The organism is Streptomyces sp. NPDC000941 (assembly GCF_053599555.1).
This window is the reverse complement of record NZ_JBSFMM010000037.1, coordinates 1-57,671: the sequence shown is the minus strand read 5'-3', so window position 1 is coordinate 57,671 and position 57,671 is coordinate 1. Positions and strand designations below refer to the sequence as shown.

43 protein-coding genes and 2 pseudogenes (1 of these 45 running past the window's edge) are annotated in these 57,671 nt (G+C 70.4%); 21 read left to right on the top strand and 24 right to left on the bottom strand.

From position 1 onward, the window contains the following. A protein-coding gene (locus ACWDSL_RS14765; protein ID WP_450485293.1) for a hypothetical protein crosses the window boundary here: on the top strand, nucleotides 1-238 show its 3' portion. The gene continues 200 nt to the left of window position 1, outside the view; the window shows 238 of its 438 coding nt (coding positions 201-438); the start codon falls outside the window, past its left edge; the stop codon is at nucleotides 236-238. A gap of 45 nt (nucleotides 239-283) precedes the next feature. On the opposite strand, the gene ACWDSL_RS14760 is transcribed toward ACWDSL_RS14765, so the two are convergent. Further along, entirely contained in the window at nucleotides 284-1,243 is a 960-nt protein-coding gene (locus ACWDSL_RS14760; RefSeq protein ID WP_450485291.1) for a LysR family transcriptional regulator, read from the bottom strand. Nucleotides 1,244-1,381: 138 nt separating this feature from the next. Between ACWDSL_RS14760 and dnaE the strand changes: the two genes are divergently transcribed. Beyond that, entirely contained in the window at nucleotides 1,382-4,978 is a 3,597-nt protein-coding gene (gene dnaE, locus ACWDSL_RS14755) for a DNA polymerase III subunit alpha (protein WP_450485290.1), read from the top strand. A gap of 3 nt (nucleotides 4,979-4,981) precedes the next feature. On the opposite strand, the gene ACWDSL_RS14750 is transcribed toward dnaE, so the two are convergent. Then, entirely contained in the window at nucleotides 4,982-5,548 is a 567-nt protein-coding gene (locus ACWDSL_RS14750; protein WP_450485288.1) for a hypothetical protein, read from the bottom strand. Between the two features lie 325 nt (nucleotides 5,549-5,873). Here ACWDSL_RS14750 and ACWDSL_RS14745 point away from each other — a divergent pair. The 4 genes and pseudogenes from ACWDSL_RS14745 to ACWDSL_RS14730 form a co-directional block, all read left to right on the top strand. Beyond that, a pseudogene (locus ACWDSL_RS14745) lies at nucleotides 5,874-6,008 on the top strand (aromatic-ring hydroxylase C-terminal domain-containing protein); the annotation flags it as partial. A gap of 251 nt (nucleotides 6,009-6,259) precedes the next feature. Beyond that, nucleotides 6,260-6,454 carry a hypothetical protein gene (locus ACWDSL_RS14740; RefSeq protein ID WP_450485286.1) on the top strand — a complete coding sequence of 65 codons (195 nt, stop codon included), beginning with the start codon at nucleotides 6,260-6,262 and terminating at the stop codon, nucleotides 6,452-6,454. Between the two features lie 5 nt (nucleotides 6,455-6,459). Next, entirely contained in the window at nucleotides 6,460-6,798 is a 339-nt protein-coding gene (locus ACWDSL_RS14735; RefSeq protein ID WP_089509367.1) for an ArsR/SmtB family transcription factor, read from the top strand. Nucleotides 6,799-6,915: 117 nt separating this feature from the next. Continuing rightward, nucleotides 6,916-7,047 carry a DUF6126 family protein gene (locus tag ACWDSL_RS14730; RefSeq protein ID WP_256981974.1) on the top strand — a complete coding sequence of 44 codons (132 nt, stop codon included), beginning with the start codon at nucleotides 6,916-6,918 and terminating at the stop codon, nucleotides 7,045-7,047. A 92-nt stretch (nucleotides 7,048-7,139) separates the two neighbouring features. On the opposite strand, the gene ACWDSL_RS14725 is transcribed toward ACWDSL_RS14730, so the two are convergent. From ACWDSL_RS14725 to ACWDSL_RS14700, 6 genes are all read right to left on the bottom strand, one after another. Next, a complete protein-coding gene (locus ACWDSL_RS14725; RefSeq protein ID WP_450485283.1) occupies nucleotides 7,140-7,490 on the bottom strand; it encodes an ArsR/SmtB family transcription factor in 351 nt (116 codons plus the stop codon). Between the two features lie 231 nt (nucleotides 7,491-7,721). Continuing rightward, a complete protein-coding gene (locus ACWDSL_RS14720) occupies nucleotides 7,722-8,147 on the bottom strand; it encodes an ATP-binding protein (protein ID WP_450485281.1) in 426 nt (141 codons plus the stop codon). Next, the gene (locus tag ACWDSL_RS14715) at nucleotides 8,147-8,554 is read right to left on the bottom strand and encodes a pyridoxamine 5'-phosphate oxidase family protein (protein ID WP_450485280.1); all 408 of its coding nucleotides are present in this window, start codon (nucleotides 8,552-8,554) and stop codon (nucleotides 8,147-8,149) included. The genes ACWDSL_RS14720 and ACWDSL_RS14715 overlap by 1 nt, the downstream gene beginning before the upstream one ends. Next, nucleotides 8,551-10,284 carry a SulP family inorganic anion transporter gene (locus tag ACWDSL_RS14710; protein WP_450485278.1) on the bottom strand — a complete coding sequence of 578 codons (1,734 nt, stop codon included), beginning with the start codon at nucleotides 10,282-10,284 and terminating at the stop codon, nucleotides 8,551-8,553. Before ACWDSL_RS14710 ends, ACWDSL_RS14715 begins: the two co-directional genes overlap by 4 nt. 260 nt (nucleotides 10,285-10,544) lie before the next feature. Further along, nucleotides 10,545-11,120 (bottom strand): YceI family protein, encoded by a 576-nt coding sequence (locus ACWDSL_RS14705; protein ID WP_450485276.1) that lies wholly within the window; start codon nucleotides 11,118-11,120, stop codon nucleotides 10,545-10,547. Nucleotides 11,121-11,187: 67 nt separating this feature from the next. Next, nucleotides 11,188-11,745 carry a YciI family protein gene (locus tag ACWDSL_RS14700; protein WP_450485274.1) on the bottom strand — a complete coding sequence of 186 codons (558 nt, stop codon included), beginning with the start codon at nucleotides 11,743-11,745 and terminating at the stop codon, nucleotides 11,188-11,190. Between the two features lie 81 nt (nucleotides 11,746-11,826). Here ACWDSL_RS14700 and ACWDSL_RS14695 point away from each other — a divergent pair, with 81 nt between their 5' ends. From ACWDSL_RS14695 to ACWDSL_RS14680, 4 genes are all read left to right on the top strand, one after another. Beyond that, entirely contained in the window at nucleotides 11,827-12,852 is a 1,026-nt protein-coding gene (locus tag ACWDSL_RS14695; RefSeq protein WP_450485272.1) for a hypothetical protein, read from the top strand. Nucleotides 12,853-13,384: 532 nt separating this feature from the next. Next, on the top strand, nucleotides 13,385-14,233 hold the full coding sequence (locus ACWDSL_RS14690; RefSeq protein WP_450485270.1) for an SDR family NAD(P)-dependent oxidoreductase: 849 nt from the start codon (nucleotides 13,385-13,387) through the stop codon (nucleotides 14,231-14,233). 88 nt (nucleotides 14,234-14,321) lie between these two features. Then, nucleotides 14,322-15,443 carry a DNA alkylation repair protein gene (locus ACWDSL_RS14685; RefSeq protein ID WP_450485268.1) on the top strand — a complete coding sequence of 374 codons (1,122 nt, stop codon included), beginning with the start codon at nucleotides 14,322-14,324 and terminating at the stop codon, nucleotides 15,441-15,443. Between the two features lie 208 nt (nucleotides 15,444-15,651). Next, complete coding sequence (locus ACWDSL_RS14680; RefSeq protein WP_450485266.1) at nucleotides 15,652-17,301, top strand: purine-cytosine permease family protein; 1,650 nt, start codon at nucleotides 15,652-15,654, stop codon at nucleotides 17,299-17,301. 56 nt (nucleotides 17,302-17,357) lie between these two features. Here the strand turns inward: ACWDSL_RS14680 and ACWDSL_RS14675 are convergent, their stop codons facing one another. From ACWDSL_RS14675 to ACWDSL_RS14655, 5 genes are all read right to left on the bottom strand, one after another. Continuing rightward, nucleotides 17,358-17,768 carry a cupin domain-containing protein gene (locus ACWDSL_RS14675; RefSeq protein WP_450485264.1) on the bottom strand — a complete coding sequence of 137 codons (411 nt, stop codon included), beginning with the start codon at nucleotides 17,766-17,768 and terminating at the stop codon, nucleotides 17,358-17,360. Between the two features lie 119 nt (nucleotides 17,769-17,887). Then, nucleotides 17,888-19,246 carry an alkaline phosphatase gene (locus tag ACWDSL_RS14670; RefSeq protein WP_450485262.1) on the bottom strand — a complete coding sequence of 453 codons (1,359 nt, stop codon included), beginning with the start codon at nucleotides 19,244-19,246 and terminating at the stop codon, nucleotides 17,888-17,890. A gap of 204 nt (nucleotides 19,247-19,450) precedes the next feature. Then, on the bottom strand, nucleotides 19,451-20,707 hold the full coding sequence (locus ACWDSL_RS14665) for an MFS transporter (protein ID WP_450485260.1): 1,257 nt from the start codon (nucleotides 20,705-20,707) through the stop codon (nucleotides 19,451-19,453). Continuing rightward, nucleotides 20,704-21,843: a PLP-dependent cysteine synthase family protein gene (locus ACWDSL_RS14660; protein WP_450485258.1), complete on the bottom strand. Its 1,140-nt coding sequence runs from the start codon at nucleotides 21,841-21,843 to the stop codon at nucleotides 20,704-20,706. The genes ACWDSL_RS14665 and ACWDSL_RS14660 overlap by 4 nt, the downstream gene beginning before the upstream one ends. A 619-nt stretch (nucleotides 21,844-22,462) precedes the next feature. After that, complete coding sequence (locus tag ACWDSL_RS14655; protein WP_450485256.1) at nucleotides 22,463-22,882, bottom strand: DUF6223 family protein; 420 nt, start codon at nucleotides 22,880-22,882, stop codon at nucleotides 22,463-22,465. A gap of 239 nt (nucleotides 22,883-23,121) precedes the next feature. Here ACWDSL_RS14655 and ACWDSL_RS14650 point away from each other — a divergent pair, with 239 nt between their 5' ends. The 5 genes from ACWDSL_RS14650 (at nucleotide 23,122) to ACWDSL_RS14630 (ending at nucleotide 30,077) form a co-directional block, all read left to right on the top strand. After that, nucleotides 23,122-24,258 (top strand): sensor histidine kinase, encoded by a 1,137-nt coding sequence (locus ACWDSL_RS14650; protein WP_450485255.1) that lies wholly within the window; start codon nucleotides 23,122-23,124, stop codon nucleotides 24,256-24,258. Then, nucleotides 24,255-24,929: a response regulator gene (locus ACWDSL_RS14645; protein WP_450485253.1), complete on the top strand. Its 675-nt coding sequence runs from the start codon at nucleotides 24,255-24,257 to the stop codon at nucleotides 24,927-24,929. Before ACWDSL_RS14650 ends, ACWDSL_RS14645 begins: the two co-directional genes overlap by 4 nt. A 112-nt stretch (nucleotides 24,930-25,041) precedes the next feature. Further along, nucleotides 25,042-26,316 carry an APC family permease gene (locus ACWDSL_RS14640; RefSeq protein WP_450485251.1) on the top strand — a complete coding sequence of 425 codons (1,275 nt, stop codon included), beginning with the start codon at nucleotides 25,042-25,044 and terminating at the stop codon, nucleotides 26,314-26,316. An 87-nt stretch (nucleotides 26,317-26,403) separates the two neighbouring features. Further along, nucleotides 26,404-27,252, top strand: a complete 849-nt coding sequence (locus tag ACWDSL_RS14635; RefSeq protein WP_450485249.1) for an isocitrate lyase/PEP mutase family protein — start codon at nucleotides 26,404-26,406, stop codon at nucleotides 27,250-27,252. A 446-nt stretch (nucleotides 27,253-27,698) separates the two neighbouring features. Beyond that, complete coding sequence (locus ACWDSL_RS14630; protein WP_450485247.1) at nucleotides 27,699-30,077, top strand: L-tyrosine/L-tryptophan isonitrile synthase family protein; 2,379 nt, start codon at nucleotides 27,699-27,701, stop codon at nucleotides 30,075-30,077. A gap of 36 nt (nucleotides 30,078-30,113) precedes the next feature. Here the strand turns inward: ACWDSL_RS14630 and ACWDSL_RS14625 are convergent, their stop codons facing one another. Beyond that, nucleotides 30,114-31,598 carry a class I adenylate-forming enzyme family protein gene (locus ACWDSL_RS14625; RefSeq protein WP_450485245.1) on the bottom strand — a complete coding sequence of 495 codons (1,485 nt, stop codon included), beginning with the start codon at nucleotides 31,596-31,598 and terminating at the stop codon, nucleotides 30,114-30,116. A 61-nt stretch (nucleotides 31,599-31,659) separates the two neighbouring features. Here ACWDSL_RS14625 and ACWDSL_RS14620 point away from each other — a divergent pair, with 61 nt between their 5' ends. Together ACWDSL_RS14620 and ACWDSL_RS14615 are read left to right on the top strand one after the other, a co-directional pair. Further along, nucleotides 31,660-32,889, top strand: a complete 1,230-nt coding sequence (locus tag ACWDSL_RS14620; RefSeq protein ID WP_450485243.1) for an MFS transporter — start codon at nucleotides 31,660-31,662, stop codon at nucleotides 32,887-32,889. A gap of 51 nt (nucleotides 32,890-32,940) precedes the next feature. After that, nucleotides 32,941-36,954 carry an SDR family NAD(P)-dependent oxidoreductase gene (locus ACWDSL_RS14615; RefSeq protein ID WP_450485241.1) on the top strand — a complete coding sequence of 1,338 codons (4,014 nt, stop codon included), beginning with the start codon at nucleotides 32,941-32,943 and terminating at the stop codon, nucleotides 36,952-36,954. A 74-nt stretch (nucleotides 36,955-37,028) separates the two neighbouring features. On the opposite strand, the gene ACWDSL_RS14610 is transcribed toward ACWDSL_RS14615, so the two are convergent. Further along, nucleotides 37,029-43,658 carry an amino acid adenylation domain-containing protein gene (locus tag ACWDSL_RS14610; protein ID WP_450485239.1) on the bottom strand — a complete coding sequence of 2,210 codons (6,630 nt, stop codon included), beginning with the start codon at nucleotides 43,656-43,658 and terminating at the stop codon, nucleotides 37,029-37,031. Between the two features lie 81 nt (nucleotides 43,659-43,739). On the opposite strand from ACWDSL_RS14610, the gene ACWDSL_RS14605 reads away from it, so the two are divergent. Together ACWDSL_RS14605 and ACWDSL_RS14600 are read left to right on the top strand one after the other, a co-directional pair. Continuing rightward, entirely contained in the window at nucleotides 43,740-44,498 is a 759-nt protein-coding gene (locus ACWDSL_RS14605) for a thioesterase II family protein (RefSeq protein ID WP_450485237.1), read from the top strand. A 27-nt stretch (nucleotides 44,499-44,525) separates the two neighbouring features. After that, a complete protein-coding gene (locus ACWDSL_RS14600; protein WP_450485235.1) occupies nucleotides 44,526-44,762 on the top strand; it encodes an acyl carrier protein in 237 nt (78 codons plus the stop codon). Nucleotides 44,763-44,949: 187 nt separating this feature from the next. On the opposite strand, the gene ACWDSL_RS14595 is transcribed toward ACWDSL_RS14600, so the two are convergent. Beyond that, nucleotides 44,950-45,432, bottom strand: coding sequence for a nitroreductase family deazaflavin-dependent oxidoreductase (locus ACWDSL_RS14595; protein WP_450485233.1), 483 nt, complete (start codon nucleotides 45,430-45,432; stop codon nucleotides 44,950-44,952). 533 nt (nucleotides 45,433-45,965) lie between these two features. Between ACWDSL_RS14595 and ACWDSL_RS14590 the strand changes: the two genes are divergently transcribed. Next, on the top strand, nucleotides 45,966-47,879 hold the full coding sequence (locus ACWDSL_RS14590) for a pentapeptide repeat-containing protein (protein WP_450485232.1): 1,914 nt from the start codon (nucleotides 45,966-45,968) through the stop codon (nucleotides 47,877-47,879). A 51-nt stretch (nucleotides 47,880-47,930) separates the two neighbouring features. Here ACWDSL_RS14590 and ACWDSL_RS14585 read toward each other — a convergent pair whose 3' ends face one another. From ACWDSL_RS14585 to ACWDSL_RS14555, 7 genes are all read right to left on the bottom strand, one after another. Continuing rightward, nucleotides 47,931-48,347, bottom strand: coding sequence for a VOC family protein (locus tag ACWDSL_RS14585; RefSeq protein ID WP_450485230.1), 417 nt, complete (start codon nucleotides 48,345-48,347; stop codon nucleotides 47,931-47,933). A 280-nt stretch (nucleotides 48,348-48,627) separates the two neighbouring features. Then, entirely contained in the window at nucleotides 48,628-49,392 is a 765-nt protein-coding gene (locus tag ACWDSL_RS14580) for an alpha/beta hydrolase family protein (protein ID WP_450485228.1), read from the bottom strand. 206 nt (nucleotides 49,393-49,598) lie between these two features. After that, nucleotides 49,599-50,498, bottom strand: coding sequence for an aminoglycoside phosphotransferase family protein (locus ACWDSL_RS14575; protein ID WP_450485226.1), 900 nt, complete (start codon nucleotides 50,496-50,498; stop codon nucleotides 49,599-49,601). Between the two features lie 149 nt (nucleotides 50,499-50,647). After that, entirely contained in the window at nucleotides 50,648-52,315 is a 1,668-nt protein-coding gene (locus ACWDSL_RS14570) for a VWA domain-containing protein (RefSeq protein WP_450485224.1), read from the bottom strand. Between the two features lie 19 nt (nucleotides 52,316-52,334). Further along, nucleotides 52,335-53,561 (bottom strand): AAA family ATPase, encoded by a 1,227-nt coding sequence (locus ACWDSL_RS14565; RefSeq protein WP_450485222.1) that lies wholly within the window; start codon nucleotides 53,559-53,561, stop codon nucleotides 52,335-52,337. Nucleotides 53,562-53,767: 206 nt separating this feature from the next. Then, nucleotides 53,768-54,304, bottom strand: a complete 537-nt coding sequence (locus ACWDSL_RS14560; protein ID WP_450485221.1) for a copper chaperone PCu(A)C — start codon at nucleotides 54,302-54,304, stop codon at nucleotides 53,768-53,770. Then, complete coding sequence (locus ACWDSL_RS14555) at nucleotides 54,304-56,712, bottom strand: heavy metal translocating P-type ATPase (RefSeq protein ID WP_450485219.1); 2,409 nt, start codon at nucleotides 56,710-56,712, stop codon at nucleotides 54,304-54,306. Before ACWDSL_RS14555 ends, ACWDSL_RS14560 begins: the two co-directional genes overlap by 1 nt. Before the next feature lie 47 nt (nucleotides 56,713-56,759). Here ACWDSL_RS14555 and ACWDSL_RS14550 point away from each other — a divergent pair, with 47 nt between their 5' ends. Then, entirely contained in the window at nucleotides 56,760-57,002 is a 243-nt protein-coding gene (locus ACWDSL_RS14550; protein WP_450485217.1) for a hypothetical protein, read from the top strand. Between the two features lie 388 nt (nucleotides 57,003-57,390). Here ACWDSL_RS14550 and ACWDSL_RS14545 read toward each other — a convergent pair. Further along, a pseudogene (locus ACWDSL_RS14545) lies at nucleotides 57,391-57,671 on the bottom strand (beta-N-acetylglucosaminidase); the annotation flags it as partial.

Sequence of the window (57,671 nt, the reverse complement as noted above, 5' to 3'; positions counted from 1 at the left end):
ATGGGTGGCGGTGCACATCACCCGGAACGGCACGGCCTGGGCCAACGGATACGACCCCCATGCCGGCCATTACTACAGCGTGCTGCTGTCCAATGGCTCCACCAGCATGTACTCCGAGGCCAAGTACGGCGGTACCGGCGTCGGCGTCTCCGTGGGCACGGTCTCGGTGACCAGCCAGGTCAAGGCCGCGCTGGGCGTCCGCAACGGCAACATCATCACGGTCACCCGCAACGCCTGACCTTGCCCGCCCGGTCACCTCCTTCCCTGAAAGCCACCAGATCGGTCATGCGTGTTCAGGCTGGGCGGGCTGAGCGGGCTGGGCCCATCTCGGCGTCCAGATGCCGTTGTTGGGGCGGCCGGGATAGACGGAAGTGAGATGGTGGCGCAGGGCGGCCAGGGCGGGGTGGGGGTTGTCGGTGCGCCAGATCAGTGAGTGGGGGTAGACCGGGGTCGGTTCCTGGAGGGGGATGCGTCGCAGGTCGTGGCCCGCGGGCCAGACAAGTGGGGTCTGCTCGCTGACGAAGGTGGCCAGCGTCGTGGAGTCCGCGATGGTGTCGAGCAGATGCTCGACACCGAAGTTCGGGCCGACCGCGTCGATGGTGAGACCGAACGTGGCGGCGAGTTCGTCGTAGTAGGCGGCCCACTCGGTGCCGGGCATGTTGCCGGGCATCCAGATCCGGCGCCCGGCGAGCTGGGCGGGAGCGATCGCGCGGGCGCCGGCGAACTCATGCGCCGGCCCGGTGAACAGGTACAGCGGTTCGTCGAAGACCGGAGTGGCCTCGATACCGTCGGGAAGCTGCCGGCCCGGCATTGTCACGGCGCGGAAGGTCGCGTCGATCGTCCCGGACCGGACGGCGGCGATGGCCGTGTCGAAATCGAACAGGTTCAGGACATCAAGCTCGGTCTCGGGATGCGCACGGTGGAAGTCACGCAGCAGACCCGCCACTGAGACCCGGTAGCGGATCACGTCGACGCGCAACGCCCGGCGCCCTGGCCGTACGGAAGCGGCTGCCCGTTCCTCGGCTTGGAGGAGAGCCCGGGCGTAGGGCAGGAACGCCTGTCCGTCGATGGTGAGCCGGGCTCCGCGGGCCGTACGGCTGAACAGCTGCGCACCGAGGTCCTTCTCCAGCACGGCGATGCGCTTGGACACAGCTTGTGGAGTGATCGACAGGTTGGTGGCGGCTTCTTGGAACTGTCCCGCGTCCACGGCGGCGACGAAGGTGCGCACGGCAGTGAGGTCCATGCCGCCCATCCTAGATGGACAACCAACCGTTGATCCCGATCATCGAAATGGTTGTTTGATTCCAGCACATCACGCTCGCTTTGATGTCTCTGATCAACCTTTGGTTTGGCAAGCGGCGTGGCAGGAGGCGACCCACACGTGCCGGATTCCTTCGTGCACCTGCACAATCACACCGAATACTCGATGCTGGACGGCGCGCAGAAGCTGAAGCCGATGTTCGGCGAGGTGACCCGGCAGGGGATGCCCGCGATCGCGATGAGCGACCACGGCAACATGTTCGGTGCCTATGAGTTCGCGCAGGTCGCGAAGGGCTTCGAGGGGATCAGGCCGATCATCGGCATCGAGGCGTATGTGGCGCCTTCCTCTCGGTTCGTCCGGAAGCAGGAGTTCTGGGGGCCGGGAGGCCGTCGCGCCACCGGCGCGGACGGTGAGGGGTCGAAAGATGTCTCCGGTGGTGGCCGCTTCACTCATATGACCATGTGGGCGCGGAACAGCCAGGGCCTGCGGAACCTGTTCTGGCTCAGCACACAGGCCAGCTATGAGGGTCAGTTCCCTGCCGGAAAGCCGCGCATGGACCGGGAGTTGATCGCCGCACGGCCGGACGGCCTCATCGCCACCACCGGTTGCCCGTCCGGCGAGATCCAGACCCGCCTGCGGCTGAACCAGTACGCCGAGGCGAAGGCTGCCGCCGCGGCCTACCAGGAGATCTTCGGGCGCGAGAACTACTTCCTGGAGCTGATGGACCACGGCCTGGACATCGAGCGTGAGGTCCGTGAGGGCCTGCTGCGTCTGGCCACGGAACTGAACATTCCGCTCCTGGCCACCAATGACGCGCACTACGTCACCGAGGACCAGGCCGACGCCCACGACAGTCTGCTGTGCATCGGTGTCGGCAAGAACAAGGACGACCCCGGCCGCTTCCGTTTCAACGGCTCCGGCTACTACCTCAAGACGGCCGCAGAGATGCGCACCCTGTTCTCGGAGCTTCCGGAAGCCTGCGACAACACCCTGCTGATCGCCGAGCGCATCGAGTCCTACGACGAGGTCTTCGACCACGTCGACGAAATGCCGCGGTTCCCGGGCGTGCCCGATGGCGAGACCCAGGAGTCGTGGCTGCGCAAGGAGGTCCTCAAGGGGCTGGCGATGCGCTACGGGGACCCGGTCCCCCAGCACATCCTGGATCGCTTCGAGACCGAGATGTCGGTTATCGGCCCCATGGGCTTCAGCTCCTACTTCCTCGTCGTGGCGGACATCTGCCGGCACGCCCGGGAGAACAAGATCCCGCTCGGTCCGGGCCGGGGGTCGTGCACCGGCTCGATCGTTGCCTACGCCACCCGCATCACCGAGCTGTGCCCCCTGGAACACGGCCTGCTGTTCGAACGCTTTCTGAACCCCGAGCGGATCAACCCACCGGATGTCGACCTCGACTTCGACGACCGTCAGCGCGACCGGATGGTCCGCTACGTCACCGAGAAGTACGGCGAGGAGTACACCGCCATGGTGAACACGTTCGGCAAGATCAAGGCCAAGAACGCGATCAAGGACTCCTCACGCATCCTCGGCTACCCCTACGCCCACGGCGAGCGGATCACCAAGGCGCTCCCGCCGGACCAGAACGGCAAGTCCGCCCCGCTGGCCGCCATCTTCGACTTCTCCCACGAGCGGTACGGCGAGGCCGGCGAGATCCGGCAGCTGTACGGCAGCGAACAGGATGTGAAGCGGGTCATCGACACCGCCCGCGGGGTGGAGGGCCTCACCCGCGGCACCGGAGTACACGCCGCGGCGGTGATCCTTTCCAAAACGAAGCTCACCGACCGCATTCCGCTGCATATGCGTGCCTCGGACGGTGTGAAGATCACCGGCTTCGACTACCCGTCCTGCGAAGCCATGGGCCTGATCAAAATGGACTTCCTGGGGCTGCGGAACCTGGGGGTCATCGACCAGGCCATCGAGAACATCCGCGAGAACCGGGGCATCAGCCTGGCCACCGTGGATCCCCTGGACGGCGACCCGTCCACCGTCGTGATCCCTCTGGACGACGCCAGGACATACCGGCTGCTGGCCGAGGGCAACACCTTCGGTGTCTTCCAGCTCGACGGCGGCGGCATGCGCGTCCTGCTGAAGCAGATGGAACCCACCCGGTTCGAGGACATCGCCGCGGTCAACGCCCTCTACCGGCCCGGCCCCATGGCGGCCAACGCGCACACCAACTACGCGTACCGCAAAACCGGACGCCAGGAGATCACCCCGATCCACCCCGAACTGCGCGACGCTCTGGAGCCGATCCTCGGCAACACCTTCCATCTGCTCGTCTACCAGGAGCAGATCATGGCCATCGCCCGGGAACTGGCCGGGTACACCCTCGGCGGGGCCGATCTGCTGCGCCGTGCGATGGGCAAGAAGAAACCGGAGGTGCTGGCCGCGGAGTGGGACAAGTTCCACTCCGGTATGCGAGGCAATGGATACAGCGAGGAAGCCATCAAGGCCCTGTGGGACGTCATGCTTCCGTTCTCCGGCTACGCGTTCAACAAGTCCCACACCGCCGGCTACGGCCTCGTCTCGTACTGGACCGCCTACCTCAAGGCCAACTACCCGGCCGAGTACATGGCCGCCCTGCTCACCTCGGTCGGCGACGACAAGGACAAGGCCGCGATCTACCTCGCCGACGCCCGCAAGAACGGCGTCCGCGTCCTCCAACCCGATGTGAACGAGTCCGTCGCCGAGTTCACCGCCGTCGGTGACGACGTACGGTTCGGGCTGCGGTCCGTACGCAACGTCGGCGACAACGTCATCGAGGCCGTCATCGACGCGCGCCGCCGGGACGGGAAATTCACGTCCTTCGCCGACTTCCTCGACAAGGTCGACCTGCCCGCACTGAACAAACGCGCTGTGGAATCCCTGGTCAAGGCCGGCACCTTCGACTCCCTGGGCCATTCCCGCAAGGGCCTCACCGCCATCCACGAGAACGCCATCGACGCGATCATCCCCGTGAAGAAGGCGGCAAGCTTCGGACAAGACGATCTCTTCGCCGACCTGGGCGGCGAAGGAGGCGACGCACCGGCCTTCGGCCTCGACTTCACCATCGACGACGCGGAGTGGCCCCGCAGACAACTCCTGGCAACCGAACGCGAAATGCTGGGCCTCTACGTCTCGGCCCACCCACTGGACGGCGCCGAGCACATCCTTTCCAGGGCACGGGACTGTTCCATCGCCGAACTGCTCGCCTCCGGCCGCACCGCCGGGGACGTACAGCTCTCCGGGCTGATCACCGGCATCCAGCTCAAGATGACCAAACAGGGCAACGCCTGGGCCATCGTGAACCTCGCGGACCGCGACGCCGGCATCGAGGTGCTCTTCTTCCCCGCCGCATACCAGCTCGTGCAGCACGCACTGGCCGAGGACAACGTCATCGCCGTCAAGGGAAAGATCGAAGACAGAGACGGCACCATGAACATCTTCGGTCGCGAACTCTCCGTCCTCGACATCTCCTCCGCCGAAATCGGCGGCAAGCCACCCGTGAAGCTCTCGCTCCCCTCGCATCGCATCACCGAACAGTCCGTCAAAGAGCTCAAGCGCATCCTCTCGGCCCACCCGGGCGACCACCCCGTACACCTCAGTGTCCGCGGCGCACACAAGACCACCGTCTACGCCCTCCAAGCCACGGTGGACCCCACGACCATCGCCTCCGATGTCAAAGGCACCTTCGGAGCCGACGCCTGGCAAGGCATCGCATAAGCCCTAGCGGCGGCTGCTCGTGCGTCGGCGGTAGTAGGCGTACGTCACCGACCCCAGAAGTGGCCCCCAGGCGAGCAGTGGCAGATAACAGACCGTCAAGATGAGCTCTTCAGTGGTCGTGTGTCCGGGGGGAAATCCCGCGAAGAGGATGGAGAGAAAGAAGTAGTACACGACCCCCGTGGAGGCGAGTGCGCCCAGCGCGGCCGGGACCACCGCGGCGAGCGGGGGGATGCGGTGTCCGCCCAGCAGGGGTATCCAGCGCGGCACCGCCTCGCCCCAGGGCTGGACCAGTCCCAGGGTGAGTAACCCGAGTGCCTCGGAGATGACGAAGAGCAGGATCAGATACAGATCGAGCCCGGCGCCGTGGTTGCGGGCCTCAGCTGTGCCGAAGCCGGGTATGGCCAGCATCACCCCCATGCGCCACAGTCCCGAGGGCAAGATCGTGAAGGGCACCGCATGCGCGGCAATCCGCGCCCAGCGCGGCCCCGGGGAAACGGGGACACGGCCGGCGTCCCAAGGGGTGCGCAGGTACCCGTTCGCCGCGGGAGCTTCCGGGCGGAGGTTGGACATCACTGCTCCTTCGATTCGTCAGGCGCCGTTCGCGTGACGCATCTCGAAGATCGCAGCCCGTCCCATCCGCCGGCGTCCCCCGCGCGGTGGGGGCTGGTCCGCCATGCGGGGGAAGCCTTCGGCGCCTCAAGGATGACGACTCGCCAGCCGATTGGTCGTTCCGGGCGGGTACGTCTCACGCAGGCCGCGCCAGACGCCGCCGTGCGGCTCACCACGGGCCTCCATACGAGCGGCAAGCGCCTCGATCGCGGCGCTGTCGGGCACCGCGATCGCGAAGTAGCCGAAGGCGGATCGTGACCAGCTCGCCCTTCTCGTCCAGCTTCCGCTGCGGTATGCGGCCGGTCCGGCGAGAAACGACCTCGGATTGGGTGCCGTGCTTGTCCGACCCGACGGCGTAGTCGCCTGGGCAGGCGATCGCATCCCTGATCGTGAAGCGTTTGAACGGGCCGCCGGCCGTTGATTCGGGGACCCGGAAATCGACCCCCAGGGGTATGTGATCCCCGCCGAGGAGTTCGAAGCGGGTTACGACCGCCTGCTCGCGTGAGCGGGCCTCGCGATCAGCGGTGCCGGTCTGTTGGGCTCAGGGTGAACGGTTGACGGGCCGGACGTCACGGTAGCGGATTGCGGGACCTGTACCGTCGTGGACTACTCTTGAAGAGTTCTTCAATTCACTAGTTTCCGTCGAGCGCGATCATCGGGGAGGAGACCCGGATGGGCAGACCCGTGTTCGCCGAGGCGCTGCTGGAGCGGGTGCGTCAGGCGCGAGCGGCGTTGGAAGCGGCGCTGGAGGCCGAGGACGCCTATGCCGTGGCGGTGGCCCAGGACGAGCTGGACGACGCGGTGCGGGTGGCGCGGGAGCTTGGGGTCGGTGTCGAAACCGACGCGTCGGAAACGGGAGAGGGGTGACCGGGATGCCTGTTCCGCTGTATGAGGCGAAGGCCGAGTTCTTCCGAATGCTCGGTCACCCGGTGCGTATCCGGGTGCTGGAGCTGCTGCAGGACGGACCGAAGCCGGTGCGGGATCTGCTGGCGGCGATCGAGGTCGAGCCGTCGAACCTGTCGCAGCAGCTGGCCGTGTTGCGCCGCTCGGGGATCGTGACCGCGACGCGGTCCGGTTCGACGGTGGTCTACGCGCTGGCGGGCGGCGATGTCGCGGAGTTGCTCGCCGCCGCGCGGCGGATCCTGGCCGTGTTGCTGGCGGGTCGGCAGGACCTGCTGGACGAACTGCGGGCGGCGGAGACGGCACGGTGACCGGCACTGGCGGGCGGCAAGGTCGTCCTCGTACGGTTCCGGATTCCTTCGCAGCACACGCACCGCATCCGGACACAGCAGGGAGTTGACACAGTGAGCAAGACCGAGAAGAACAGCTTGGGATCGAACGACGAGAGCTGGAAGGAGCGCAATCTCAAGCTGCGCGTTTTCGTCTACATCTTCGGCACCCACATCATCGCCGGGTTCGTGATGCTCTTGTTCTATCTGGGGCAGCACGCCGATAAGTAGCAGCAGGAAGTGATCGTACAGCGACAGCCGCTCGCCGACGAGCGGCGGACCGGGCGAGCGGGCTGCCGAGTCCGCCGGTCAAAGGCCGCCGGCTAGGACGGCGAGTTCCCCGCTCCTTGGCCGGCCTGAAGATCGGCGAGCAGCTCGGCCTGGCCGGCCAGCACCCCGGACAGGATGGTGCGTGCCACCCGGAGGAGTTCCGCGACGTGCGGGCTGGTCAGCGAGTAGTACACCGTGGAGCCCTCCTTGCGGGTCACGACCAGGTTGGCCCGCCGCAACACGGCGAGCTGCTGGGACAGGTGCGCGGGCTCGATGCCCACCTCGGGCAGCATCTCCGCGACCGCGTGCTCGCGTTCGCTCAGCAGCTCCAGGACACGGATACGCGCCGGGTGACCGAGGGTCTTGAAGAACTCGGCCTTCAATTGGTACAGCGGCGTACTCATCGCGCGGCCCCCTTCCCGGCCCAGCGGCACGGCCCCACCGGCCGGACTTCGGCGCATCGCATCCACCCACTCATCAAGAACATGCGGCCTATCCTCGCGTGCGGCACCGGCCTGACCGAATCCGCGCCGAGGAACCGGCCGCGAAGCACTGGGCCGCGGCGCCGGTCGATGGTCATGGTGGTGAACTTCCCTGCGGTGGTTGCCGATCACGGGCAACGGGCTGCGGTCCGGTCAGAGGGGGAGGGTGATCCAGATGCTCTTGCCCTGGCCGTCGGCGTCGCCGCGGATGATCGCGCTGCCTGCCTGAGCGAAGGTGAGCTCCATGACGGTGGCCAAGCCGCTGGTCCCGGCGCTGTTGGCCGGCTCGGACAGCGGCGGCTGGTAGGGGTGGCGGTCGTGAACGGCGAAAGCCAGGTGGTCCGCGCTCGCCGCGTAGATCACCGTGAGCTGTGGGGAGAGCTCGGCGGCATGCCGGACGCTGTTGGTGACCAGCTCGCTGAGGATCAGCAGGGCCGGGCCCACCACGGGGTGGCGCAGACCGATCCCCCACTCGACCAGGGCCTGCTCGGCCGTCTCGCGGGCGCTGCGGACGGCGGCGGGTTCGCTGGGCAGCGTGAGTACATGTCGGTGGGGCAGGGCTTGGAGCTGTGTGAACATCACGCCTCCGCTCGGGCGAGGCGGAAGCCCGTCACCGTCTTGGGGTGGATACGCAGCAGGGTGTCGTGCGGGCCGTGGATCCAGCCGCTGAGGGAGCGCCGGTGGTGGGCGGCCTCGTCGGGGTCGGCGATCACTTCGGCGGGGCCGGAGACGGTTACCGTCCAGCCGGTGCCGGGCACGGCGCCGATCTCTTCCGCGTGGTACGTCACCGTCGCGGGCACCGCGGCGGCGGGGACGGGCGTACGGACGACCAGGCGGCCGTACTCCCACGCGTGCCGGGCAGGCCGCACCACGGTCAGGTCTCGCTGCACATACACCAGCCGCCCCGGTGTGCTGCCCTCCAGCAGCCACAGGGCCTCCGCACCGGAGATCTCGACCATACGGAGGGGAACAGGAGGAGTGCTCATCGCGCGGCTTCCTCGCTGGAGGTCCGGGGTTCGGGGGCTGAAAGGGCGGACAGGGCAGGCAGGACGCCGACGCGCTCCAGGTGGTCGCGGGCGCCGCGGATCGCCTCGGGGGTGGTGGCGTACTCCCGGCCTTCGTACCGCAGCAGGTCGAGAGCGCCGACGGAGTCGAGAACCTGGAGCTGCCCGGGGCGTATCCCGGAGGCGAGGACGAGGATGCCGCGCCGCTCCAGCTTCTCCACCGCGTCCTTGAGGACGAGGGCCCCGGTCGCGTCCATCGTCGACACCCGCGACATCCGCAGGATCACCACGCGCACATCCGCCACCTCGGTCAGCTCCAGCAGGAAGCGGTGGGCGGCGGCGAAGAACAGCGGGCCGTCGATGCGGTAGGCCACGATGTGCTCCGCCAGCAGGGCGTGCTCCTCCGCACTGTGGTTGCCCCGGTCAAGGGGCACCTGGTCGAAGCGTGCCTGATTGGCGACGGCACGCAGCGCGAGGGCACCCGCGACGGCCAAGCCGATGACGACGGCGTACACGAGGTCCAGGGCAAGGGTCGCGACGGCCGTCAGGACGAGGATCAGCGCGTCCGAACGGGTCGCCTTGGCCATCGCCCGCAGCGAACCGACCTCGACCATGCGGATCGCCGTGGCCAGCAGCACGCCCGCCAGCGCCGCGAGCGGAATCTTGGAGACGAGGGGCGCGGCGGCGAAGACGATCACAGCGAGGATTGCGGCATGGGTGAGCGCGGCGAGCCGGGAGGTCGCCCCGGTGCGGACGTTGACCGCGGTGCGGGCGATCGCGCCGGTCGCGGGAACCCCGCCGAACAGCGGGGCGGCTATGTTGGCCAGCCCCTGGCCGAACAGCTCACGGTCCGGGTCGTGCTGCTGACCGACCGTCATGCCGTCGGCGACCGAGGCCGACAGCAGGGACTCCAGGGCGGCCAGGGCGGCGACCGCCACAGCGGGAGCGAGCAGCGTGCCCAGCGAGCCGAGGTCGAGGAAGGAGAGAGACGGCACGGGCAGCCCGGACGGCAGATCGCCGATCGGCTTCGCCGCGTCCAGATGAGCGGCCTGCGCCACAACGGTGGCGGCTACCACCGCGACGATGGAGAACGGTACGGTCGGACGCCACCGGGCGCCGATGAGCATGACCACGGCCACCGCGCCGGCGAAGCCGACGGCGGTCCAGTTCGGGGCCTCGCCGAACTCCCGGAACGCCCGCCAGGTGACGACGAGCACCCGGTCCCCCTCCGGCTTGGGCACGCCGAGCGCGTTCGGGACCTGCTGCAGGCCGATCACGCAGGCGATGCCCAGGGTGAAGCCCTCGACGACCGGCGCGGGCACATACTGCATGTAGCGCCCGGCCTTCAGCGCGGCAAGGGCGACAAGCATCGCACCGGCCATCAGACCGACCGTGAGAACGCCGGCCGGGCCGTACCGGCCGACGATCGGCACGAGAACCACTGTCATCGCACCGGTCGGCCCCGACACCTGAAGATTCGACCCGCCGAACAACGCCGCCAGCGCCCCCGCGACAACGGCGGTCGCCAGTCCCGCCTCCGCGCCCAGCCCGGACGAGACCCCGAAGCCAAGGGCGAGTGGCAGCGCCACGATCGCCACGGTCAGCCCGGCCAGCAGGTCCCGCCGGGGGTTACGCCCCATCTCCACCAGGTCGACGCGGGCAGGCAGCAGCGATGCGATCCGGGCCCACACCCGGCCGAGTCCCGAGGTCATGACGCGGCGACCCCGGCTTCCCTCAGCCCGGCCGGCAGCCCCAGCCTGCGGAAGAACTCGGCCTTGGCCTGGTACAGCGGAACGGACACAACCCCTCGGCTTCCCCTACGAGCCCCACCTCGGGGCGGACACGAAACGCTGTGCCCGCAGGGACGGGATGACGGGCACAGCCAAGACAGCATCTAACCAATTGCGAAATTTTGCAATTCAGCATGTCACGGATGCCTCAGCAGTGTCTGCTGTCTCCCGGCGTGCCCCGCTCAGCCTTCCGGGTCGGGCAGCCGTTCGAGTTCGGTCACCGCATACTCGATCCGGACTTCATCGGCCAGTTTCAGCGCGCCCAGGAACGCTGTATACGGCTTGATCCCCCAGGTGGACTGGGTGATGATTCCCCACCCGCACACCATTCCGTTCCCATCGCTGCCGCCGTGCACGGTCGCTGGGTGTGTCCGGCCCTTGATGGTGAGGTCGCCGGTGATCTCGAAGGACTGAAGCGTTCCCGTGATGCCGGTGGAACGGAAGACGAGGGTGGGGTGCTGCGAGGTGTGCAGCAGAGCCTCGCCTTCCAGCGTCCTTTTGATCTGGGCCCGGTCGGTGTCGGCGAGAGGTTTGAGCCCGCCGACCCCCTCCCGGACGGTCAGCGAACCCGTCTTGACCTCCACGGTCACCGATGACTTCCCAGGGTCGTCGGCGACGACCACCGCCTGCCCGGACCATCGGGTCGCCTCGATGGTGAGGTCGTGACCCGCCTTCCGGCCGAGGCCGGCACGGCTGGTCTTGATCAGCAGGCGGCCGGTCGACGGCCCGAAGCCATACGCTCCATTACTCAACGTCACGGACTTGACTGTACGTGACAAATGGACCTTCCGGCGGGGCTCCGGCGTGGGCCGGACAAACTTCGGGTTATGACGGTCGCCCGCCGAACTGCCAGTTGTGCACCTCAATGTCGGCGTACCGGTCCGGGGTCAGGATGGCGCGGGCCGTATCCGGGTCCGGCGCCCGGACCAGCGCCGCCGTGCCGAGCCAGGTGGCGCCGTCGTCGGACAGCAGCGGCCCGTAGGCGATCAGCTCGTCCCGGTCGGGCGGCACAGCGAGGTCGGCGGCCTGCCCCGCGCCGAGGCCGAGCACCAGATACCGATTGCCGCCGGTCCGGCCGCCGGGGAAGTCCCACATGGTGCGCCCCAGGGTGTTGCGCCACCTTCGCAGCAGCACGTCCCGGTAAACGCCGGCCTGGTAGTTCGGCTCGTCGAAGGCGAACGCGCGGGCAGCGGCGGGATCGGGCAGGTCGACGATGTGCACGCTTCCGGTGGCGGTGGGTGTGTCGCCGCCGTCGGCGAGGGTCGGGCCCCGGGCGATCATCTCCTTTGCGTACTGGTCCATATAGGACCAATGCTCTTCCACTAGCTCGTCGCGGAGCGGCATGGAGCCGGGCCGGTCGCGGTGGTAACAGAGGAATTCCATGCCCATAGGGTCTCGTCAAGGACGTGACCAGGGCGAGCGAGTTTCATCTCGCCGTCGGTCATGGTGTGCCACGATCGCGACATGGCCGACCCTCATTCCCTGCCGCCCGGTACTCCACCCGCACGCACGAGCCGCGGATCGGCCATGCCGGTGCTGGCGGCCCTCTTGGACCGCTCGGTCGAACAGATCGCGGAGGCCGCGGCGGACGTCCGCCGCTACGACCGGGAAGCGATTCGTGCGGCATCGGATGTGTGGGGCAACAACCTCTTTCCGCTGTTCTGGGCCGCGAGCACGGCCAGCGCCGACAAGCGCGAACGTCGGGCGCTGACCGCGTTGGAGTGGATGGCCGGTTTTGGCGAGCGGCGGCGGAGCTGGATGGCCGAGCAGGCCGCGGTCGCGGGGCACGAACTTGAACCGCTCCTGCCGCCGGCCAAGCCGGACACACCAGGCCGTGACTACCGCGGATACGTCATGACACCGGCATGCCGGCTCACCCAACCGACAGTGGATGACCTGGTCCCCGACTACGACCTGGCGACGGCGGCCGTCCGCCACCTTCGAGTGGAGCGCGCCGGGACTCGCTTGACCGCCTTCCTCCAGTTGGTCGCTCCCCGCAGATACGCAGTCGACGAGAGCACGCCCGCGCAACCTGCCCTGCTGAACGTGGCGCTGGAGGGCGTCACCGACGCCGTCTTCGACCTCTCCGCCACCCAGGGAGCTGCCCTGGACCCCGGCGCGGGCAGGACGAGATATCTCTGGGCACGGGCGGCCGGCTCCGCGCCGCAAGCGGCGAGTACCACCTTGACGACCGCTCATGGCATCTGTCGGCCGCCGGCCGACGCGCCGACGCGGTCACCCCGCCCCGCACCGGCCAGTCGGACCGTCTGCCTCCGCCGCCCGCCGGAGACCTGGGGGCCGACGCCCGGGCCGCGGCGATCCTTCTGCTCCACGCCATGTGGGAGCTCCGCTCGGTGCGTTACGCCACCCGTGCCGATCGTGTCCCGGTGCTCGACCTGTGCCGGGCTTTCGCAGGAGCGGGTGAAGCGATCCTCGCCGCGGGATCACGGCGCGGCGCCGCCCGCCGTGAGGCGGCCTTCCGTGACGTGATCCGCACCTGGGCCGACCGGAGCGACCCGGCTCTCACTCGCTGGATCGCCACCATCCTCAAGGAGCGCGCCGGCCGTCCGGACATCATCGAGATGCCCCCGTCTCCCGAACGAACGCCCCCTTCCCTCGCCGACGGCTCACCCGTGTTCGGCACACCCGCGCAGGCAACTCTCGTCATGGCCGCCTGGACGGCGGCACACACCGACCACCGCACGACCCCTTCCAGGGCCCCGGCCGCTCACCCAGACAGGGAGGCCCACTGCGGCCTGCAGCCTCGACCTGCACCACGGGGCCATGCGCGTCGCCGCTCCCGATGGCTGGAGTGCATCAGTCAGCTGACGGTTGCGCGGTGCCGGCACTGTCCCGAGGACAATGCGGGCGGTCATCGGGGCGCAGGGAGCGGCCGCGCTCGGCGAGCACGTACTCGTGGCGGGCCGGGTTGGTCTGGTAGGGCCCGCCGCTCCAGCAGGCCGTCGACCACCAGGGGTCTTGAGTAGGGTGGTGAGACAGCCATGACCCCTTCGAGGCCCCCATGAAAACCTGGTTCATCACCGGCGGCACCCCCGGCGGATTCGGCATGGCCTACGCCGAGGCCGCCCTGGCGGCCGGCGACAACGTCGTGCTCACCGCCCGCCGCCCGCACCTGCTCGACGACTGGGCGAGCCGCCACGGCGACAACGCGTTCGTCCTGCCGCTGGACGTCACCGACACCCGGCAGATCCGCGATGCCGTGGCCACCGCGGAGGAACGCTTCGGCCGCATCGACGTCCTGGTCAACAACGCCGGCCGCGGCTGGTACGGCTCGGTGGAGGGCATGCCCGACGCCGACGTGCGACGCTCCTTCGAGCTGAACTTCTTCTCCGTCACCGCGATCCTGCGCGCCGTCCTGCCGGGTATGCGCGCCCGCCGCAGCGGATGGATCATCAACATGTCCTCGGTCGCCGGCCTCAGAAGCGTGCCCGGCTTCGGCTACTACAGCGCGGCCAAGTACGCCCTCGAGGGCCTCACCGACGCGCTGCGCGAGGAAGTGGAGCCGTTCGGCATCCATGTGCTGGCCGTCGAACCCGGCGCCTTCCGCACCCGCGCCTACGCGAGCTTCGCCGACGAGCCGGTGACCGAGACCGTCGACGCCTACCTGCCGTTCCTCGAGACCGTCCGCGCCGCCATGATCGGCCAGAACGGCAGGCAGCCGGGAGATCCCGCCCGCGGCGTCCGGGCCGTCATGAACGCCATGCGGCAGCAGACCCCTCCCCGCCGGATCGTCCTCGGCGCCGCCGGCTACGACGCCGTCCACGGCCGGCTCGAAGACATGCTCGCCGAGGTACGCGCGTACGAAGCCGCGTCACGTGGCGCCGACTTCCCTCCCGACCCCGCACCGTAACCGCGGCATCCAGGGCAGCCCGCCCGCCGAAACACGCCCCAGGCGCCATCTCGTTCCGCCCGAACAACCCTCGATCCCCGGAGGATCCGTGCCCACCGCCGATGAGCTGATCAGCCCTGACAGCATCCGCCAGCTCGCCGCCATCCTCCAGGACACCTCGCCCTCCACCTCACGCTGGCAGACCGTCGCGGACAGCTCCACCACGCTCGGCTCGCTCGGACTCAGCGAACGGGCGCGCACCGTGGGCGACGCGCTGCTGGCCGACTCCGGCCTCGACTACCCGCACCTGGCGGGCGCCGTACGCAAGGCCCTGCGACGCGAGGACCTGACAGGCTGGATGATCTGGCCCGTCACCGAAGCCGTCGCCACGGCGGCCACCGCATCAGGCACCACCGAGCACTTCGACGACGGCCTCGCCCTGCTGGCACAGCTCACCCCGCGCCTGACCGGCGAGTTCGCGCTGCGCACCTTCTTGAACACCGACCTGGAACGCACCCTGGCCACAGCATCGGCGTGGACCGGCTCCCCCGACCCCGCGGTGCGCCGACTGGCCAGCGAGGGCACCCGCCCCAAATTGCCTTGGGCCCGGCAGGTCCCCGAACTCAACCGCAACCCCCGAGCCACCGTCCCCCTGCTGGGGGAACTGCACACCGACACCTCCACAGACGTACGCCGCTCGGTGGCCAACCACCTCAACGACATCTCGCGCCTCGACCCCCACCTCGCCGCCGAGACGGCCGCGCAATGGATGGACCACCCGGCGGCGTCCACCACGCCCGCCCTGGTACGCCACGCCATGCGTACCCTCGTCAAGAAGGGCGACCCGAAAGCCCTGGAACTGGTCGGCTTGCACGGCAGCCGCGAAAACCTCCAGGTGGCCGGCCCGCTGCTGACCGACACCGCCATCCCCGTCGGCGGCACCCTCACCTTCACCGCACATATCAAGAACGTCTCCGACCAGCCCGTCTCCCTGGCCATCGACTACGTCATCCACCACAAGAAGGCGAACGGAAAACTGGCGCCCAAGGTGTTCAAACTCACCAAGCGCGACCTGGCCCCTGGGGAATCCGCCGACCTGGCACGCCGCCACTCCTTCCGCCCCATCAGCACCCGGGTCTACTACCCCGGAACCCACGCCGTACAGCTCCAGGTCAATGGCCAGCAGCACGGCCTGGTGGAGTTCGGTCTCGGGGAAACCGACTCGCCGTGAGCCCCCGGAAACATTGCGTTCATGACAAGGGGAATTCGACGGTAACAACGGCTTTCTAGCGTGATCGGCCGTGGGATCAGAGTCGTATACAGGGCCGCCGGAACGACTCATGACAGCCCGTCGAGACTCCCCCGTTCTGCCGATGACGCCACGCGGGGCTCTCCACCGCATCGCAGCACCGGCACCCAGCACCACCGGGAGGCGCGACATGAGCACCACCGAGTCACCGTTGAAGACAACAGGCACGACGATGACCACCACCGACCAAGCGGTCAAGGAGACACTGGAGGACTACACCCTCCGTTTCGCTCCCCGCAGTTACCGCCGTTGGACCCCGATGGTCGTGGCCACCACCGCACTCGGCGGCATCGCCTACATGGCCGACTTCTCCATCGGCGCCGGCATCGGTCTCAGGCACGGCACGGGCAACGCGCTGGTGGCAATCGCCGTAGCCGCCGCGGTCATCTTCATCACCGGCTTCCCGCTCGCCTACTACGGCGCCCGCTACAACATCGACCTGGACCTGATCACACGCGGTTCCGGCTTCGGCTACTACGGCTCGGTGCTGACCAGTGTCATCTTCGCCAGCTTCACCTTCATCTTCTTCGCCCTCGAAGGCTCGATCATGGCTCAGGGCCTCAAGCTCGGCCTCGGGCTCCCGCTGTGGCTGGGCTATCTCGTCTCCACGCTCATGGTCATCCCCCTGGTGATCTACGGCATGAAGGCCCTGAGCAAGCTCCAGGTGTGGACCACCCCGATCTGGCTGCTGCTCATGGTCGGACCGCTGGTCTATCTGGTCACCACCGACCCCGGCACGGTCGACCGCTTCCTGGCCTACACCGGCACGGACGGCGACGGTGGCGTCAACACCGCCTCCGTACTCCTCGGTGCGGGCGTGTGTCTCTCGCTCATCGCGCAGATCGGTGAGCAGATCGACTATCTGCGTTTCATGCCGCCCAAGACCGAGGCGAACAAGCGGGGTTGGTGGACCGCCGTGATCATGGCGGGCCCCGGCTGGGTGGTGCTCGGCGCGCTGAAGCAGGCCATCGGAGTCTTCCTCGCCGTGTACATCCTCGCCGAGGTCGGCCCGGCCGCCGCGACCGAGCCGATCCAGCAGTTCCGTGGCGCGTTCGACGCGATGCTGCCGTCCTGGATGGTCGTCCCGCTGGCCGTGGCCCTGGTGGTCATCAGCCAGATCAAGATCAACGTGACGAACGCGTACTCCGGTTCGCTGGCCTGGACGAACTCCTTCACCCGCGTCACCAAGCACTATCCGGGCCGCATGGTCTTCGTCCTGGTCAACCTGGGCTTCGCGCTCGCCCTGATGGAAGCCGACATGTTCAGCTTCCTCAACGACATCCTGGGCTTCTACTCCAACTGCGCCATCGCCTGGGTCGTCACCGTCGCCACCGACATCGGGGTCAACAAGTACCTGCTGAAGATCTCCCCGCTCCAGCCGGAGTTCCGCCGCGGCATGCTGTACGCCGTCAACCCGGTCGGCGTCGTGGCGTTCGTCGCCGCCTCGGGACTGTCGATCGCCATGTACTTCCACCTCCTCGGCGACGCCCTCCAGCCGTACTCCCCGGTCGCCGCCGCGGTGATCGCCTTCGTCCTCACCCCGCTGATGGCGATCATCACCAAGGGCAGGTACTACCTGCGCCGCACCGACGACGGCATCGCCGAGCCTCTCCTGGACGCCGACGGCAACCCGAGCGCACTCACCCTCGACTGCCACGTCTGCCACCAGCCCTACGAGCGCCCCGACCTGGCCGCCTGCGCCACCCACGACGCGGTCGTCTGCTCGCTGTGCCTGAGCACGGACAAGGTCGGGGATCACGTGCTGCCGGCCACCGCGTAGCGATCCCCGCCCTGTGCCCGGCGCCATCACCGTCTGCCGCGGGCGGTGCTTCTACCTCACGGCCGGCCGGCCCGCAGGTGTCGTCGTTCGGCCAGCTCCTCCGCGCCGACCACGGTCAGAACCGGGGTACCAGGCGGCGCGAACATGGTCACCACCAGCTGCGACTGCGCGTCCGGAAGGTTGTTGGCGCCCAGGTAGTGGATCACGTCGCCCCCGGGCTCGAACAGGGCTTCACCGGCCTTGATCACCCGGGGCGGCTGCCCCTCCAGCTCGAAAAGGATCTCGCCCTCGGTCACATAGCCGAAGAGCGGCCCGGGGTGCCGGTGCGGCGGCGCGCCGGGGTCGCCGGGCGACAGGGTGACCCGGATGGTCCTGGCCTCGGCGCCTGCCGGGATCCGGGCCGTCGCCTCCGGCAGGGTCGAGAGGACCTCAACGCCTGGGGGCAGGTGTGCGTGCTCAGCGCTCATGTATTTCTCCAAACAGGAACTGTCCACAGGAAGGACCGGACGGCCTCCCCGTTTGTGACAGCCCTGCGCGGATACGGACGGAGGGGAGGCCACCGGCCTCCCCTCCTGGATACGTACGGTCAGCGCAGGTTCAGGGCCTCGTGGATGGTGGCGAACAGGTCGGTCTGGTTGGTGACACCGAGGACGCGGTACGCCTGCGGCCCCTGGCCGGCGATGCGTACCTGGGTGCCGGTGTGCTCCTGGGACTGACCGGGGGTGTTGGTGGAGTAGTTGACCTTGAGCTGCTGGCCCTCGTCGGTGACCAGGGTGGAGGACAGACCGGGCGGGGTGGCCTCCAGCGGGACGATCTGGCTGGTGTGGCCGTGGTCGGCGGTGGTGACGACCAGCGTGTCGGGGTGCTTGGCCGCGTAGTCGCGGGCCACCTTCACGGCGCGGTCGAACGCGGCGGTCTCGCCGATCTGGCCGCACGGGTCTGCCGCGTGGTCCTGCTTGTCGATGGAGGCGCCCTCGATCTGCAGGAAGAAGCCCTTCGACGAGTGCTTCTGCTTGGCCTCCAGCAGCTGGATCGCCTTGGTGGCGGAGTCGGCCAGACTCGGCGTGGCCGAGGGGCGGTTGGGGTTCGAGGTCACGCACCGCTGCGGGTCGGTGCCGCCGACCGCGGCCGTCTTACCGGTCCACTCGGTGGGCACATTGCCCGAGGCGAACAGCCCGAGCACCGGCTTGTCGGCCTTGGCGCTCTTCATGCCGGCGGAGTCGGTGACAACCTGGTAGCCCAGCTTCCGCGCCTGCTCGGTGACGGTCAGTCCCTTGTACGTACCGTCGGTGACCTTCTGGTCGAACCGCGCCTTGCCGCCGCCGAAGAGGACGTCGACCTTGTGGTTGACGGACTGCTCGGCGATCGAGCCGGGGCCGCCGGCGGCGATGGTGTCGGTGGGGCACTTGGCCATGTCGGCCGGGCCTTGGCAGGAGCGGTCGGTGGCGTGCGAGGCGAGCACGGCCGGGGTGGCGTCGGTGAGCTCGGAGGTGGTGACGCTGCCGGTGGCGTAGCCGTTCTTCTGCGCCTGCTCCAGGACGGTGGGGACCGCCTTGTCGGTGTCCGGGGTCTTGGAGATGCGGCCGTTGACCGTCTTCACGCCGGTGGCCCAGCCGGTGCCGCTGGCGGCGGAGTCGGTGACGTAGTCCGGGGTGCCGTCGGCGTGCACCGCGTAGGTGGTGTAGGCGCCGGTGAGCGGGAACTTGTCCATGTTCAGGCGGCCGTTCGCGCCCACCGTGTAGTCACGGGCGAGGGTGATCTCCGAGTCGCCCATTCCGTCGCCGATCAGCAGGATGACGTTCTTCGCCTTGCCACCCTTGATCGCGTCCTCGGCGCGGTCCTTGCTGTCGGAGGCGCCGGCGGTGGTGGTGACGGCCGCTGCGGCGGCGGTGGCGGCGACCACGGCGGTGCCGATCACGAGGTGACGACGGGAGGGTCTGTGCATGGAAGTGACTCCTTGAAACGTCCGGAGGACGAATGCGGATGACAACGAATGCGGATGACAACAGAGTCCAAACCATCAGCCATGGGTGAACCGACAGGAAAGGTTTGATCCCGTCTGTATTGCCGTGGCATGACGCGTACGGCATTGCCGTGGCATGACGCGTACGGCGTGTGCCCCGGGCCGCGCGGTCCGGGGCACACGCGCTCATACGGAGACGGGTCGCGGCGGCCGCACGGCGAGGCGGCCGGTGTGGGCGAGGGCGGAGACGGAGGCGGCGGCTCCGAGCCCCGTGACGGTCAGAACACACCAGGTCAGCCAGAGTGCGTCGTGGCGCAGGGCAAAGTCCCACAGGGCTCCGGTGGCGAGGTTGCCCAAGGTGATGCCCAGCCCGGAGACGGTGTTGTAGAAGCCGTAGTGGGTGGCCACGAGGGAGTCGCCGGAGAGGGTGACCACGGTGTCCATCTCGAAGGGGTAGACGACCGCGCTGCCCGCCGCCAGCAGCACCACGGCGATGACGAGGGAGACGAGGACGACCGCCGAGGAGCCTCGCGGGGTGAGAGCCAGGGGAAGAAAGGCCAGCCCCATCGCGGCCAGGCCGCGGGCCAGGGCCTGGCTGGGGTGCCAGCGGTCTTTGGCCCAGCCGGTCAGCCGTAGTTGCCCGGCGACTGCGGTCGCGGCGGAGACGACGAACAACCCGCTGGTGATGGCGGTGCCGCTCGACCCCAGGGCGTCGGACGCGGCCAGCGGGAGCGCCAGGTACACCTGGAAGGTCAGGACGTAGGAACCGATCATCGCGGTGGAGAAGAGCAGGAAGGGCCGGTTGGCGACCACCGTGCGCCACTGTGCCAGCACGCTCTCCTTGCCGGTCGCGGCACCGGCGGAATCGCCGTGACGCGTGGGGAGAGCCCGCCACTGCAGGGCGGTGAGTACGGCGAAGATGGCGGCGGCGGTCGTACACACGAGGCGGAAGTCGGCGGCCAGCAGGGCGAGCCCGACGAGGGGCCCGAGGAGCATGCCGGTCTGGTAGTAGACGTTGAACGTGGCGAAGGCGTCGATACGGCGCTCACCCGCTTCCGCGGCGAGGTACGCGCGTACGGCGGGGTTGAACAGGGCTCCGGCGAAGCCCGTCGCGGCCGACGCGGCGATCAGCGCGGGGAGGTTGTCGACCCAGCCGAGCAGGCCGAACCCGATGGTGCGCAGCAGGCAGCCCGCCATGATCGGGGCCTTGTAGCCGAGGCGGTCGGCGATCGTGCCGCCGATGAGGAACATGCCCTGCTGGGAGAAGTTGCGCACCCCGAGCACGAGCCCGACGGCCCAGGCCGCGAGGCCGAGCTCGCCGGACAGATGGGCCGCGAGGTACGGCATGAGCATGTAGAAGGCGAGGTTGATGGCGAACTGGTTGACCATCAACAGACGTCCGGCGGGCGGGAAGGAGCGGGTCTGCCGCCACAGGTGCTTCATCGGGCGGCTCCGGCGACGCGGGGGCCACTGCCGGTGGCGAGGGGGTCGATCACGCGGGTGCAGCGGGTCCAGCGGGTGACGGTGTGCTCGCCGGGGTGGTCGATGCGGTCGGGGTCGTCGAGTGGCAGCTGGCCCAGGAGGTGGTGCCCGCGGCAGTAGGTGTCGTCGAAGACGGTGCCGACGTAGCGTTGCGGCCCGTCGGGGAAGACGGCCACGATGCGTTCCTCGGCGGGCAGTGTGCGCGCCAGCCAGCGGGCGACCAGTGCGACGGCGCCGACGCTCCAGCCGCCGGTGGCGTAGTGGTCGCGGGCCAGCCGCCGGGCGGCCCATACGGCTTCCGGGGCGGCGACCCAGTGGACCTCGTCGAACAGGTGGTAGGCGACGTTACGGGGGTAGATGCTGGAGCCCAGACCGCGCATCAGGCGGGGTGCGGCAGGCTGGCCGAAGATCGTCGAACCGGTGGTGTCGACGCCGACGACGCGCAGGCGGGGGAAGTAGCCGCGCAGGACGGAGGCGATGCCGGTGGAGTGGCCGCCGGTGCCGACAGAGACGACCAAGGTGTCGATCCGGCCGAGCTGTGCGACGAGTTCATGGGCGAGCGGCGCGTAGGCGGCCACGTTGTCGGGGTTGTGGTACTGGTCCGGGCACCAGGCATCGGTGTGCGCGGCGAGGAGTTCCGCCACGCGCTGACGGCGGGCCTGCTGCCAGCCACCGGTGGGGTGCGGGGCGGTGACGACATCGACTTCGGCGCCGTGGGCGGCGAGCAGGCCGGACATCAGCGGTTCCATGCCCGGGTCGGTGACGACGGTGACCGGATGGCCGTGGATGGCGCCGGCGAGGGCGAGGCCGAGGCCGAGCGTGCCGGAGGTGGACTCGACGATGCGGGCGCCGCACGGCAACTGCCCGCGCTCGCGGGCGGCTCGGACCATGTACAGGGCGGTGCGGTCCTTGATGCCACCGGGGTTGTGGCCCTCCAGCTTGGCCCAGAAGCCGCGCCCGGAGGCGGTGAAGGGTTCGCCGATCCACAGCACCGGCGTGTCGCCGACGAGACCGGCGGGGGTGTGCGCCGGGATTTTGGGATGGGCCAGCAACCCCGCCGGGGAGAGGGGGACGGTCGTACGAGTGGGGTGGTTCATGGCGTGCTTCTCCTACGGCCGGTGCCGTGCGCGGCGGCGCGGCAGCCGGTCGTTGCGTAGCGAGAGAGGATGCGGATGATCGGTGGCCGCGCGTCGCCCCGGGACGGGAGACGCGGCGACGGCCCGATCAGGTCCGCCACACGCCGATACGAGCTCGGGTACGCCCCGCCGATGACGCGCCGTGCGTCGTACGGGACGGGTGAGAAGTGATGGGTGCGCCGACGGGGTGGGCATCGCCGGGTTCAGCGGGCGCGGCTCCGGGGACGTACGGCCCGGCCACGTCGATCCCGCGCGGCGGTTGGCCGCTCGGCTCGTCCGGGCCCCAGCAGTGCGCCCCGCGGTCGTGCTCCGGGGCCGTCCCGCGGACTGTGGCACGGACCGTGGGCCCCTGTGACTCCGCCGGGGCCTGTCCGCAAGCGGCGGAGGAAGCCGGCGCCAGGGTGTCCGCCCGAACCACGGCGGTCGCCGTCGGACCGTGCGCACAGCCGAGCACATGCAGGAGCGTGGCCAGCAACACCAAGAGCACCGCTCCGGTACCCGATACGGAGCGGCTGCTCGGAGAGACCGACCCAGCTCGCATGAACACAAAGGGTAGTTGATCGAGTACGTAAAGTTCTTGTCAGGAGCTGTGCCGACGGGTCAGGGCCAGCCCGCTGAGGGCGGTTCCGATCACCCCGACGATCAGGGCGACGATGGCCCCGCCCAGTCCGTTGCCGGTGCCGAGGCCACCGGAGGCGGTCGCCGCCACCAGGGCGCCGAGGGCCATGCCGATCAGTGCCCCTCCCAGGGCCATGGTGGCGCCGCGTCGCCCGGGCCCGGTGCTGATACGGCCGGTGGAGCGGGCCAGTGCCAGTCCACCGGTGACCGCGCCGGTCAGCGCCAGCAACGCCGCCACGATGGCCCCGAGCCGCCCGGCGCTCAGGGTGTACACACTGGCGACGACCGGCTGGGCCGAGGCGTCGGCGGCCGCCGGTGCGGCAAGCACGACAGCTCCGCAGAGGACCGCGGCGGCCACGGCGAACGTACGTCGGACGGACATGAGGTACTCCCTCTTCATGCTTAGTGCTTCATGCTTCATGCTTCATGCGGACGTTTCCTGATCATGTCCGTCGGACCCGCCCCCGGTCGTCCAGCAGACGAAGACAATCCGCGCTGCCGTCGACGCCGTAGCGGCTACTGCGGGCGCCGCAGGAGCCGCGGCCGTACCGCATACGCGGTAGTCGGCTGCTCGTCCGTGCGCACGAGCCGCCCGCGCGGCCATCCGGCTAGTGTTCGCGCATGAGTACAGGACGGTCCGACGCCCGGGTCGGTGTCATGGACTGGGTGCTCGCCGCCGGGGTGGCGGCGACGCTGCTGATCACCGGGCAGTCGGGACAGCACTCCCCCACGTCCCCCACGAGCTTCGACCTGCTCGGGTACGCACTGCTGGCGGCCGGCGGTCTCGCGCTGGTGGCGCGCCGCCGAGCTCCGGTTCCCGTCCTGGCCGTCACCGGGCTGTGCGCGGTGGGTTACCAGGCGGCCGGGTTCGATGTGCCTGTCGTTGCGTACCTGTTCGCGGTGTACGCGGCCGTACGGGCCGGACACCGCGCGATCACGGTGGCGGCGAGCGTGACCATGCTGGCCGCTCTCCCCCTCGCGGCTCTGGCCTCGGGCCTGCACAACACCGGCGAGGCGTTCGCGCGCGCCCGGGGCGCACTCGAACTGGCCTGGCTGATCGCGGCCGGCGCGGCCGGGGAGGCGCTGCGGCAAGCCGAGCGGCGAGCGGAGGAGGCCGAGCGCACCCGGGAGGAGACCGCGCGGCGCCGCGCCGACGAGGAGCGGCTGCGGATCGCGCGAGAGCTGCACGACTCGCTCACCCATCAGATCTCGGTCATCAAGGTGCAGGCCGAGGTCGCCGTCCATGTGGCCCGTAAGCGTGGCGAACAGGTACCGGAGGCCCTGTTGGCGATCCAGGAAGCCGGACGTGAGGCGGCCCGGGAGCTGCGCGCGACGCTGGAGGCGCTGCGCGACGACGACACGGCCCCGCCGCGCGGGCTCGACGACGTCCCGGAACTGGTGGAGCGGGCCCGTACGTTCGGCCTCGACGCGACGCTCACCATCGAGGGACAACAGCACGACATGCCGGCCGCGGTGGGCCGGACCGTCTACCGGATCGTTCAGGAGTCGCTCACCAACATCGCTCGCCACGCGAACGCCGCCACCGCGTCCGTCCGGATCGACTGCCGTCCCGACACCCTCATGGTCCACATCGACGACGACGGCAAGGCAACGCCGGACACCACCCCGACGCCCGGCGTCGGACTGCTCGGCATGCGCGAACGAGTCACCGCCCTCGGCGGCCGGCTGCGCGCCGAACCGCGTGGCGAGGGCGGCTTCACCGTCCAGGCCCACCTTCCCGTGGACCGGGCGTCGTGATCCGTGTCCTGCTGGTCGACGACCAGCCGCTCATCCGCAGCGGATTCCGCGCGCTCCTCGACCTCGAAGAGGACATCGAGGTGGTGGCCGAGGCCGCCGACGGGAAACAGGCTCTGGACCTGGCCAGGGAGCACCTGCCCGACGTCGCTCTCATCGATATCCAGATGCCCGGCGTCGACGGCATCGAGGCGACCCGGCGCATCGCCGCCGACCCGGCCCTGGCCGGGGTGCACATCGTCATCCTGACCAACTACGGCCTGGACGAATACATCCTCGACGCGCTGCGCGCCGGTGCCGCCGGATTCCTCGTCAAGGACATCGTGCCGGACGACTTCCTGCACGCCGTCCGCGTCGCGGCGCGCGGCGACGCACTGCTGGCACCGTCGATCACCCGCAAGCTGATCAACAGGTACATCACCCTGCCGCTCACCACCGGCGTCGGCACCGGCGTCGGCACCGGACTGGAGGAGCTGACCAGCCGCGAGCGCGAGGCCGTCGTGCTGGTCGCGCAGGGCCTGTCCAACGACGAGATCGCGGGCTGCATGGTGATCAGCCCGATGACGGCGAAGACCCATATCAACCGGGCCATGACCAAGCTCCGTGCCCGGGACCGGGCCCAACTCGTGGTCCTCGCTTACGAATCCGGCCTGGCAGCCCCGCGCAGCTCCTGACGTTCGCGCCCTCTCGTGCCGAGGCGGGCCTCGGGTTGTTCAGGTCGATCCCTTATCGTGCGCGCGGATCGCGGAGCATATACGCAAGCACGGCCGAAATGGAGTGACGGAGTTGAGCAGCACGCCCTCGCCCTCGTCCGGGGTACCGGACGAACTTCAGCGTCGCCTGGGAGTGTCGGACGCGGTGCTGATCGGCCTGGGCTCGATGATCGGTGCCGGAATCTTCGCCTCCCTGTCCCCGGCCGCCCGCGCGGCCGGCTCGGGTCTGCTGCTCGGCCTGGCCCTCGCCGCGGTCGTCGCCTACTGCAACGCGACCTCCTCCGCGCGGCTCGCCGCCCGCTACCCGGCCTCCGGCGGCACCTACGTCTACGGGCGGGAGAGGCTGGGTGAGTTCTGGGGCTATCTGGCCGGCTGGTCGTTCGTGGTGGGCAAGACCGCCTCGTGCGCGGCCATGGCCCTGACCGTCGGCACCTACATCTGGCCCGGCCAGGCGCACGCGGTCGCCGTGGCCGCCGTGGTGGCGCTGACCGCGGTCAACTACGCCGGGGTGCAGAAGTCCGCGCTGTTGACCCGCGTCATCGTGGCCGTCGTCCTGGCGGTGCTCGCCGCCGTCGTGGTCGCCTGCCTCACCTCCGGCACCGTGGACGCCGCCCGCCTGGACATCGGCTCGGACGCCGGCTTCGGTGGCGTGCTGCAGGCGGCCGGGCTGCTGTTCTTCGCGTTCGCCGGCTACGCCCGCATCGCCACCCTCGGCGAAGAGGTCCGCGACCCGGCCCACACCATTCCGCGCGCCATCCCGATCGCACTCGGCCTCACCCTCGTCGTCTATACCGCTGTCGCCGTCTCCGTCCTGCTCGTCCTCGGCCCCGACGGCCTGGCCGCCACCGGGGCACCGCTGACGGAGGCCGCCCGGGCGACCGGCGCCGCCTGGCTCGTCCCGGTCGTACGCATCGGCGCCGCGGTTGCCGCCCTCGGCTCCCTGCTCGCCTTGATCCTCGGCGTCTCCCGCACAACCCTGGCCATGGCCCGCGACCACCATCTGCCCCACGCCCTGGCGTCCGTGCACCCGAGGTTCAAGGTCCCCCACCGGGCCGAACTCGTCGTCGGTACGGTCGTCGCCACGGTGGCCGCGACCGCGGACGTGCGCGGAGCGATCGGTTTCTCCTCCTTCGGCGTCCTCGCCTACTACGCCGTCGCCAACGCCTCCGCATGGACCCTGAGCCCCGCTGAGGGCCGCCCGGCCCGGATCATCCCCGCGGTCGGCCTGGTCGGCTGCCTCGTACTGGCCTTCGCGCTCCCGGCGTCCTCCGTGATCTCCGGAGCCGTCGTGCTCGCTGTCGGCGCCGCCGCCTACGCCGTCCGTCGCACGATCGCTCGCCAGGAGTAGCCTCTTCCAGTCGCCCCCGGCGTAGCCACACGTTCCCGTCGGATTTCTGCCAGCCATCGCCCGAGGCCGGCTGGTTGAGTGATCCACATGACGCCGAACCACACCCTCCACCACCAGGCCCTCGCCTTTCGAGCCCGCCACGTCCCCGGACATCCGCTCGTCCTGCCGAACGCCTGGGACGCCCCGAGCGCCCGCATCATCGAGGACGCCGGGGCCGCCGCGGTGGCGACCACGAGCGCGGGGCTGGCCTGGGCCCTGGGAGCGGCGGACGGCGACCGGCTGGACCGCGACCGGGCCCTGGGCGCCGTCGCACGCATCGTCGACGCGGTCCGGGTGCCGGTGACCGCCGACATCGAAAGTGGCTACGCACGGGACTCGGCCGGTGTCGGCGACACGATCCGCGCGGTGATCGCGGCGGGCGCGGTCGGCGTGAACATCGAGGACGCGCTGTACGAGGAGGACGCGTTGTACGGGAGCGGCGAGGGCCCGCTCCGGCCGGTCGCCGAGCAGGCGGAACGCCTCGCCGCCGCCCGCGAGGCCGCAGACGAGGCAGGCGCGCCGCTGTTCGTGAACGCCCGGATCGACACCCTCCTCAGGGGCGCGGGAGGAGTGGACCTCACTCTGGAACGGGCAGCCGCCTTCCTCGCCGCGGGCGCCGACGGGATCTTCGTCCCCGGGGTTGTCGACCCGGTGACCGTGAAGGCGCTCGCCGAGGGCATCGACGCCCCGCTCAATGTGATGGCGGGCCCCGGGGCACCTCCGGTCGCCGAACTGGCCGCGCTCGGCGTCGCACGCGTGAGCATCGGATCGGGCATCACCCAGGCCGCGCATGCCCTGGTCCACCGCGCCGCGCGGGAACTGCTGGGCGCGGGGACCTACGAGTCGCTGGCCGGAGGGCTCGACTACGGCGAGCTCAACGCGCTCCTGGGCCGGTGAGGCTGCTGGATGCCTGCGTGGTGTAGAAGCACCCACTCTTGGCTACTGGTGATGATGGGGCATGGTATGAGCGTGACTGCGGCATAGGCCACAGTCCCGTTCATCCCGTGGCCGCGCCTGTTGACCGAGCGTGGGGAGGTCTTGGACCCATGGGTGACACTCTCGTCCCGACGCGGGCCGATGCAGATTCGGTGGATTCGGTCGAGCCGTTTCCGCCTCGGCCGCCGTATGCCCTGGCGCGGCGTCTGATCTGGGAAGATCCTGTGTTGCGACTGCACGTGGCTCTCCGTCCACCGGAGAGACCGACCGCCGCGATCAGCGGCGACGACGGCTGCACGACCGTGGGGCCGATCGAGGTCGTGCCGGCTCACCCCGCTTGCCACGGTGGATCGTTGGCCGTGACGGCGAGCGCCCTCAAGACCTGTCCCGGACTGCTCCGAAAGATCATGGACAGTCGTCCGGGCGGCGCCGACACGGACGATCTCGCCTTCGTCGTGGAGTATTTCGTGCGGCCCCTGGTACGGGTCTTCCGTACCGCGCTGGACAGCTACGGACTGGTGTTCGCCGACCCTCTTGGGCCCGACACGGCCTTCGAACTGCGTACGGACCTGGCGGCCACCGGCCGGGTCCTGGTCATGGACAGCCTGGCCGTCTCCGGGGCCGCCGGTCTGATGACGCGTCGCACGGCCACCCTGCGAGCGGCGCGGGAGTCGGATACCGACCTGGGCGCCCTCACCGCCTGGTCGTCGAGGAGTGCGGCAACCACCGTCCCCAGCACGCTGCATGCCCTGGCGGAGGCCTTCTCACGGGCCAGTCCGGACTCGCGTGCGGACCCGGGTGCGGCGTTCAGGGAGGTTCTCGCGGCGGAGATGCGTTATCTGCGGTCGGACACCGCACGCCTGCTCTCCGCGGACGCGAGCTGGGCCGCATGGGCACACAGCGTGCCGGAGCAGCAGGAGCGCGCCCTCGCGCACCTGCTGGCCAGGCTCCAGGATCGGGCGCGGGAGTGCCGGGTCCTCCCGGACAAGCCGCTGCCTGTGGTCCTGATCGGCCCTCTGACGGATGTTGTCGAGCGGGCCCTGCCCGGTCTGCCGCAGTTATGCCGGGACGTATGGCACGCGGGCGGGGAGACCGTCTTCCTGGCCGAGGGGCCGGGCTGCCCGGCGGCTCGTTACGCGTCGGGCCTCGCCCGGTACGGAGTGCCCGATCCGACGGTGCTGACCCCGCGCTCGGCAGACGGCGCCGGGCCCGCCGCGGCCGCGGCGGCGCTCGCCCGGTGGGATCGGCGAGCGGAAGTCGTCGCCTGCCTCGCGGTGCTGGACCCCACGGCGCGGGCTCCGGTCGGCTGGGAAGCGTTCGCGCACCAGTTCCCGAAAGCCACGCTGCTCGTGATCGGGGATGACGACCGCGCCGGATCCGGTGACGTGCCCATGCCCTCCCTGGAAATGCAGTCGCCGACCACCGCACAGATCAACACGCCTCCCGCTCCGACACTGCCGGCCGCGAGGTCGCTGTCGTCCCTGCGGCTGGATGTGCTGCGGCACAATCCGGCGATCGAACAGCACGCCGTACGGTGGAGTGGCGAGGAGACCCGGCGGTTCGTCGACCACCTGGTCGCGGCCGCCCGGCGCAATGCCGACCGCACCGCCCGCGCCGCCCGGGACACGCTGGGGCGCCGCCTGGTCGGGGCGCCGTCCGACGCCGAGCGGACCGTGCGCCTGATGCATCACATCCTGCAACGCAAACAGTTCAAGCACGGGCCCAGCTCCAACTACCCGCCCGAACTGGCGTTGCGGGAAATGCTCCCCTTCGTCCGGCGCGGCGAACCGGTCCCGATGGCCATGGTGTTCTTCCCCAACAAGTTCGCCCACAGCAAGCTCAAGGCAGTCGGCGACCTTCCCGATCTCGCCGAGCTCGCGATGCTGGTCCGCCTCCTGGAGCTCATGGAGGCCGTTCATCAGGTGTACTCCCCCGGCCTGTTCTTCTTCCTGGCGGCGGACAACCAGCACTACCGCGCCCACTCGCCCGCGAAGCTCGAGGAGGGCATGCTCACCATGAGCAGATACGCGGGAGCCGCAGGACTGTCCGGCAAAGTCGTCGAGATCGTCGCCTACGACGAACTCGCGGAACGGCATCAGGGCACCGCGTTCGTGGCAGCCCACCGGGCCCTGCGGGCCCGTATTCTGGCCGAGTACCGCGCCGCCCTGCGCGGCCTCGACATCACCTTGGGGCCGCTGCGTACGCTCCGCGAGGCGGATATGCGCGACCCGCGGGGCAACTTCGCCGATCTGTTCCGGTCGCTGGTCTTCTCCGTACGGACGCCCGGTACGCCCGGCGCCATGCCCGCCACCGGATCGTGGTGGAGCGAGGTCTACGCCGACCTGTACAACCTGGCCGAGGACTGCGCGACACCCGAAGTCATCGCGGCGCGCAAGGAGGTCCTGACCACCGCGTGGGACGACACCCTCCGGTACGTGGCCACCTGGCACGCCGACGTGCACACCGGCTACCGCTCCAAACTCGTTCCCGGTGGAGTGCAGGTGTCGCTGCGGCCCACGCCCGGCAGAATCGGTCTCAATCTGCTGGGCGGCACCGCCCTGTCGTCCGCGCACGCCACTGGTGCCATCGACACCCGGGGCGTCGTCTCCCGCGAGTTCGCGGTGGCGCTGCGGGACCAGTGCTTCGTCCCCCTGTACTCACCGCTGCTCGGTCCCGGGCAGCCGTTCGCCATGGTCCCGGTGACCGCCACCCAGGCGCGGGGTGACGGGGCCGGGGCCCGTATCGATCCGGCGTTTCTGCGCACCACGCGCCTGCGGCGGAGATGAACCGTGTTCCGGCAGGACCCGCCCGGCGCCGCCGGGTCAGCGCTCGCCGAGTTCGGCCCTGCGCACCTTGCCGCTGCTCCGGCGGGGGACGCTCGCCACGATCTGGCATGTCATGGGCACCTTGGCGTCGGACAGCCGGTCACGGCAGTACGCGTCGACGGCCGCGGTGGTGACCGGATCGGCCGGGTCGGACGGTACGACGAGCGCGTGCACCGCCTGCCCCAGGTACTCGTGCCGTCGTCCGGTGACGACGGCGTCGGCGACGCCGGGCATCTCCAGCAACACCGCCTCGACCTCGGCGGGATAGACGTTCTTCCCGCCCACGTTGATCACGTTGCTCTTGCGGTCCACGAGATAGAGGTAGCCGTCGGCGTCCAGGTGGCCGAGGTCGCCGACGGTGAGGAAACCGTCCCGCTCGGGCAGCCGCGGTCCGTCGCCGAGGTAGCTCGGCTGCCCGACACCCGGTGTCCGCATGAAGACCTCGCCGACCTCACCGGCCGGCAGCTGCCGCCCGCCGTCGTCGTAGATCCGTATCTCGCAGTCGGTCGGACGGCCGACGCTGCCCGGGCGTTTCAGCCACTCGTCGCCCCGGATCACCGTCCTGCCGACCCGCTCCTGGCTGGCGTAGATCTCATACACCCGCCCGGGATCGATCAGCTCCAGCCAGGCCCGCTTGACGTTCTCCGGGCAGGGACCCGCGCCGTGGTGCAGCGTCTCGATACTGGACAGGTCGTAGTCCCTCAGCCCCGGCACATCGAGCAGCATCCGCATCATCGCCGCCACCATCCGTACATAACTGACCCGGTGTTCCCGCACGAGCTTCAGGAACCGCGACGGGACGAACCGCTCCATGATGATGACCCGGTGGTCGAGCGCCAGGCCCTGGTACAGCGCCTGGAACCCTGTGTGGTACGGCGGCAGGACCAGCAGTTGCGTCTGACCGAGCCGCATGCCCTGCGCCTTGTCGTGCCGAGCCTCCCAGGCGCCCGGCCGGTAGGTCCACGGCCGCGGCCGCACGATCACCCGCGGCAGCCCTGTCGTACCGCCGGTCAGCGTGGCGGACCGCGGCGTGCCCTGCCGCGGGAGCGGAGTGTCGCTGTACCGGCGCTCACGCCACCACCCCGGCCGTATATCCGCCCCGTCGACGTCGCCGATCAGTACGTGTTCGCCGATCGCGGCGCCGAGGGCGGCACGCTCGGCCACCGTTCCCTGCGGATCGAGCGGCACCACCAGGCAGCCGAGTTTCCAGGCGGCGACGGTCGCCACCACATGGTCCGGACCGGCCGGCAGGGCCACCGCCACCGTTCTCCGCGAGGTGACACCGCGCTCGGCGAGGCCGCGCGCCGCGGAGTTGGTCAGCCGCTCGAGCTCGGCCCACGTCAGCTTCGACACACCGCCGTTCGGCGCCACCGACAGGACGGCGGTGGCGGCCGGGTGTTCGGCGGCCAGCTGCCCGATGCGTTCGCCGATGGTGACGGTGGGCTCGGTGGACTCCGTGGACTCCTGCTGGGGAGAAGGCATGTACGGTCCTGCCTTTTCGCTGGGTCTCGAACGCCCCGATCGCCTCATGTAGGTTGGCACCATGCCGCGGCGGCGCGACTACCGGCTGTTTCTGATCAGCCAGACGATATCGAATGTCGGATCGTCTTTCACGGCCTTCGGCCTGCCACTCCTGGTGTTCAGACTCACCGGCTCCGCGGTGAACCTCGCGCTCACCACCGTCGCCGGATTCCTGCCCTACATACTGTTCGGCCTGGTGATCGGCGCCTGGGTCGACCGGGTGGACCGGCGCCGCGCGCTGGTCGGCGCGGTGGTGGCCCGGGGGCTGACGATCGCGGTCCTGCCGGTCCTCGGCGGCCTGGACGTGCTGACGGTGTGGGCCGTGTACGCGGTCGCCTTCGTCAACACGTCTCTGGGGATCGTCTCCTCCGCGGTGGAGAGCACGGCGATCCCCAGTCTGGTGTCCCGGGACGAACTGGCGGACGCCAACGGGAAACTGCGCGCCGGTTACGCGGCGGCGCAGGTCACCGGGCCGCTTCTGGCGGGAGCGCTGATCGGCGGCGGGTTACCGGTCACCGGTGTCTTCGCCATCGACGCCGTTTCGTTCTGGCTCGCGGCGGTCCTGCTGCTGAGCATCCGCACCCGCTTCAGCGGCCACCCGCCACGGAAGGAGCGGCGCTCCGTCGCGTCCGACATCGGCACCGGACTGCGGTATGTGCTGGCCGACCCGGTGCTGCGCGGTATCGCCCTGCACGCGGCGCTGTACAACCTGATCGGCTCCACCGTCACTTCCCAGCTCGTCCTGTTCGCCCATCAGCGGCTGGGAGCCGACGACGCGCAGGTCGGCCTGTTGTTCGCCTGCGGGGCTCTGGGCACAGCCGTCGCGCTGTTCGCCTTCAGCCGCCTCGCACGCCGGGTGTCGTTCACGACGGCCACCCTGGGGGTGATGATGTGCTGGAGCGTCCTGGTGCTGGGGCTTTCGGTCAGTACCGATATCCGCCTCGGCGCGGTGTTCTGGGCGTGCGCGGCCGGGCTGCCGTCCGTCTACGCCGTCAGGACGCTGACGCTACGTCAGACCGTCGTTCCCGACCACCTTCTGGGCCGTGTGCAGACGACCGGACAGGTGCTCGCCTGGTCGGCGCAGCCCGTCGGCGCCTTCATCGGCGCCTGGCTCATCAGCGCCACCGGAAGTATCGCGGTGGTGTACGCCGGAACGGCCGTGCTCATGGCCGCCGTCACCGGCTGCTTCTGGCTGGGCCCGCTCGGAAAGGCCGTCTTACGCGAGTGGCCGAGTGACCGAGTGACCGAGTGACCGAGTGACCAGATGATGCCCCGCCGCGCCTCGAAGACAGGAGGAGAATCGTTGAACGAGCCTCATGCGCAGATGTCCGATGTTCCGGCCGAGGTGCTCGGCATGATCAGGTCGGCCGTTCAGGCGCTCCCGCAGGTGTCCGACGCGGTCGCGCTGGACTGGCGGGTCCCGCTGCCCATGCGTGGCCGGCACCTCGCCGATGTGCTGCCCGCACTATCCGGGCGAGAGCCGACGGACACGGCGGAGGGGCCGGGCGCGGACACCGCCGAAGACGCCACCGCGGCGCCCGACGAAGAAACACTGGCCGACGTCGAAAAACCGGCAGAGGACGGAACACCGGCCGAGGGCGGTGCCCGGGAACCCTCCGTCCTCGGCTCAGGCTCACTCGGCCTGCCCGTCGACCACCCTCGTACCTTGCAGGCGGCCCTGGCCAGGGCCGCGGAGGAGGCACCGGAGCGCGGGATCACCTTCCTGACCCGGCAAGGCACCAGTGTCCACGTGACCTACCCCAGGCTCCTCGCCGACGCCGAGCGCGCCCTGGCCGGGTTACGCGCGCTCGGTCTGCGCCCGGGCGACTCGGTCCTTTTCCAGTTCGACGCCAACCACTCCTTCGTGACCGCCTTCTGGGCCTGCGTCCTCGGTGGTTTCCTGCCCGCCCCGATGGCCGTGGTCCCGGACGGGGAACGGGGCTCGGGCAAGCTCCGCAACACCTGGTCGCTGCTCGGCCATCCGCTGATCCTCACCGACCTCGGCGCCGCGGAGTGGGCGGACGCCCTGTCAGGCCAGTGGCGCACAGGTGTCCGGGTGGCCGCCATCGCCGACATCATGGCCGACCGCAGGGACCGGGACTGGTTCGCGGCGAGGCCCGACACTCCCGCGCTCAACCTGCTCACGTCGGGCAGCACCGGACTGCCCAAGTGCGTACGGCACAACCACCACAGCATCGTGGCCCGCACCTGGGGAGACGCCGTGGTGAACCGGCTCACCGAGGACGACGTCACCCTCAACTGGATCGCGATGGATCATGTGATGGGCTCGGTGATGGCACACACCCGGGATGTGTTTCTGGGCTGCGCCCAGGTGAACGTCACCCCCGACATGTTCGCCGCCCGCCCCCTGAACTGGCTCGACTGGATCGACCGCTACCGCGTCACCAACATCTCGGCCCCCAACTTCGCCTTTGCCCTGGTCAACGGGTACGCCGACGAAATCGCCGAAGGCCGGTGGGACCTCAGCTCGCTGCGGGTCGTCTACAACGGCGGCGAGCCGGTGGTCAGCGGCACCGCGCACACCTTTCTCACCCTCCTCGCCCGCCACGGCCTGCGGCCCGACGCCATGATGGTCGTCTGGGGCATGTCGGAAACGGCCTCCGCGGTCACCCACGCCCCGCTGTCGCGCGACGACCGGACCCTCGGCGTGGTCGTGGTCGACCAGGATTCCCTGGGCGGGGATCTGCGGCCCGCGCGGCCGGGCTCCCCCCGGACCGTCACCTTCACCTCGGTCGGCGAGCCGGTGCCCGGGGCCCTGCTGCGCATCGTCGACGCGCACGGGGCGGTGGTGCCACACGGCCGTGTGGGCCGCCTGGAGGTGACCGGCGAGACCATGATGACCGGCTACTTCGGCAACGAGGAGGCAAACGCCGAGGCGTACACCGCCGACGGCTGGTTCCGGACCGGAGACCTGGCCTTCGTATGGGACGGCGGTCTCGTCATCGCCGGGCGGGAACGCGACCTCATCATCGTCAACGGGGCGAACTACTTCTGCCACGAGATCGAGGACGTCGTGACCTCGATCCCGGGCGTCGCACCGTCCTCGGCGGCGGCCTGCGGACTCTTCTCCCCCGACATCGGCACCGACCGCCTGCTGGTCTTCTTCGTACCCGACGTAGCCGATGTACCCGACACCACCGGGCGACCCGAACGGTCCGACGACGACGGCCTCTCACATCAAGCGGACCTCGTCCGCGCCATCACGACCGGCGTCGCCGCGCGGACCGGCCTCGCTCCGTACCGTGTCGTGCCGCTGGCCGCCGAGGAGTTCCCGCGCACCGTGTCGGGCAAGATCCAGCGCGGACAGCTCCTGGCGTCCTACACCGACGGCTCCTTCGACGAGCGCCTTCGCCGACTGGAAGTCGTCGAGGAGGGCCCGCACACCGTGCCGCCCTGGTTCTTCGCCCCGGTGTGGGAAGAGGCCCCGCTGCGCGCTGCCGCGCCCCCGGCGAAGTCCGCCAACCCCCTCGTGGTGTTTGCCGACGACCACGAGGACGGCCTCCTGGCCGGGGCCACGGCGGCGCGGACACCCGGCCCGGTGATCGTCGTCCGCCCGGCGGACGGGCCCCACGGCCTGCGCGAGGAGACGGACGGCTATCGGCTGGCCCCCGAGGACGAAGCCGGCTACCGGGCGCTGCTGGCGGCCGTCGCGCGCGAACACCCGGAAGTCGACGGGATCGTCCACGCCTGGTCGCTCACCGGTGACGTCCCGGAGGACGTCCCCGAGGGCCTGCGCCGTGGGGCGCTGTCCGTCGCGAGGCTGGTCCGAGCGCTGGCCGACAGCCCGTGGCCGACCGCCCCGCTCCTGGTGGCAACCCGGCTCCCCATCGCTCCGGAGGGGGCTTCGCCCGCGCCGGCGGCCCCGGGAGCGCTCGCCAACGGAGCGCTCACCGGGCTGGTGAGGAGCGTGGCGACCGAGCGTGGAGAGGGGGTGACCCGTCTGATCGACGTGGCCGACGACACCGGACGCGCGGCCCTGATCACGGGCATCCGCGCCGAACTCACCTCCTCCGGGGAGACGCTGACGCGCTACGCCGCCGGGCCGCGCCTGGCCGCCCGGCTCCAGCCGATCGCCGTGCCGGCCCTCTCCCGCCCCGCCGACGCGTTCCGCGAAGGCGCCATGTACGCCATCACCGGCGGCCTCGGCGGCATCGGCCAGGAGATCGCACACCACCTGGCGACCGCGTACGGCGCCAAAGTCCTGCTGCTCGGCCGCCAGGACGCCGCCGAGGCGCCCGTTCCCTCCCCGCTGCCGCCGGAGAGCAAGGGCGAGATCCGCTACGAGCGCGCCGACGTGACCGACGCCGACGCGCTCGGCGACGCGGTGGCCAGGGCCGAGCGGGCATGGCGGCAGCCGCTGGCGGGAGTACTCCACCTGGCCGGGCGGTCCCTGCGCCACCAATGGGACGACATCACCGCGCATGTGGTGGCACGCGCACCGTCCGAGGAGTACGAGCAGACCCTCGCGCCCAAGACGGCGGGCACGCTCGCGGCGGCACATCTGCTGGACGACCGGCCGGACACCTGTCTCCTGCTCTTCTCCTCGGTGAACGGCTACTTCGGCGGCACGGGCTTCGGCGCCTACGCCGCGGCCAGCAGTTTCCAGGACGCCTTCGCCACCTACTGGGCCGCCACCAGGGGCCGTGATGTGCGGTCGCTCGCCTGGAGCCAGTGGAGCGGTGTCGGCATGAACGCCGACGGGCCGATGACGGCAGCCGCGGCGGCCCGCGGATTCCGCCCGATCACACCGGCACAGGGCCTCGGCTCGCTGCTCCTGGCCTGCGCCGGCGCCGAACGTCACCTGCTGATCGGCCTGGACGCGCACAACCCGGACATCGGCCCGCTGCTGGCCGACACGGCGACCCGGCGGGCCGTTCTCCTCGGATACACAGGCGGGGCGCGGGCCGAAGACGTGCTGAAGGCCGCGACAGGTGTCGCCGGTGGCGGTGTGCCCGTCCATGTCGCCTCCGTACCGGCCCTGCCGCACACCCCGGCCGGAGAGATCGACGGCACCGCCCTGGCGCGCCTGGCGATCGGCAGCCGTGATCCCTCACGGACCCAGCCGCCGAAGGCGGGTCTTGAGACCGATATCGCCCGTGTCGTCTGCGACGTGCTGGGGCGTGGGTTCATCGGCCGGGAGGAGAGCTTCTTCGAAGTCGGCGGAAACTCGTTGTTCGCCGCACGGCTGCAGCACGAGGTCGCCCGGCGGCTGGAGCGCAGGCTGCCGCTGCGCGCGCTGTACCGACATCCGACGGTACGGGCTCTCGCCACCGCCCTGCGGGGGCAGGAGGGCTGACGCCGGAGCATCGGTGCCACGGCCCCGGCCCCGACCCCGGCTACCGGCAACGCCCCGGTCAGCCCGTGAGCCGGTCAGCCGGTCAGAATCCTGCTGAGTTCCGCGGCCGCGTCGGCGCCCAGGACCGTGAAGTGGTCGCCCGGTACCCGGCGCACCTCCACCCCGCCGTCGGCCAGAGCACCCCAGCCACCCGCCGGACCGGCCTGCGGCCGTCCCGGGCGCCGCGGCCGAAGCAGCAGGAGCGGTCCGGGGAAACGGGTGGGCCGGTGCCGCTCGGCGGCCCGTGCCGCCGCGTCGAAGACGCGCCAGTACCGGGCGATCTCCTCGTCGTCGATCTCCTGCAGCGGCACGCCGATCTCCCGCAGCCGGCTGACGATCCATCCGAGCGGGTCGTTGTCCTGGGTGCCGGCGGACCGCTGCGGTGTCGGCGGAGCCGACAGTCCTCGCTCTCGGACGAACGTGGCGACGAACTCGGCCGCCCTGTGCCCGGCCGTGGCCGCTTCGACCACCGGATAGCTGTCGATCAGCACCGGCGGCTCGACGCGCAGTCCTTCCCGAACGAGCTCGCACGCGACCCCGAACGCGACAACACCACCGAACGACCAGCCGGCCAGCCGATACGGTCCGCTCGGCCACACGCGTCGGACGACCGCCGCCTGACGGGCGGCCAGGCGCGCCAGCTCGTCCTCGGGGCTGGTGCCTTCGTCCAGGCCGGGGGCCCGCAGCCCGTACACGGCAGGCCCCGGCGGAAGGTGCCGGACCAGGTCCCGGTAGCGCAGGACTCCGCCGCCCAGCGGTGCGAAGAGGAACAGCGGCGGCTGGTCGCCGGTACCCGCGCGGAGCCGTACGACACCGTCGGGGGCCGGATCCGGGGACCGGTCCGCGCGCAGCGATCCGGCGAGCTGCTCGACCGTCGGCTCCCGCAGGAAAGCGGCCAGGGAGGGACGGCGGCCGAACGCGGTCTCGACGCGGGCCATCAGCTGTGCGGCGAGGATCGAGTGGCCGCCCAGCGCGAAGAAGTCGTCCGTCACGCCCAACGACGACACGCCGAGCAGCCGCTCCGCCAACTCCGTCAGGACGCGCTCGGTGTCGTCGCGCGGAGACACCGCGCCACGCTGTTCCGGCCGGTCGCCCGGCGCGGGCAGGCGCCGACGGTCGGTCTTGCCGTTGGGTGACAGTGGCAGCTCGTCGAGGAACACCACGGACGAGGGCACCATGGGCAGCGGCAGTCGGTGGCGCAGAAACGCGAGGAGGTCATCTGCGAGCCGGTCGGGGCTGGGGTACCTCTCCTCGGGGCCTCCGTACTCTTCCCCGAGCAGCCGGCCGGCCTCGCACTCCCGGCCCGAGTCGGTGCTCGGCCCGTCACACCCGGCGGTCCCACGCGGTCCGGCGGGCTCACGCGGTCCAGTGGCCTCACGCGAGGCGTGCGAGGCATGGACCACGCGCAGCCCGTCGGCAGCCGCCTGGCCGGTGTTGTCGTCCACGGCCACCGTGTAGCCGTGCGACCGCAGCAGTTCGAGCACGCCGGCCAGCCGACCGTCGGCATCGTCCACCTCGATCACGATCCGCCGGATCAGTGGCCAGTGCCCGTCGGCGATGCCGGCCAGCACATCCAGTTCGCCACGCTCGACATCGATCTTGAGCAGATCGATCCGGGCGATCCCCTGCTCCTCGATGACGCTCGACAAGGTGATGACGGGGCGGGTCATCCGCGTCACGTCGAGCCGCGCGTCGAGAATGTCCTGCACATCCCGTCCCGACACAGCCGGCCCGAGATCCTTCGACGCGATCGTACGCACCCGCTGCCGGTCGAGCCGGGAGTCGGCGTATCGGCCGGAGAGCATGGAGACACCGGGGTAGAAGGTGAACTCCGCGGTCCCCGGCCGGTCACCGAGCGCCGTGTCGAACACCCGCGCGTCGATGCCGTGGAGCTCGGCGTTGAGGCGCAGGATGTCGCACACCTCGGGCACGGGTTCAAAGGCGTACACCAGCGGATCGCGGCAGTCACGGTGCGCGAAGAGGCTGAACAGACCGATGTTGGCGCCGACGTCGAAGACCACCGCACGGTCCGGCAGCCGGACACCGGGCGGGGCATACGTACGGGCCGTGAAGATCTCGCCGTACATGAAGGCGGTCTCTCCGCCATGCCGGTGGAACACCGGCGTACCGTCCGGCAGCACGGTCCTGTGCTGCCTCACGGCACGGCCGGTGCGGTCCATGCTCGCCAGGCGCCGCGGCACGCCCGCCCGCCGCGGCTCGGGGACGGCGTAGGCCACCAGCCGCGGGCCGCCGGGGGTGTCCGCACACAGCGCCACGGCCGCGGCCTCCACCGCCGGGTGGGCGGTGAGCGCCGCCTCGATCTCGCCGAGTTCCATCCGGACTCCGCGCAGCTTGACCTGGTCGTCGCGGCGGCCCAGGAACTCCAGTGCCCCGTCGGGGCGGTGGCGCGCCCGGTCACCCGTCCGGAACAGCCGTCGGCCGGGGCCGGGGCGGAACGGGTCGGGCGGAAAACGGAGTTCGGTCAGGGGGTCGCGCCCGAGATAGCCACGGCCTACGCCGACACCGCCGATGCACAGCTCGCCCGGTACCCCCGCCGGCACCGGCTGCAGATGCCTGTCGACCACATAGAGCTGGGTGTTGGCGATCGGGCGGCCGATGGGCACGGTGTCCGGACGGGGGCCGCGCCGGCACCACCAGAAGGCCACATCGACCGCGGCCTCCGCCGGGCCGTACAGGTTGTACAGGTCGGCGGCGATCCTGCGCCGACACCGCTCCTGCAACCCGGGGTCCAGCGCCTCCCCGCTGCACAGCACCCGGCGCAGGGACACGGTGGCCTCCTCGACCCCGGGCCGGGCCAGAAACAGGTGGAGCATCGACGGTACGAAGTGCACCGTGGTGATCCGCTGCTCCCGGATGACCCGGGCGAGGTAGTCCGGATCGCGATGTCCGCCGGGCTCGGCCAGCACCAGCCGGGCCCCGGAGATCAGCGGCCAGAAGAACTCCCAGACACAGACGTCGAAGGTGACCGGCGTCTTCTGCAGAACGGCGTCCCCCGCGTCGAGCGGGAACTGGGCCTGCATCCAGCGCAGCCGGTTGACGATGCCCTCGTGGGTGTTGACGGCCCCGTTCGGCTTTCCGGTGGACCCGGAGGTGTACAGCACATACGCCATCCGGCGCGGCTCGACCGGCGCCCGAGGCGCCGGTGGCGCCGGTGGCCGCGGCTCCTCGGCCCGGACCGCGTCGACGACCACCACCGGCAGGTCCACGGGCAGTTCCACGGGCAGTCGACGACGCAGCGACTCGGAGGTGACCAGGACGGCGGGGGACGCGTCGCCGAGGAGCGCGGCGAGGCGTCCCGGCGGGTCGTCCGGACTCAGCGGCATGAAGGCGGCCCCGGACTTCAGCGTCGCCAGGAGCGCCGTGACGAGGTCGAAGGACCGCTCCAGGCAGACGGCCACGATGCGCTCGGCACCGGCGCCCAGGTCCCGCAGCTGCGCGGCGAGGTGATCGGCGCCGGCGTCGAGTGCGGAGTAACTGAGCGTACGGTCGCCGAAGACGACGGCCGGCGCGTCCGGGGAGCGGCGTACCTGCTCCTCCACCAGTTCGTGGAGCGCGGCGAACCCGCCGAGGTCGATATCGGTGTCGTTGAACGTCACAAGCAGTTCGTGCCGCTCCTCGGGTTCCAGAAGCTCCAGCCGGGACACCGGCCGCTCCGGGTCGGCGACGGCCGCACCGAGCAGATTCACCAGGTGCCGGGCCATACGGGCGACGGTCTTCTCGTCGAACAGGTCGGCCGCGTAGGTGAGCAGGCAGCGGGTCCGGTCCGCCTCGATACGCATATGCAGTTCCAGGTCGAACCGTGTGGCCGCGTTGGACAGGCCGAACGGCTCGGCGCGCACCGGCCCCAGGCCGATGGCGGGCACACGGTCGTCATGGAGGACCAGGGCCACCTGGGCCAGTGGGTTACGACTGGCGTCCTGCTCCACGGGGAGTTCGGCCACCAGCCGTTCAAAGGGCACGTTCCGGTGCTCATGCGCCTCCAGGAACGTGTCGCGCACACGGTGCAGCAGCTCACGGAAGGACGGATCGCCGCCGAGGTCGATCCGCATGACGACGGTATCGGCGAAGAATCCGACCAGCTGTTCCAGCTCCGACCGGGTCCGGTTGTCGACGGGCGTGGCGACGCACACATCGTCCTGGTCGCAGTAGCGGGCGAGCAGCGCGGCCCAGGCCGCGAGCATGACGAGGTACGGTGTGCCGTCCTCGTCCTCGCCGGACCGCGCCATCGCCCGGGTCAGGTCCTGGGGCAGGTTGAAGGAGTACCTTCCGCCGGTCAGGCTCTGCACTGGCGGGCGCGGTCGGTCCGTGGGCAGGTCGAGCGGTGTCAGTCCGGCCAGCAGACGCCGCCAGTGGGCGATCTCCCGCTCGGCGTCGGCACCCTGAGCCCGCTGCCGCTGCCAGGTGGCGTAGTCGGCGTACTGAAGTGGCGGTTCGGGCAGATCCGGCGATACCCCTTGGACAAAGGCGGTGTACAGGGCGGCGATCTCGCGGGCGATCAGGTTGAGGGAGACCGCGTCGCACACCGAGTGATGTATGTGCAGGACGAGCGCGTGCAGCCGCAGGGTGAAACGGAAGAGCGTGGCCCGCAGCAGCGGGCCGGACGCCAGCGGGAAGCCTTCTTCGACACGCTCCCGGGCCAGACGGACCACCGTATCGGTGATGTCCTCGTCAGTGATGTCTTCGTCGGCGGCCTGGGCCGCCCCCACCACCGGAAGAGCGATTGGTGTGGCCGACGTGGCCGACGCGACCGACTGCCAGGGGCGCCCGGACGTGTCCAGCGGGAAGGACGTCCGCAGGACCTCGTGGCGACGGACGAGTTCGTCGAGCGCGCGCCGGAGCACCACCGGATCGAGGTCGCCGACGAGCCGGAACCCGGTGCCCATGACATAGGCCGTGGTACCCGGCACCAACTGATCCAGGAACCACAGCCGTTCCTGGCCGAAGGAGAGCGGTGGCATGGCGGGCCGGGAGATGCCGGTGCGTTCGCCGCCCGCCGCTTTCGGCGCGGCCGGCAGCGCCGCCGCCAGCTTCTCGGCGGTGCGGTGCTGGAACAGCAGGCGCAGCGGCACCTCCAGGTCGAGCCGCCGGCGCAGCCGGGCGGCGACCCGGGTGGCACGCAGCGAACTGCCGCCGACATGGAAAAAGTTGTCGCCGGGGCGGATGCCGGTGACGTCGAGCACCTCCTGCCAGACGTCCAGCACCAGACGCTCCGCTGGGGTCAGCGGCCGCGCGACGGAGTCCGGCGCGGACACGGCCGTATCCGGCCGATCATCGAGGCGGCGTACGCGCGGTACGGAAGTGGCCGCCCCGCCCGATGGTGCCGCCACGCCTGACAGGGGCTGATCGGGGGACGCGACCATCGCGCCGAGAACCCTCTCGATCCGGCTCACCAGCGCCGCGATCGTGTCCCGGTCGTAGAGATCCGTGGCGTAGGCGGCCTTGCCCGAGACACCGCCATCATCCCGCTGCCACATATGCAGTTCGAGGTCGAAACGGATCGACCGCGACGAAACGCCGACCGGTTTCGCGAACACCCCCGGCTCGGTGAACCGCGCCCCCGGCGGTACGTCCTCGAACTGGAACACGACCTGGATGAGCGGATTGCGGGAGAGATCACGGTCGATGTCCAGCCCCGCGACGATCTGCTCAAACGGAAGCTCACCGTTTCCGAGCGCCCCGAGCACCGCAGACCGCACCCGCTTGAGCGCGGTCAGGGCGGGCGGGCCGCCACGGAAGTCGATGCGGAGCGGCAGCGTGTTGACGAACATGCCGATCAGCTCAGGGTGGTCGAACCGTCCCCGGCTCATCACCGGTACGCCGATGATCAGGTCGTCGGTGCCGCTGGACTGCGCCACGGCCCCGGCGAACGCCGTCAGCATCGTCATGAACATCGTCGTGCGGCCCTGCCGCGACAGTTCATGGGCTCCCTTCACCAGGGAATCCGGGAGTGAGAAGGCGTACGTCTCGCCTCGGAACCCCCGCGTCGGAGGGCGGGGCCGGTCGCCGGGCACCTCCAGCACCGCCGGGGCGCCGATCAGCGAATCCCACCAGTAGTGGAGTCGGCTCCGACGCTTCTCCTCGGTCAGTTCCTCACGTTGTCGGCGGGCGAAGTCCCAGTACTGGGTGGTGAGTTCGGGCATCGGCGCGGCGTCACCCGCGAGATGGCCGGCGTACCGTTCGGCGAGTTCGGGGGCGAAGACGCGGTCCAGGGACCACCGGTCGGCCACGATGTGATGGAACACCACATGTAACAGGTGCTCGGTCTCGTCCAGACGTGTGAGCCGGGCGCGGACGGGGAGGTCATGGGCGAGGTCGAACGGGCGCCGAGCGAGCTCGAGGTTGAGTCGTGACACTTCTGCCTGCCGCTGTGACCTCGGCAGCCCGCTCACGTCGGCCGCTTCGAAGGTCCAGCGGGACTGCGGCGGATCGACGATCAACTCGGGGCGGTCGTCGCGCTCGACGATCCTCGTACGCAGGATGGCGTGCCGGCGCACCACATCGGCGAACGCGTTCTCCAGCGCCTGTCGCCGCAGCGCCCCGCACAGCCGGTAGCCGCGCGACATGTTGTAGAAGGGGCTGTCCGGTTGGAGCCGGCAGAGGAACCACAGTGCTTCCTGGCTGAACGACAGTGGCCGCTGGTCCATTCCCACATCGTAGGCCGCCGACTACAGGACGCGGGATGCGTGGCATTACGAGAGGCCGAGGCCGTGTGATTAGCTGGGCCGGTGGCTACGTTCGCATTCGACACACCCTGCCTGGGCAGAGTTCGTCGGCCCCACGCGCACCATCGCCTGTTCTGTCTTCCCTTTCCGGGCGCCGCCGCCTCGGCGTTCCTGCCCTGGGCGGATGTGCTGCCACTGGACGTCGAGCTGTGGGCGGTGCAACTGCCGGGACGCGAGGACCGCTTCGTGGAGCCTCCGCAGACCTGCTTGGAAACGCTGGTCGACGAACTCGCCGACGCGATCGCACCGCACACGGCCGACACGCCGTTCGCACTGTTCGGCCACAGTGGCGGGGCTCTGCTCGCCTTCGAGCTCGCCCGGGCGTTGCGAGAGCGAGGACAGCCCGCGCCGACCCGCTTGTTCCTCAGCGCGGAGCCTCCCCCAGATGTGCCGCGCTCTGCCACCAAGCTCCACACCCTCGACGATGCGGAGCTCGTACAGCAGCTCCGGGCCCGGGGCGGTACTCCGCCGGAGATCGCCGAGAACGAGGAGCTGGTGGAATTGCTGCTCCCGGTGCTGCGGGCGGACTTCACGTGGTACGAGACATACGAATATCAGCCCGGGCCACAACTCGAGAGCCCGGTCACGGCGTTCGTCGGCCACGACGACCCGATCGTCGGCGCCGAGGCATTGTCAGGGTGGCGTTCCCACACGACCGGGTCTTTCGAGACCAGAGGTGTCACGGGAGGCCACTTCTTCGTACAGGACGCCATGGAGGAGATCGTTTCCCATGTGGTACGGGCACTGCGGCCGCTTTCTTAGCAGTCCACAGCGGGAGGAAGGGCCTCGATGCAGGACAGCCCCTATGAGTGCGTGCTCGACATCGTGCGTCGAGTCCTGCGCGTCGACACCCTCGACGTGCGCAAGGACTTCTTCGATCTGGCAGCGACCTCTCTGTCCATCATGCAGATCGTGAGTCTGGTCAAGCAGGAGTGCGGTGCGCCGGTGTCCATCACGGAGGCCTTTGACGCGTGTGACATCGACTCGTTCGCGAGAATGGCGGCAGAACGGTGCGGGGGCCGATAGATGATCCACACACTCGGCCCAAGTGGTCCGGTCCGGAAGTCCTTCGGGGGTTGACGGCGGAGGCAGGGGTGTTGTCCCGTCACACGAGACCTCGCCTCTGTCTCACCTGACCTTGTTCCGTTCGCATTCCGGGAACAAGGTCAGGTGAGCCTGCCCAGCCCGGCGCCGAGCGAGTGGGGTCCGAAGCTCAGTTCCTCGTCGGCGCCGGGGTCTCCGCCGGCCCGGCCAGGTGCTCGGGTTCGAGTACGAAGACTGGGATCACGCGGCTGGTCTTCTCCTGGTACTCGGCGTACGGCGGATACGCGGCGACCGCGCGCTGCCACCACAGGGCCTTCTCGTCCCCGGTGAGCTCACGGGCGGTCAAGCCCTGGCATTTGGGGCCGTCCTGGAGATCCACCTGCGGGTCGGCCTTGAGGTTGAAGTACCAGACCGGGTGGTGCGGGAAGCCGCCCTTCGAGGCCACCGCCGCGTACCGCCCCTCGTGCTCCACGCGCATCAGCGGAATCTTGCGGATCCTGCCGGTCTTCGCGCCGCGCATCGTGACGATGACGACCGGCAGGCCGGTGTCCCAGAGCGTTGTGCCCTGTGTGCCACCCGAACTCTCATACAGCTCGACCTGTTCGCGCACCCACTCCGCCGGACTCGGCTCGTACTCGCCCTCGAGAGGCATCGCATTCACCCCATTGTCGTGTAGGGATTATGTCGGGACAGTCCAGCACAAACCTCACGCACAGGGGAGACCGCCGCTCCCGCTCTGCCGACAGGCCAGAGCCTGCCGTACCCATGGCGGGCGGCATGCTCCGCCGGGCGCTCGCCGGTCGGCGTGAACGGGCGGCCGCACTTCGCTCCTATCGACGCGCGCACGGCTACCTGGCGCCCCGCCAGGACGCCGTGCGTGACGCCCACTGAGCGGCCCACCCCGGCTCCGGCGGCGAGGGGCAGCTCCACCGTTCCCCCTCCCCTGCCCTGCAATGCCGCAACCGACATCGGGCTCACGGGGTCACCGCCGGCATGGCCCACACACGTTTGCCCCATGGACGTGTGCCGGACCCGCCGTCTCGAAGAGCCACCACCGTCGCGACACCGATGAGCGCCCTTACCCGGGGTACAACCCTTCCACCGCGGGAAGAACTCACCGACCCCACCGCCCGTCCTGCCTGCACGAGACCCGGAACCAGCACATGACAGCGGAGCCGCCACGCCATGAGCACACCCCCGGACCACATAGCGCCGTCTTGGCCGTACTGCGCACACGGCGCAGACGCTGCGGCCGATCCCGTCGGCTGTCGCGGCAGCCGCGTGCCCGGCCACACCGCGTGCCTTGCCCACCTGTCCTATACGGACCGCGACGCCTACCTGGTGGGGCTCGCCCCCGGCGCCGACATCGACCACCGCGGCACCCCTTTCACCGAAGACCTGCTTCGACAGCTTCTGAGGGCGCTCAGCGACCCCATCACAAGAAAACCTCAGATGGGCACTGCCAAGTTCAGCGAGGCGCGGTTCACCGGCAATGCCGAATTCGATAAGGCACAGTTCTCCGGCAACGCGGAATTCAACGAGGCGCAGTTCACCGGCTACGCCGTATTCCATGGTGCGCAGTTCTCCGGCAACGCCCAGTTTCACAGGGCGAAGTTCTCCGACTACGCCGGTTTCCGCATGGTGCAGTTCACCGGCTACGCCGAATTCGGCAGGGCCGAGTTCCACGACAACGCCGAATTCGATGAGGCGCGGTTCCCCGGCAACGCCGGATTCGACGGAGCGCAGTTCTCCGGCCACATCCGATTCGGCTCAGCGCGGTTCTCCGGCCACGCCGGATTCGACGGGGCGCAGTTCTCCGGCGGCGCCGTATTCGGCGAGGCGCAGTTCTCCGGCCGTGCCCGGTTCCGCAGGGCGCGGTTCTCCGGTCACGCCGGTTTCGACGAGGCACAGTTCTACGGCGACACCGAATTCGGCGGGGCGCAGTTCTTCAGCGGCGCCGGGTTCGGCAGGGCGCGGTTCGTGGTGGCTCCGGAGTTAGGGCCATTCGTGTGCGCGGGAGTGGTGGACCTGTCCAGGGCCGTGTTCGAGGACCCGGTGACGCTGGAGATCGCGGCGCGTAAGGTGCTCTGCAAGCGGACGCGGTGGGAGTCGACGGCGACGGTGCGCCTGCGCTACGCCACGGCAGACTTCGAGGATGCGGTGTTGTCGGCGCCGGTGGCGGTCACCGCGCACCCCACCTGTTTCGCCGCCGGGGATGACGTCGTGGAAAAGAGCTTGCTGCCACACAGCTGCGACGAGGTGCGGGTGACCTCGGTACAGGGGGTGGATGCCGCCCATCTGGTACTGATCGACACCGACCTGACCGACTGCCTGTTCTTCGGGGCCTTCCACCTCGACCAGATCCATCTGGAGGGCCACACCGTCTTCGCGCCCACGCCCACCGGCTGGCACCGCCGCGGAATCCGCCCGACGCGGTGGACACGCCGACGCACGCTGGCCGAGGAACACCACTGCCGCCCAGCGATCACCGCCGGAGACGACCCCCGCCAGTGGCGTCCGCGCCCGGACCACGCCCGCGGCTCCACCCCCAAGCCCCAGGACGTCGCCGCCCTTTACCGGCAACTCCGCAAAGCCCTCGAAGACGGCAAGAACGAGCCCGGTGCCGCCGACTTCTACTACGGCGAATGCGAGATGCGCCGCCACGACCACACCGCCACCCCGAAGGGCGAACGCCGCGTTCTGTGGGGTTACTGGCTGCTGTCCGGCTACGGTCTGCGCGCCTCCCGCGCCTTCACCTGGTTGCTCGCCGCGATGTCGCTGACCGTACTGCTCCTCATGGGCGTCGGCCTGCCCACCCATGACCCCGACCCCGCCACCACCGGAACCCTCCACGGCAACCGGATCAGCCTCAGCACCAGTACCCCCGACCCCGCGGCGCTGCACGGCACATGGTCACAGCGCATGACCTGGGCCCGCGCGGAGAAAGCCACCCGTGCTGCCGTGAACTCGGTGATCTTCCGCTCCTCCGGACAGAACCTCACCTCCGCAGGCACCTACATCGAGATGGTCTCCCGCCTCCTCGAACCCACCCTCATCGCCCTCGGCGCCCTCGCCGTCCGCGGCCGCATCAAACGCTGACCCGCCCCGCCCAAGCTTCACCCGCTCAGGCCGCTCAGCCCGCTCAGGCCGTCACGAGTTGGACCAGGAGCGGGTGGACAGCACCAGCAAGTAGCCATCCGGGTCCTGAATGGTCACGCCCCAGGTGTCCCAGTAGGGGTTGTGCGCCGGTACTCGCTTGCCGCCGTGTTGTTCGAGCCTCTCGACCAGGGAGTCCGGCACCGGTTCGCCGAGGTAGATCACCAAAAGGTCCTCGGGCGTCGGCCGCGGGGCCACCGGGGCGTGGGGGTCGCGGGTGAGTTCAAGGTGCCAGGCGGCCTGCGGCCAGCCGGCCATCAGGAGCGAATGGTCACCAGGGGTGCCATCCGACACATGCCGGTACAGGACGTCGAGGCCGAGGCCGGAGACCCAGAACCTCTCCGCCGTTTGTAGATCATGTGACGGGCGGGCGATGCGCACATGCGCGGTGGCGGTGGTGTTGGCCGACATCCTGTCGCCTCCTGTTGGTGCTGTTCTGTGGTGAGAAGAGTACGGGCAGCGCACCTGAACAAGTCCGCGCGGAGGTCAATACACGTAGCGACTCACGGTCTCCGAGTGGATGACGAGACGAACCGGGTCTGCGGGGCTGGATCGTGCCGGAGCACCGTCCGCCCGAGCCGCTTCGCGCCCGCGAGACGGTCGTCGTGCGCGGCCCTGCGACGTTCATCTTTGTCGACGAGGTCGACACCGGGGCCGAACCCATCGCGTGCGGCGACACTCCAGGGAGAATTCAGCCGACGAGCTCGGTGTCGAGCCAGTCGAAGGTGCGCTGGTGGAACAGGGAGAGCGCGCCCTCGTGGCAGTGCTCGCCCGCGCCTTCGTCCTCACGGAAGGAGATCAGTTCCTTCTGGCAGGTCAGCTCGTCGAACAGACGCCGCGGCTGCCCCTGGAAGAACTGGTCGTTCTCGGCTTCGAGTACGAGTGTCGGGCAGGTGATGTGGTCGGCGATACCCGCCATGGTGTACGCCTCGGTTGCCTGGACCAGCTCGTCGATGTCGGACACACCCAAGGTCCACCGGCCGTTGCGCACCAGCCATCGCACCTTGGTGTTCTGCGCCATCAGCGCCTCCATACCGCCGGGCATCGAAGCGGCTCGGCCGGCGGTTGCGGCGATGACTTCGTGGAAGTCGTAGACGCCGTCGTGCAGCACGCACGCGGCGATGCGGTGCTCGAAGGCGGCCGCCCTCGCGGCGAGGCAGCCGCCGAGGCTCGTGCCGACAAGCACGAGTCGCCCGGCGTCCACCTCGGGCACGGTGAGCGCGAAGTCGACGGCGGGGGTGACCACGGCCTCCCAGTCCGGCCGGAAGTGCAGGCCCTGGTCGCGGACGGTGCTGCCCTGGCCGGGGCCGTCGAACGCGATGACGTTGTAGCCGCGCCGCAGCGCGCCTGCGGCCAGTGCCAGGTAGTTCTCTTCGAGGGTGGAGTCGTAGCCGCCGTTGAACCCGTGCGGGGCGTTGATCTCCGCGAACTCGAGCGTTGCCTGCCAGGACGCCATCTGGAAGAAGCGCTGGAGATCGACCTCGGGGACGAGGGTTTCGTATTGCTCGCGGGCTGCGTCGTAGGGGCGGGGAAGCGTGACAACGAGCCGTACCGCTGCACCCTGCGTAACGGAGACCCTGATTTCACGCGCAGGGAAGTGTCGATTGAAAGTGGTCCCGGTGGGACGGCCGACTCGCCGCGGAGCGAAGGGAAATCGATTGATCAGCCGATCAGAGCCTCGGTGATCTGGCGGGTGGTCTGCGCGGCGACGCGTGGGTTGACGGCGGCGTAGGAGGTGTAGGCGTTCAGGCCGGTGGCAAGGGCCCAGCCGCGGCCCCGGGTCCAGGTGGCGTCGTCGACGCCGAGCGCGGCACGGAAGGCGGCCCGGCTCCCGGCAGACATCAGAGTGAAGGCGATGGTCAGGTCACAGGCCGGGTCGCCGATGCCGAGCCCGCCGAAGTCGATGACCGCGCTGAGGCCGCCGTCGACGGTCAGCAGGTTGCCGGTGTGGAAGTCGCCGTGGAACCAGACCGGAGGGCGATCCCAGCCGGGGGCGTTCAGCGCCGCGTCCCACAGCGCGGTCATGGCCGCGGCCTCGAACGTACCGTCGACCTCCCCGATAGCGGCCCGCGTCGCGCGATCCCGGTCGGCCAGCGGCCGACCGGTGAGGTCCTCGCGGGCGTTCTCGAGCGGGAAGTCCTCGGGCACGAATTCCTGAAGGGCGATGAGGAATTCCGCCAGTTGGACGGCAGCCCGGGACGAGTCGGCCAGGGCCTCGGCAGTCGCCACCTCGCCGTCCAGCCAGCGGGACACCGCCCATGGCCATGGATAGTCGAAGTCGGGCTCACCCACCCCCACCGGTACCGGCATGGCCAAGGGCAGGTGCGGGGCCAGCCTGGGAAGCCACTCGAACTCCTTCATGGCCTGTCTGATGGCTCCCGCATGGCGGGGCAGCCGGACGGACAGGTCCTCCCCCAGCCGGTAGATCACATGGTCCGAACCGGCCGGATCGAGTAGTTCGAGAGGCAGCTCGGCCCACTGCGGGAACTGCGCATCGACCAGGCGTCTGGCCAGTGCGGCATCGATCGCGGGGCGCGGGTCCGCGGTTCTCCCGATTGCCAAGAGCAACTCCTGCGGTGGGCCCGCTCCATACAGCGGCGGGCAGTCGGAGCCATCACAGCGCCCCGCCGACTCGTCTGTCGGTTGGATTTCTCGACCGGCCGCCCGCCGCGACCCGGACTCCACGCGGTGTCCTCAGATACGCGGTGTCCTCAGATCACGCGGAAGAGGTCGGCGGCGGCGTGGACATCGGTGAGGTCCTCGATGGAGCGGAGGTTGTCGCACAGGGCCTCCAGGACCGAGCCGGCTTCGGCGGTGCGCGGGGCGCCGATGGCCACGCCGAAGACCCGGAAGCCCAACCGGTGCTTGGCGTCGTTCCAGCCGCGCATCCATTCCTCCGTGACGCCGCATTCGTCGTCGGTGATCATCACGATGTCGCCGCGCGTGCGGGCGGCGTCGTTGAACTCCTCCTCCAGCAGTGCGCCGGCCGCTGTCAGCGGCGACTGGTAGCTGGTGCCGCCGCCGAGGAAGGTCTCCGCGAAGTCGAGGATCCGGTCGATGCCGGCGGGCCGGCCCGCCGGAAAGCGGAAGACCTGGATCTTGTCCGCGGCGGAGAACAGGATGCCGACGAAGTCACGCCCCGCGTGGCGGGCCTGATCCAGCAGCGCCAGGGCGCACGCCTTGGCCCACGCCTCCCGGGTGACTCCGCCGGGCCCTGTCTCGTACATGGAGTGCGAGGTGTCCACGCACGCGATGATGGCACCCTGGCCGGTGGTCTGCTCCCCCTGGCTGTCGTAGAGCATCAGCTCCCCGGCGGCATAGCGCACGGCGAACACCGCGCGCAGTTCGGGCAGGCCGAGGTTGGCCAGCTCGGAGGGGATGACGCGGGAGAGGTCATTGCCGAGCGTGACACCGACGAACTCCCCGGGGGCGTTCTCCACCTTGCGGGCGCGCTCACCGCCGGCCATCTGCCGGAAGCGACCGATCAGCTCGGCCCACTGTGCGAGACGGCCGGTGCGCAGCCGCTCGGCGAGCCGGGCGCGCTGGTCGAACGGCATCCGTTCCAGCTCGCCGGGGCCAACGCCCCAGGCCCGCATCAGCGCGGCCTCCTCCCGTACGGCCTCGGCGGCCTTCGCCACCGCCTTCCGCGCGGCGGCACGCATACCGGGGGCCACCGCCGCGAGAGCCTGCGCGACGTCCTGGGCGGCCCGCCGCGCAGCGGACGCAGCGGCCTGGGCGGCCTCGATCGCCTGTTGTACGGCGTCGACGGCCGGGGCGGGCACGGTACCGGCCCCATCGGGCCGGGACGCCCCGTCGGGCCGGTCCGCCCCGCCGGACGAGCCCGCCTCGTCGGCGGCCTGCTGAAGCGCCTCGCTCACCGCGGTCGACGCGTCTTCGGCGTCCTGCTGGGACGTCTTCGCCCGCTCGGCCTGTTCCTGGGCCTGCCGGGAGCGCTCCAGCATTCCGCGCAGCGCGGCGGCCTGGGCGAGCACGGCCATGGCGGCGGCGTAGGGGTCGCCGGCCGTCTCCCGGCGCAGCTCGGCGAACTCCGGTGACTCCATGAGCGCGGTGATGACCTGGTGGTTGACCAGCCGGGAGAGGTCCATCGCCGCGCGCTCGCGCAACCGCGGGCCGACCTTGTAGGCGGCCAGGAACACGTCGGTCAGGAGGTCGGTGGTGGCGCTGTCGTATCGCTCGTTCAGCTCCTCGGCCAGTTCGCGCAGGCCGGCCGACTGCTCGTAGGTGTCGCGCCATGTGATCTGGTCGAACCGGTCCGCGACCACGGCCGCGGTGTGCCACTCGGAATCGGTGGCGGCCAGGCCCGGCCACTTCCCGGCCCGACTCGCCGACTCGCCCCGCGTGCTCGGTGTCCTGTCCATGGTCCTGTCCCGCCGGTGTTCAGAGCTGGGCCTGCACCATGCTCGCGTCCATGCCGAGGGCCTCAGTGAGGACGCGGGCGCGGACGGCGCGCTGGCGGCCGGTGACTCGGTCGATGGCGGCGGTGGAGCGTCCGGCGCTCGCCGCCTCCTCGCGCAGCTTCTCCAGCCGCTTCCCCGCCATGGCGAGCTTGTTGTGGGCCTTCTTGATGACCCATTCGCTCAGCGCCTCGCGGGACTGTCCGGCCATGGCGTCGAGTTGAGCCTCCAGTTCCTCGATGGCGTCGGCCAGGTCGAGCGCCTCCCCGGCGTCGGGGTTGACGAGTTGCAGCACCTCGCGCTCGACGGTCGGGCGTTCGGCGGGCGAGTCCCACAGCACATGAGTCAGCACCGACAGGTCGGTCTCGGCGACCGCCGGGCGGCCGTCGAGGTACGCGGACGCCTGGAGCAGGCCCACCGCCTGCCGCCAGCGGCGGTCGGAAGCGACGAGTTCCTTGTGGCGCAGGGCCGCCCGCAGCGTACACACCGCGTCCACGATCGCATCGGGGACGTCCACGGCCGGGACGGCTTCGGTCACGGCGTGCTGCAACGCGGCCAGCTCGACCGTGGTCCGTGTCGGTGCCGCCGGGCGGCTGACCGCGGAGCGGACCAGCGCGGCGAAGTTCGAGGGATCTTCCAGGTACCCGACCTCGATCCGCACCAGCAGCCGGTCGTAGATCGCGGCCGCGTCCTCTTCGCCGGGCAGTTCGTTGCTCGCCGTGATGGCCCCGATCAGGGGGCAGCGGATCGGCTCGCCGCCGCTCTCGGGGTGGTAGATCCGCTCGTTGAGGTAGCCCAACGTCTCGTTCAGCGCCGCCGTGGAGCATTTGAAGATCTCGTCGATGAACGCGACATGCGCGGTCGTGGCGCGGCCGTCGTAGACCTGGCGGTACTCACCCCGGGCCAGCGCGGCGACGTCGATCGGACCGAACATCCTCGTCGGCGCGGTGAACTTCGACAGAAGGATCTCCCAGTAGGCCGCGCCCTCGACCCTGCCCGTGAGTTCCCGGGCCATCTCGGACTTCGCCGTTCCGGGCGGGCCGAGCACCAGCGAGTGCTGCCCGGCCAGCAGCGTCACCACCAGCGTCCGCACCACGTCGGCCCGCTCGTAGAAACGGTCCGACAGCTCGTCGCTGATCGCCCGCAGCCGCTTGGCCGTGTCCTGCGCGTCCGGCGTGTCCTGCGCATCCGGCGCGTCCTGCGTGCCCACACTCAACTCCTTGCCCTCTGACGCCCGTTGGGCTGACGAGACGGCCCTGAGCTGAGAGTGATAGAGGTTACCTGGGCTGTTCTCACCGAGTGTCTGCGCGAAGTGTCCCTCCAGGTGGACGACGACCGCTTCGCGTCGGCCTTCGAAGAGTTCACCGGGAGACTCGCCACACCGGACAACCCCGGCGCTGTGGCGGTACGCCCCGGTCACCGGCCGGGGCGTACCGCCAGGGCCCGGGTGGTGACCGGGGGACTGTCGCGGAAGTGGAGCGTGAAGGTGAGCCGGTCGCCCGGAGCGATCCGGGGCGGCGGTTTGATCATCACGTCCACGGTGTTCGCGGTCATGCGGAGGGTCCCGCCCGCCGGCACGGTGACGGCGGAGACCATTTGCATACCGTGCATGCCCTTGCCGGTCACGACCCGCCGGCTCAGCATGGCGCGCCCTCCGGCCGGTGCCGTGACGCCGATCAGCCGGTCGTCGCTGCCTCCGCTGTTGACGATGGTGAAGAAGGCCGCCGTGGCCTCGGGGTTCTGCGGTACGAAGACGCGTCCGTCGCGGACACTCAGCACGGCGGGGGTACCCGCCCTGCCTGTGGTGGTCCACGCGACGAGCGCGCCGAGGGTCAGCAGGCAGGCCAGCAGCGGGACCGCCGCCGCGCGCAGCGGCCACCAAGGCGTACGCCACCAGGGAGTACGGTCCGTGCCGGGCGCGGAGACCCGTACGCCGTCAGCGGATCGGCCCATCACGGTGTCCTCTCCCATGGGGTCGCGGTACGGGCCCGCCCGGAGCGGCGGCCAGGGCGGTGCGGCCGGGCTGGGTTCCAGGTCCGCAGGCGCAGGCTGTTGCCCACGACCAACAGCGAGCTGGCCGACATGGCCGCGGCCGCGACCATCGGATTGAGCCGGCCGACCGCGGCCAGCGGCAGGGTGACGAGGTTGTAGCCGAAGGCCCATACGAGGTTGGCGCGGATGGTGGCCAGCGTGTGCCGGGCCAGGCGCACGGCGTCGGGGATGGCCTGGATGTCCTCGCGGACGAGCGTGACGTCGGCGGCGCCGATGGCGGCGTCGGTCCCGCCGGCCATGGCGATGCCCAGGTCGGCGGCGGCCAGCGCGGCGGCGTCGTTGACTCCGTCACCGACGACCGCCACCCGGCTGCCCCGGCCCTGGAGCGTGGCCACGAGCGCGGCCTTGTCCTCGGGCAGAGCTCCCGCGTGGACCTCGGTGATGCCCAGCTGTCCGGCGACGGCCCGTACGGTCGCCTCCCGGTCCCCGGAGGCGAGTACGGTGCGCAGCCCCAGCCGGCGCAGGTGCTCGACCGCGCGGTAGGCGTCGGAGCGCAGGGTGTCACCCACGGAGATGACCGCTCGTCGGACATCCCCCACCCGGACCAGTACCGCGGTGTGGCCCGCGGTCTCGGCCGCGCGGACCGCCTCCCGCAGATCACCGGGGATCCCGCGCAGCTCTCCGGGCCGGGTCACGGCCACCTCCTCGCCGTCCACCAGGCCGCTCACCCCCAGGCCGGGGACGGCGGCGAAACGGACCGGCCGGGGCAGCGGGTGTCCGTCCCCCTGGCCACGGGCATGGGTGACGATGGCGCGGGCCAGCGGATGATCGGACCCTTGCTCGACCACGGCCGCCAGGCGCAGCACCTCGGCCGCGGCATCGGTATCGGCACCGGCATGTTTATCGGCATCGGCATCGGCGGGCACGGTGACGGCGATGACGCTCATCCGGCCGGTGGTGAGAGTTCCGGTCTTGTCCAGGACCACGGTGTCGATGTTTCTCAGCCGTTCCAGCGCCTCAACCCCGCTGACCAGGATGCCCAGCCGCGCTCCACGTCCCGTGGCGGCCAGCAGCGCGGTCGGGGTGGCCAGGCCCAGGGCGCAGGGGCAGGCGACGACCAGGACGGCGACCGCCGCGGTGATCGCGGCCTGCGGGTCGGCTCCGGCCCCGAGCCAGAAGCCGAGCACCGTCACGGAGACGGACATCACGGCGGGGACGAAGACGGCGGCGACGGAGTCGGCGAGCCGCTGAACGGCCGCCTTGCCGGTCTGCGCGTCCTCCACCAGCCGGGTGATCCGGGCGAGTTGGGTGTCGGCTCCCACGGCGTCCGCCCGTACCTCCAGCAGGCCGCCGGAGTTCACCGCGCCGCCGATCACCGGCGAACCTGGCCCGACCTCGACCGGGTGGCTCTCCCCGGTGACCAGGGAGAGGTCCAGGGCCGAGCCGCCCTCGACGACCGTGCCGTCGGTGGCCACCCGTTCCCCCGGCCGGACCAGGAACACATCGCCGACCGCCAGGTCAGCCACCGGGACGCGGCGCTCCACGCCCCCGCGCCACACGACCACGTCCTTCGCGGCGAGTTCCGCCAGGGAACGCAGCGCCGACCCCGTACCCCGGCGGGCCCTGGCCTCCAGCCGCCGCCCCGCCAGGACGAACAACGGGACGCCGACGACCACTTCCAGGTACACATGGGCCACTTCGCCACTCGCGGAAGGCAGCAACGACAGCGGCATGGTCATCCCCGGCACACCCGCGCCCCCGAGGAACAGCGCGTACGAGGACCAGACGAAGGAAACCGCGACGCCGAGGGAGACCAGGGTGTCCATCGTCGCCGTGCCGTGACGCAGCCCGCGCAGCGCCCGGTGGTGGAAGGGCCACGCTCCCCAGACGGCGACCGGCGCGGCCAGCACGAAGCACAGCCACTGCCAGTTGCGGAACTGCCACGCGGGCACCATCGACAGCGCCAGCACCGGGACGGCCAGCAGCGTGGTGATCAGAAGCCGGTCGCGCTCCTGACGCTCATCCGCCTCGCCACTCCCCTGCCGCACGTCGCCCGGCTCCCGGCTCGGGCCCGACCGCGCGGTGTCCGGCATCCCGCCGGGACTGGCCGGGGGTTCGGCGGGGCGCGCCCGGTATCCGGCGGCGTCGACCACCCCCACGAGGTCGGCGACGGACACCGAGGCGGGGTGGGAGACCTTGGCCCGGCCGGTGGCGAGGTTCACCGTGGCGCTCACCCCTTCGAGGCGGCCCAGCTTCCTCTCGACCCGGCCCACACACGCGGCACACGTCATGCCTGACACCACCAGGACGGTGGACACCGGCTCCCCCGGAAGGGAGGGGGAGGCGGTGGGCAACGGCTGACTCGCCATCACCGGCTCCCGCTCTGCCCGGCGCCCGCGCCGGGAGCGCCCATGCCGTGCATGCCACCCATGTCACCGGAATCGGCGGGATCAGCGGGATCAGCGGGATCAGTGGGATCACCGGGATCGGCGGGCCCGCTGGTCCCCTGCCCACCACCGCCCGCGGGCCGCATCCCGGGGGCCACCGGACCAACGAGCCCACCCACCGCGTACGCCAGCGTGAACAGCAGGGCCAGCAGCGCGACGAACCCCGCGACCGGCCACGCGGGCCGCAGGCGCTCGCCGACGGGGTGGGGTGAGGGCCGGGCCTGGCCGGCCGAGGGGGAAGTCATTGCCGCTCCACTGTGGGCAGAGTAGGGAATTCGCCGGGAATTCGCGTACGCCTGATCACCTCGGCGTACGAAGCGTCCCGGGCGGACCACGATATAGCCACCACGGCGCGCGGAATTCCCGCCCCTCACGGCGGAACTACCCTGCGTTTCAAACCGACTTCCTCAGAAGACCCGAGGTCAGGAGCGAGGTGCCGGAGCGGGAAATGAGGGCTCCATACCTCATAGGTCGTTCACGACAAGGTGACAGTTCCCCATATCCGGTCGGTATTTCCGCCGATGCCAAACGGCTTTAACTCCCGAACAGCCTGAACAGCCCGACCATCCCTGACGCATTGCCCGCTTGAGCCCGCCACCGCTACGGGACGTGCGCTCCCGCTCCGCCGAGTCCGGGCGCCGCCGCCAGGAAGGTGTCGAGCACTCCGTCGGCGACGCGGACCGGGCCCTCGGGGCGAGTCTCGCCCGGGATCGTGCGGATCCGCCCGGCCTGCCCGGCCAGCGACGACGCCTCGGCGAACCACTGCTCGGCCTGCTGGCTGTTGCCGTCGAGCCGGGCGCCCAGCGCGTCCAGGGTGCGTTCGAACGCGCGGCCCCACAGCGCCAGCGCGTCCAGCCACGGCGCGCAGTCCGCCACGAAGC

Coding starts and splice junctions, on each gene's coding strand:
- ACWDSL_RS14590 (WP_450485232.1), top strand. CDS start 45,966: ATGAGCACACCCCCGGACCACATAGCGCCGTCTTGGCCGTACTGCGCA.
- ACWDSL_RS14675 (WP_450485264.1), bottom strand. CDS start 17,768: ATGAGCGCTGAGCACGCACACCTGCCCCCAGGCGTTGAGGTCCTCTCG.
- ACWDSL_RS14585 (WP_450485230.1), bottom strand. CDS start 48,347: ATGTCGGCCAACACCACCGCCACCGCGCATGTGCGCATCGCCCGCCCG.
- ACWDSL_RS14760 (WP_450485291.1), bottom strand. CDS start 1,243: ATGGACCTCACTGCCGTGCGCACCTTCGTCGCCGCCGTGGACGCGGGA.
- ACWDSL_RS14620 (WP_450485243.1), top strand. CDS start 31,660: ATGCCGCGGCGGCGCGACTACCGGCTGTTTCTGATCAGCCAGACGATA.
- ACWDSL_RS14695 (WP_450485272.1), top strand. CDS start 11,827: ATGGCCGACCCTCATTCCCTGCCGCCCGGTACTCCACCCGCACGCACG.
- ACWDSL_RS14665 (WP_450485260.1), bottom strand. CDS start 20,707: ATGAAGCACCTGTGGCGGCAGACCCGCTCCTTCCCGCCCGCCGGACGT.
- ACWDSL_RS14690 (WP_450485270.1), top strand. CDS start 13,385: ATGAAAACCTGGTTCATCACCGGCGGCACCCCCGGCGGATTCGGCATG.
- ACWDSL_RS14725 (WP_450485283.1), bottom strand. CDS start 7,490: ATGAGTACGCCGCTGTACCAATTGAAGGCCGAGTTCTTCAAGACCCTC.
- ACWDSL_RS14630 (WP_450485247.1), top strand. CDS start 27,699: ATGGACAGTCGTCCGGGCGGCGCCGACACGGACGATCTCGCCTTCGTC.
- ACWDSL_RS14635 (WP_450485249.1), top strand. CDS start 26,404: ATGACGCCGAACCACACCCTCCACCACCAGGCCCTCGCCTTTCGAGCC.
- ACWDSL_RS14600 (WP_450485235.1), top strand. CDS start 44,526: ATGCAGGACAGCCCCTATGAGTGCGTGCTCGACATCGTGCGTCGAGTC.
- ACWDSL_RS14750 (WP_450485288.1), bottom strand. CDS start 5,548: ATGTCCAACCTCCGCCCGGAAGCTCCCGCGGCGAACGGGTACCTGCGC.
- ACWDSL_RS14670 (WP_450485262.1), bottom strand. CDS start 19,246: ATGCACAGACCCTCCCGTCGTCACCTCGTGATCGGCACCGCCGTGGTC.
- ACWDSL_RS14555 (WP_450485219.1), bottom strand. CDS start 56,712: ATGGCGAGTCAGCCGTTGCCCACCGCCTCCCCCTCCCTTCCGGGGGAG.
- ACWDSL_RS14720 (WP_450485281.1), bottom strand. CDS start 8,147: ATGTTCACACAGCTCCAAGCCCTGCCCCACCGACATGTACTCACGCTG.
- ACWDSL_RS14595 (WP_450485233.1), bottom strand. CDS start 45,432: ATGCCTCTCGAGGGCGAGTACGAGCCGAGTCCGGCGGAGTGGGTGCGC.
- ACWDSL_RS14700 (WP_450485274.1), bottom strand. CDS start 11,745: ATGGAATTCCTCTGTTACCACCGCGACCGGCCCGGCTCCATGCCGCTC.
- ACWDSL_RS14740 (WP_450485286.1), top strand. CDS start 6,260: ATGGGCAGACCCGTGTTCGCCGAGGCGCTGCTGGAGCGGGTGCGTCAG.
- ACWDSL_RS14580 (WP_450485228.1), bottom strand. CDS start 49,392: ATGGCGTCCTGGCAGGCAACGCTCGAGTTCGCGGAGATCAACGCCCCG.
- ACWDSL_RS14610 (WP_450485239.1), bottom strand. CDS start 43,658: ATGGACCAGCGGCCACTGTCGTTCAGCCAGGAAGCACTGTGGTTCCTC.
- ACWDSL_RS14710 (WP_450485278.1), bottom strand. CDS start 10,284: ATGACCTCGGGACTCGGCCGGGTGTGGGCCCGGATCGCATCGCTGCTG.
- ACWDSL_RS14735 (WP_089509367.1), top strand. CDS start 6,460: ATGCCTGTTCCGCTGTATGAGGCGAAGGCCGAGTTCTTCCGAATGCTC.
- ACWDSL_RS14660 (WP_450485258.1), bottom strand. CDS start 21,843: ATGAACCACCCCACTCGTACGACCGTCCCCCTCTCCCCGGCGGGGTTG.
- ACWDSL_RS14680 (WP_450485266.1), top strand. CDS start 15,652: ATGAGCACCACCGAGTCACCGTTGAAGACAACAGGCACGACGATGACC.
- ACWDSL_RS14650 (WP_450485255.1), top strand. CDS start 23,122: ATGAGTACAGGACGGTCCGACGCCCGGGTCGGTGTCATGGACTGGGTG.
- ACWDSL_RS14570 (WP_450485224.1), bottom strand. CDS start 52,315: ATGGACAGGACACCGAGCACGCGGGGCGAGTCGGCGAGTCGGGCCGGG.
- ACWDSL_RS14625 (WP_450485245.1), bottom strand. CDS start 31,598: ATGCCTTCTCCCCAGCAGGAGTCCACGGAGTCCACCGAGCCCACCGTC.
- ACWDSL_RS14715 (WP_450485280.1), bottom strand. CDS start 8,554: ATGAGCACTCCTCCTGTTCCCCTCCGTATGGTCGAGATCTCCGGTGCG.
- ACWDSL_RS14655 (WP_450485256.1), bottom strand. CDS start 22,882: ATGTCCGTCCGACGTACGTTCGCCGTGGCCGCCGCGGTCCTCTGCGGA.
- ACWDSL_RS14560 (WP_450485221.1), bottom strand. CDS start 54,304: ATGGGCCGATCCGCTGACGGCGTACGGGTCTCCGCGCCCGGCACGGAC.